The sequence below is a fragment of the Burkholderia sp. A2 genome (assembly GCF_001729305.1).
Classification (GTDB): Bacteria; Pseudomonadota; Gammaproteobacteria; order Burkholderiales; family Burkholderiaceae; genus Burkholderia; species Burkholderia sola.
Genome location: NZ_LZXX01000127.1, coordinates 1 through 54,649, shown reverse-complemented (window position 1 = coordinate 54,649; position 54,649 = coordinate 1). Strand labels below are relative to the sequence as shown.

At 66.9% G+C, this 54,649-nt stretch carries 58 protein-coding genes and 2 tRNA genes (1 of these 60 cut by a window edge); 35 read left to right on the top strand and 25 right to left on the bottom strand.

The window, feature by feature from the left end:
• The 11 genes from aroA to cysM form a co-directional block, all read left to right on the top strand.
• Positions 1-1,091: the 3' portion of a 3-phosphoshikimate 1-carboxyvinyltransferase gene (gene aroA, locus A9Z05_RS28795; protein ID WP_069621078.1), read on the top strand. 214 nt of this gene lie to the left of the window's left edge; 1,091 of the gene's 1,305 nt are visible here — the last part of the coding sequence; the start codon falls outside the window, past its left edge; it ends in the stop codon at positions 1,089-1,091.
• A gap of 13 nt (positions 1,092-1,104) precedes the next feature.
• Complete coding sequence (cmk, locus tag A9Z05_RS28790; protein WP_059574065.1) at positions 1,105-1,791, top strand: (d)CMP kinase; 687 nt, start codon at positions 1,105-1,107, stop codon at positions 1,789-1,791.
• A 142-nt stretch (positions 1,792-1,933) separates the two neighbouring features.
• Positions 1,934-3,646 carry a 30S ribosomal protein S1 gene (rpsA, locus tag A9Z05_RS28785; RefSeq protein ID WP_011544885.1) on the top strand — a complete coding sequence of 571 codons (1,713 nt, stop codon included), beginning with the start codon at positions 1,934-1,936 and terminating at the stop codon, positions 3,644-3,646.
• 22 nt (positions 3,647-3,668) lie between these two features.
• Positions 3,669-3,992 (top strand): integration host factor subunit beta, encoded by a 324-nt coding sequence (locus tag A9Z05_RS28780; protein WP_006486894.1) that lies wholly within the window; start codon positions 3,669-3,671, stop codon positions 3,990-3,992.
• 221 nt (positions 3,993-4,213) lie between these two features.
• On the top strand, positions 4,214-4,507 hold the full coding sequence (locus tag A9Z05_RS28775) for a lipopolysaccharide assembly protein LapA domain-containing protein (protein ID WP_069621077.1): 294 nt from the start codon (positions 4,214-4,216) through the stop codon (positions 4,505-4,507).
• 55 nt (positions 4,508-4,562) lie between these two features.
• On the top strand, positions 4,563-5,735 hold the full coding sequence (lapB, locus tag A9Z05_RS28770) for a lipopolysaccharide assembly protein LapB (protein ID WP_069621076.1): 1,173 nt from the start codon (positions 4,563-4,565) through the stop codon (positions 5,733-5,735).
• Between the two features lie 90 nt (positions 5,736-5,825).
• Complete coding sequence (locus A9Z05_RS28765) at positions 5,826-7,226, top strand: UDP-glucose/GDP-mannose dehydrogenase family protein (protein ID WP_069621075.1); 1,401 nt, start codon at positions 5,826-5,828, stop codon at positions 7,224-7,226.
• A 7-nt stretch (positions 7,227-7,233) separates the two neighbouring features.
• Positions 7,234-8,184, top strand: coding sequence for a D-glycero-beta-D-manno-heptose-7-phosphate kinase (gene rfaE1 / locus A9Z05_RS28760; protein ID WP_084044486.1), 951 nt, complete (start codon positions 7,234-7,236; stop codon positions 8,182-8,184).
• Between the two features lie 63 nt (positions 8,185-8,247).
• Positions 8,248-9,240, top strand: coding sequence for an ADP-glyceromanno-heptose 6-epimerase (rfaD, locus tag A9Z05_RS28755; protein WP_069621073.1), 993 nt, complete (start codon positions 8,248-8,250; stop codon positions 9,238-9,240).
• A 74-nt stretch (positions 9,241-9,314) separates the two neighbouring features.
• Positions 9,315-9,662 carry a helix-hairpin-helix domain-containing protein gene (locus A9Z05_RS28750; protein ID WP_069621072.1) on the top strand — a complete coding sequence of 116 codons (348 nt, stop codon included), beginning with the start codon at positions 9,315-9,317 and terminating at the stop codon, positions 9,660-9,662.
• 213 nt (positions 9,663-9,875) lie between these two features.
• Positions 9,876-10,778: a cysteine synthase CysM gene (gene cysM / locus A9Z05_RS28745; protein WP_050011535.1), complete on the top strand. Its 903-nt coding sequence runs from the start codon at positions 9,876-9,878 to the stop codon at positions 10,776-10,778.
• Positions 10,779-10,863: 85 nt separating this feature from the next.
• Here the strand turns inward: cysM and mltB are convergent, their stop codons facing one another.
• Positions 10,864-12,207 (bottom strand): lytic murein transglycosylase B, encoded by a 1,344-nt coding sequence (gene mltB, locus A9Z05_RS28740; RefSeq protein ID WP_084044484.1) that lies wholly within the window; start codon positions 12,205-12,207, stop codon positions 10,864-10,866.
• 43 nt (positions 12,208-12,250) lie between these two features.
• Between mltB and A9Z05_RS28735 the strand changes: the two genes are divergently transcribed.
• Complete coding sequence (locus A9Z05_RS28735) at positions 12,251-13,174, top strand: histone deacetylase family protein (protein ID WP_069621070.1); 924 nt, start codon at positions 12,251-12,253, stop codon at positions 13,172-13,174.
• A gap of 31 nt (positions 13,175-13,205) precedes the next feature.
• Here A9Z05_RS28735 and A9Z05_RS28730 read toward each other — a convergent pair whose 3' ends face one another.
• Positions 13,206-14,123, bottom strand: a complete 918-nt coding sequence (locus A9Z05_RS28730) for an alpha/beta hydrolase (RefSeq protein ID WP_069621069.1) — start codon at positions 14,121-14,123, stop codon at positions 13,206-13,208.
• Positions 14,124-14,339: 216 nt separating this feature from the next.
• On the opposite strand from A9Z05_RS28730, the gene A9Z05_RS28725 reads away from it, so the two are divergent.
• The 5 genes from A9Z05_RS28725 (at position 14,340) to A9Z05_RS28705 (ending at position 18,770) form a co-directional block, all read left to right on the top strand.
• Positions 14,340-15,374 carry a methionine ABC transporter ATP-binding protein gene (locus A9Z05_RS28725; protein ID WP_069621068.1) on the top strand — a complete coding sequence of 345 codons (1,035 nt, stop codon included), beginning with the start codon at positions 14,340-14,342 and terminating at the stop codon, positions 15,372-15,374.
• A complete protein-coding gene (locus tag A9Z05_RS28720) occupies positions 15,364-16,017 on the top strand; it encodes a methionine ABC transporter permease (RefSeq protein WP_069621067.1) in 654 nt (217 codons plus the stop codon). The genes A9Z05_RS28725 and A9Z05_RS28720 overlap by 11 nt, the downstream gene beginning before the upstream one ends.
• 29 nt (positions 16,018-16,046) lie before the next feature.
• Positions 16,047-16,841 (top strand): MetQ/NlpA family ABC transporter substrate-binding protein, encoded by a 795-nt coding sequence (locus A9Z05_RS28715; protein WP_069621066.1) that lies wholly within the window; start codon positions 16,047-16,049, stop codon positions 16,839-16,841.
• 227 nt (positions 16,842-17,068) lie between these two features.
• Complete coding sequence (locus tag A9Z05_RS28710; RefSeq protein WP_069621065.1) at positions 17,069-17,818, top strand: electron transfer flavoprotein subunit beta/FixA family protein; 750 nt, start codon at positions 17,069-17,071, stop codon at positions 17,816-17,818.
• A gap of 16 nt (positions 17,819-17,834) precedes the next feature.
• Positions 17,835-18,770: an electron transfer flavoprotein subunit alpha/FixB family protein gene (locus A9Z05_RS28705; RefSeq protein ID WP_069621064.1), complete on the top strand. Its 936-nt coding sequence runs from the start codon at positions 17,835-17,837 to the stop codon at positions 18,768-18,770.
• Between the two features lie 111 nt (positions 18,771-18,881).
• Here the strand turns inward: A9Z05_RS28705 and A9Z05_RS28700 are convergent, their stop codons facing one another.
• On the bottom strand, positions 18,882-20,168 hold the full coding sequence (locus A9Z05_RS28700) for a D-amino acid dehydrogenase (protein ID WP_069621063.1): 1,287 nt from the start codon (positions 20,166-20,168) through the stop codon (positions 18,882-18,884).
• Positions 20,169-20,313: 145 nt separating this feature from the next.
• On the opposite strand from A9Z05_RS28700, the gene A9Z05_RS28695 reads away from it, so the two are divergent.
• Both A9Z05_RS28695 and A9Z05_RS28690 read left to right on the top strand, forming a co-directional pair.
• Positions 20,314-20,802 (top strand): Lrp/AsnC ligand binding domain-containing protein, encoded by a 489-nt coding sequence (locus A9Z05_RS28695; protein ID WP_050011526.1) that lies wholly within the window; start codon positions 20,314-20,316, stop codon positions 20,800-20,802.
• Between the two features lie 90 nt (positions 20,803-20,892).
• Positions 20,893-22,071 carry a PA0069 family radical SAM protein gene (locus A9Z05_RS28690; RefSeq protein WP_069621062.1) on the top strand — a complete coding sequence of 393 codons (1,179 nt, stop codon included), beginning with the start codon at positions 20,893-20,895 and terminating at the stop codon, positions 22,069-22,071.
• A gap of 51 nt (positions 22,072-22,122) precedes the next feature.
• Here A9Z05_RS28690 and A9Z05_RS28685 read toward each other — a convergent pair whose 3' ends face one another.
• Positions 22,123-22,590: an NINE protein gene (locus A9Z05_RS28685; RefSeq protein WP_069621061.1), complete on the bottom strand. Its 468-nt coding sequence runs from the start codon at positions 22,588-22,590 to the stop codon at positions 22,123-22,125.
• Positions 22,591-22,701: 111 nt separating this feature from the next.
• On the bottom strand, positions 22,702-23,841 hold the full coding sequence (locus A9Z05_RS28680) for a sorbosone dehydrogenase family protein (protein WP_069621060.1): 1,140 nt from the start codon (positions 23,839-23,841) through the stop codon (positions 22,702-22,704).
• Positions 23,842-23,993: 152 nt separating this feature from the next.
• Between A9Z05_RS28680 and rpsP the strand changes: the two genes are divergently transcribed.
• From rpsP to A9Z05_RS28650, 6 genes are all read left to right on the top strand, one after another.
• Positions 23,994-24,248: a 30S ribosomal protein S16 gene (rpsP, locus tag A9Z05_RS28675; protein ID WP_006476550.1), complete on the top strand. Its 255-nt coding sequence runs from the start codon at positions 23,994-23,996 to the stop codon at positions 24,246-24,248.
• 42 nt (positions 24,249-24,290) lie between these two features.
• Complete coding sequence (gene rimM, locus A9Z05_RS28670; RefSeq protein WP_069621059.1) at positions 24,291-24,968, top strand: ribosome maturation factor RimM; 678 nt, start codon at positions 24,291-24,293, stop codon at positions 24,966-24,968.
• A 1-nt stretch (position 24,969) separates the two neighbouring features.
• Positions 24,970-25,764: a tRNA (guanosine(37)-N1)-methyltransferase TrmD gene (gene trmD / locus A9Z05_RS28665; RefSeq protein ID WP_069621058.1), complete on the top strand. Its 795-nt coding sequence runs from the start codon at positions 24,970-24,972 to the stop codon at positions 25,762-25,764.
• Between the two features lie 133 nt (positions 25,765-25,897).
• The gene (gene rplS / locus A9Z05_RS28660; protein WP_006486838.1) at positions 25,898-26,290 is read left to right on the top strand and encodes a 50S ribosomal protein L19; all 393 of its coding nucleotides are present in this window, start codon (positions 25,898-25,900) and stop codon (positions 26,288-26,290) included.
• A gap of 87 nt (positions 26,291-26,377) precedes the next feature.
• Positions 26,378-27,064, top strand: coding sequence for a CoA pyrophosphatase (locus A9Z05_RS28655; protein WP_069621057.1), 687 nt, complete (start codon positions 26,378-26,380; stop codon positions 27,062-27,064).
• Positions 27,065-27,184: 120 nt separating this feature from the next.
• Positions 27,185-28,123: a CobD/CbiB family protein gene (locus A9Z05_RS28650; RefSeq protein ID WP_069621056.1), complete on the top strand. Its 939-nt coding sequence runs from the start codon at positions 27,185-27,187 to the stop codon at positions 28,121-28,123.
• 81 nt (positions 28,124-28,204) lie between these two features.
• Here the strand turns inward: A9Z05_RS28650 and A9Z05_RS28645 are convergent, their stop codons facing one another.
• From A9Z05_RS28645 to A9Z05_RS28635, 3 genes are all read right to left on the bottom strand, one after another.
• On the bottom strand, positions 28,205-28,522 hold the full coding sequence (locus A9Z05_RS28645) for a hypothetical protein (protein WP_069621055.1): 318 nt from the start codon (positions 28,520-28,522) through the stop codon (positions 28,205-28,207).
• A gap of 64 nt (positions 28,523-28,586) precedes the next feature.
• Positions 28,587-29,528, bottom strand: a complete 942-nt coding sequence (gene rsgA, locus A9Z05_RS28640) for a ribosome small subunit-dependent GTPase A (protein WP_069621054.1) — start codon at positions 29,526-29,528, stop codon at positions 28,587-28,589.
• Positions 29,525-30,784 (bottom strand): M48 family metallopeptidase, encoded by a 1,260-nt coding sequence (locus A9Z05_RS28635; RefSeq protein WP_069621220.1) that lies wholly within the window; start codon positions 30,782-30,784, stop codon positions 29,525-29,527. Before A9Z05_RS28635 ends, rsgA begins: the two co-directional genes overlap by 4 nt.
• A 125-nt stretch (positions 30,785-30,909) precedes the next feature.
• Here A9Z05_RS28635 and orn point away from each other — a divergent pair, with 125 nt between their 5' ends.
• Positions 30,910-31,530, top strand: coding sequence for an oligoribonuclease (gene orn, locus A9Z05_RS28630; RefSeq protein ID WP_050011510.1), 621 nt, complete (start codon positions 30,910-30,912; stop codon positions 31,528-31,530).
• A 34-nt stretch (positions 31,531-31,564) separates the two neighbouring features.
• On the opposite strand, the gene mog is transcribed toward orn, so the two are convergent.
• Entirely contained in the window at positions 31,565-32,173 is a 609-nt protein-coding gene (gene mog / locus A9Z05_RS28625) for a molybdopterin adenylyltransferase (RefSeq protein ID WP_011544905.1), read from the bottom strand.
• Complete coding sequence (yjgA, locus tag A9Z05_RS28620) at positions 32,157-32,759, bottom strand: ribosome biogenesis factor YjgA (protein ID WP_282983214.1); 603 nt, start codon at positions 32,757-32,759, stop codon at positions 32,157-32,159. The genes mog and yjgA overlap by 17 nt, the downstream gene beginning before the upstream one ends.
• A gap of 127 nt (positions 32,760-32,886) precedes the next feature.
• Between yjgA and pmbA the strand changes: the two genes are divergently transcribed.
• Positions 32,887-34,257 carry a metalloprotease PmbA gene (gene pmbA / locus A9Z05_RS28615; protein ID WP_069621052.1) on the top strand — a complete coding sequence of 457 codons (1,371 nt, stop codon included), beginning with the start codon at positions 32,887-32,889 and terminating at the stop codon, positions 34,255-34,257.
• An 89-nt stretch (positions 34,258-34,346) separates the two neighbouring features.
• Here the strand turns inward: pmbA and A9Z05_RS28610 are convergent, their stop codons facing one another.
• Entirely contained in the window at positions 34,347-34,847 is a 501-nt protein-coding gene (locus tag A9Z05_RS28610) for a dihydrofolate reductase (RefSeq protein WP_069621051.1), read from the bottom strand.
• Positions 34,848-35,135: 288 nt separating this feature from the next.
• Complete coding sequence (locus tag A9Z05_RS28605; protein WP_069621050.1) at positions 35,136-35,468, bottom strand: hypothetical protein; 333 nt, start codon at positions 35,466-35,468, stop codon at positions 35,136-35,138.
• 500 nt (positions 35,469-35,968) lie between these two features.
• Between A9Z05_RS28605 and A9Z05_RS28600 the strand changes: the two genes are divergently transcribed.
• Positions 35,969-37,366, top strand: coding sequence for a sigma-54 dependent transcriptional regulator (locus A9Z05_RS28600; RefSeq protein ID WP_069621049.1), 1,398 nt, complete (start codon positions 35,969-35,971; stop codon positions 37,364-37,366).
• Positions 37,367-37,408: 42 nt separating this feature from the next.
• Positions 37,409-38,380 (top strand): thymidylate synthase, encoded by a 972-nt coding sequence (locus A9Z05_RS28595; RefSeq protein WP_069621048.1) that lies wholly within the window; start codon positions 37,409-37,411, stop codon positions 38,378-38,380.
• A gap of 100 nt (positions 38,381-38,480) precedes the next feature.
• On the opposite strand, the gene A9Z05_RS28590 is transcribed toward A9Z05_RS28595, so the two are convergent.
• Together A9Z05_RS28590 and A9Z05_RS28585 are read right to left on the bottom strand one after the other, a co-directional pair.
• Positions 38,481-41,039 carry a DUF6600 domain-containing protein gene (locus A9Z05_RS28590; protein WP_069621047.1) on the bottom strand — a complete coding sequence of 853 codons (2,559 nt, stop codon included), beginning with the start codon at positions 41,037-41,039 and terminating at the stop codon, positions 38,481-38,483.
• A 162-nt stretch (positions 41,040-41,201) separates the two neighbouring features.
• A complete protein-coding gene (locus A9Z05_RS28585) occupies positions 41,202-41,909 on the bottom strand; it encodes a helix-turn-helix transcriptional regulator (protein ID WP_069621046.1) in 708 nt (235 codons plus the stop codon).
• 187 nt (positions 41,910-42,096) lie between these two features.
• Between A9Z05_RS28585 and A9Z05_RS37065 the strand changes: the two genes are divergently transcribed.
• Both A9Z05_RS37065 and A9Z05_RS28580 read left to right on the top strand, forming a co-directional pair.
• Positions 42,097-42,237 (top strand): hypothetical protein, encoded by a 141-nt coding sequence (locus A9Z05_RS37065; RefSeq protein WP_176730261.1) that lies wholly within the window; start codon positions 42,097-42,099, stop codon positions 42,235-42,237.
• A gap of 130 nt (positions 42,238-42,367) precedes the next feature.
• Positions 42,368-42,880 (top strand): acyl-CoA thioesterase, encoded by a 513-nt coding sequence (locus A9Z05_RS28580; protein ID WP_027811985.1) that lies wholly within the window; start codon positions 42,368-42,370, stop codon positions 42,878-42,880.
• A gap of 55 nt (positions 42,881-42,935) precedes the next feature.
• Here the strand turns inward: A9Z05_RS28580 and fumC are convergent, their stop codons facing one another.
• The 3 genes from fumC to A9Z05_RS28565 form a co-directional block, all read right to left on the bottom strand.
• Complete coding sequence (fumC, locus tag A9Z05_RS28575) at positions 42,936-44,330, bottom strand: class II fumarate hydratase (protein WP_069621045.1); 1,395 nt, start codon at positions 44,328-44,330, stop codon at positions 42,936-42,938.
• Between the two features lie 184 nt (positions 44,331-44,514).
• Complete coding sequence (norM, locus tag A9Z05_RS28570) at positions 44,515-45,903, bottom strand: multidrug efflux MATE transporter NorM (RefSeq protein WP_069621044.1); 1,389 nt, start codon at positions 45,901-45,903, stop codon at positions 44,515-44,517.
• A gap of 138 nt (positions 45,904-46,041) precedes the next feature.
• Positions 46,042-46,260: an RNA-binding S4 domain-containing protein gene (locus A9Z05_RS28565; RefSeq protein WP_006486208.1), complete on the bottom strand. Its 219-nt coding sequence runs from the start codon at positions 46,258-46,260 to the stop codon at positions 46,042-46,044.
• Positions 46,261-46,527: 267 nt separating this feature from the next.
• On the opposite strand from A9Z05_RS28565, the gene A9Z05_RS28560 reads away from it, so the two are divergent.
• Entirely contained in the window at positions 46,528-46,929 is a 402-nt protein-coding gene (locus A9Z05_RS28560) for a hypothetical protein (protein ID WP_069621043.1), read from the top strand.
• A gap of 132 nt (positions 46,930-47,061) precedes the next feature.
• Here A9Z05_RS28560 and A9Z05_RS28555 read toward each other — a convergent pair whose 3' ends face one another.
• The 8 genes from A9Z05_RS28555 to fdxA form a co-directional block, all read right to left on the bottom strand.
• Positions 47,062-47,838, bottom strand: a complete 777-nt coding sequence (locus tag A9Z05_RS28555; protein WP_050011497.1) for a DUF4088 family protein — start codon at positions 47,836-47,838, stop codon at positions 47,062-47,064.
• A 160-nt stretch (positions 47,839-47,998) separates the two neighbouring features.
• A complete protein-coding gene (locus A9Z05_RS28550) occupies positions 47,999-48,337 on the bottom strand; it encodes an AzlD domain-containing protein (protein WP_069621042.1) in 339 nt (112 codons plus the stop codon).
• The gene (locus A9Z05_RS28545; RefSeq protein ID WP_069621041.1) at positions 48,334-49,101 is read right to left on the bottom strand and encodes an AzlC family ABC transporter permease; all 768 of its coding nucleotides are present in this window, start codon (positions 49,099-49,101) and stop codon (positions 48,334-48,336) included. The genes A9Z05_RS28550 and A9Z05_RS28545 overlap by 4 nt, the downstream gene beginning before the upstream one ends.
• A gap of 133 nt (positions 49,102-49,234) precedes the next feature.
• Complete coding sequence (locus tag A9Z05_RS28540; protein WP_069621040.1) at positions 49,235-50,137, bottom strand: AraC family transcriptional regulator; 903 nt, start codon at positions 50,135-50,137, stop codon at positions 49,235-49,237.
• Between the two features lie 61 nt (positions 50,138-50,198).
• Positions 50,199-50,684: a CreA family protein gene (locus A9Z05_RS28535; RefSeq protein WP_069621039.1), complete on the bottom strand. Its 486-nt coding sequence runs from the start codon at positions 50,682-50,684 to the stop codon at positions 50,199-50,201.
• A gap of 127 nt (positions 50,685-50,811) precedes the next feature.
• Positions 50,812-50,887: transfer RNA gene (locus tag A9Z05_RS28530), tRNA-Asn, on the bottom strand.
• Between the two features lie 72 nt (positions 50,888-50,959).
• Positions 50,960-51,035 (bottom strand) — tRNA-Asn (locus A9Z05_RS28525).
• Positions 51,036-51,139: 104 nt separating this feature from the next.
• Positions 51,140-51,463: a ferredoxin FdxA gene (gene fdxA / locus A9Z05_RS28520; protein ID WP_011544919.1), complete on the bottom strand. Its 324-nt coding sequence runs from the start codon at positions 51,461-51,463 to the stop codon at positions 51,140-51,142.
• Between the two features lie 289 nt (positions 51,464-51,752).
• On the opposite strand from fdxA, the gene pncB reads away from it, so the two are divergent.
• From pncB to A9Z05_RS28505, 3 genes are all read left to right on the top strand, one after another.
• Positions 51,753-52,952 carry a nicotinate phosphoribosyltransferase gene (gene pncB / locus A9Z05_RS28515; RefSeq protein ID WP_069621038.1) on the top strand — a complete coding sequence of 400 codons (1,200 nt, stop codon included), beginning with the start codon at positions 51,753-51,755 and terminating at the stop codon, positions 52,950-52,952.
• Between the two features lie 87 nt (positions 52,953-53,039).
• The gene (locus A9Z05_RS28510) at positions 53,040-53,702 is read left to right on the top strand and encodes a lactate utilization protein C (RefSeq protein WP_069621037.1); all 663 of its coding nucleotides are present in this window, start codon (positions 53,040-53,042) and stop codon (positions 53,700-53,702) included.
• A 43-nt stretch (positions 53,703-53,745) separates the two neighbouring features.
• On the top strand, positions 53,746-54,649 hold a 904-nt coding region (locus A9Z05_RS28505; RefSeq protein ID WP_176730260.1), incomplete at its 3' end, for a sodium:proton antiporter.

The window sequence follows — 54,649 nt, the reverse complement described above, 5'->3', positions numbered from 1 at the left end:
TGGTCACCGGCACGCGCGGCGCGTTCACCGCGAAGACGGCCGACCTGTTCCTCGGCAACGCGGGCACGGCCGTCCGGCCGCTGACCGCCGCGCTCGCGGTGAACGGCGGCGACTATCGCGTGCACGGCGTGCCGCGCATGCACGAACGGCCGATCGGCGATCTCGTCGACGGCTTGCGCCAGATCGGCGCGCAGATCGACTACGAGCTGAACGAAGGCTACCCGCCGCTGCGGATCAAGCCCGCGACGATTGCGGTCGATGCGCCCATCCGCGTGCGCGGCGACGTGTCGAGCCAGTTCCTCACCGCGCTGCTGATGACGCTGCCGCTCGTGAAGGCGAAGGACGGCAGGACCGTCGTCGAAGTCGACGGCGAGCTGATCTCGAAGCCGTACATCGACATCACGATCCGGTTGATGGCGCGCTTCGGCGTGACCGTCGAGCGCGACGGCTGGCAGCGCTTCGTCGTGCCGGCCGGTGTTCGCTACAAGTCGCCGGGACGGATCATGGTCGAGGGCGATGCGTCGTCCGCGTCGTACTTCCTCGCGGCCGGCGCGCTGGGCGGCGGCCCGCTGCGGGTCGAGGGCGTGGGGCGGGCGAGCATCCAGGGCGACGTCGGTTTCGCGAACGCGCTGATGCAGATGGGCGCGAACGTGACGATGGGCGACGACTGGATCGACGTGCGCGGCATCGGCCACGATCACGGCAAGCTCGAGCCGATCGACATGGACTTCAACCTGATTCCCGACGCGGCGATGACCATCGCGGTCGCGGCACTGTTCGCGAGCGGCACGAGCACGCTGCGCAACATCGCGAGCTGGCGCGTGAAGGAAACGGACCGCATCGCCGCGATGGCGACCGAGCTGCGCAAGGTCGGTGCGATCGTCGAGGAAGGCCCCGACTATCTCGTCGTCACGCCGCCGGAAAAGCTCACGCCGAATGCGGCGATCGATACGTACGACGATCACCGGATGGCGATGTGCTTCTCGCTCGTCAGCCTGGGCGGCGTGCCCGTGCGGATCAACGATCCGAAGTGCGTCGGCAAGACGTTCCCCGACTATTTCGACCGCTTCGCCGCGCTCGCCAAAGCCTGACCCGACTGTTCCGATGAAATCGACCCGCCCCTTTCACCCGACTCCCGTCATCACGATCGACGGCCCGACCGCTTCCGGCAAGGGCACCGTCGCGGCGCTCGTCGCCGCGCACCTCGGCTTCCACCTGCTCGACAGCGGCGCGCTGTACCGGCTCGCCGCGCTCGCGAGCGTGCGCTACGGAATCGCCGCGGAAGACGTCGACGCGCTGGTTAAGCTGATCGACGACCTGCACATCACGTTCCGTGAAGGGTGCGCGCAGCTCGACGGCGTCGACGTGTCGAACGACATTCGTGCCGAAGCGGTCGGCAACCGCGCGTCGGCGATTGCCGTGCACGGCCCCGTGCGCACCGCGCTCGTCGCGCGCCAGCGCGCGTTCCGCAAGACGCCGGGCCTCGTGGCGGACGGGCGCGACATGGGCACCGTGATCTTCCCGGACGCCGTGCTGAAGGTGTTCCTGACGGCCAGCGCCGAGGCGCGCGCGACCAGGCGGCATAAGCAATTGATGCAAAAAGGTTTTTCTGCTAATATAGATGACTTGCTCCGGGATCTTCGTGAACGTGACGCGCGCGACAGCAATCGCGCAGCCGCGCCGCTGAAGCCTGCGGCAGATGCCAAGCTGCTCGATACGTCGGCGCTTTCGGTCGATGAAGCCGTCGACCAGGTGCTGCAGTGGTACCGGGCGCTCGGCCAGCCCGCCTGACAAGGCGGGCAGCGGTAGGTGCTCCGCATCGCAAGCGCGGAGCGTGTTTCGAACCCTTAACCCCGTGTGGTCCTCGATCTGGCCCTTTCAGCCTGCCATTCCGGCCGGCGTGGCACAGCGAGCCATGCACAATCAGATTTTTATGTCCGACCTGCAAACCTCCACCCCGAATACCGAATCCTTTGCGGCTCTGTTCGAAGAGTCGCTGACCCGCCAAGACATGCGCGCCGGCGAAGTGATTTCCGCCGAAGTCGTGCGCGTCGACCACAACTTCGTGGTCGTCAATGCAGGCCTGAAGTCCGAGGCTTACATTCCGATCGAGGAATTCCTGAACGATCAGGGCGAGGTTGAGGTGCAGTCGGGCGATTTCGTGTCCGTCGCGATCGACGCACTCGAAAACGGCTACGGCGACACGATCCTGTCGCGCGACAAGGCGAAGCGCCTTGCATCGTGGCTGTCGCTGGAAAAGGCCCTCGACAACAACGAACTCGTCACTGGCACGATCACCGGCAAGGTGAAGGGCGGCATGACCGTGATGGTCAACGGCATCCGCGCGTTCCTGCCGGGTTCGCTGGTCGACACGCGTCCGGTCAAGGACACGACCCCGTACGAAGGCAAGACGCTCGAGTTCCGCGTGATCAAGCTCGATCGCAAGCGTAACAACGTCGTGCTGTCGCGTCGTGCAGTGATCGAGGCCACGCAAGGCGAAGAGCGCGCGAAGCTGCTCGAGACGCTGAAGGAAGGCGCGATCGTCAACGGCGTGGTCAAGAACATCACCGACTACGGCGCGTTCGTCGACCTCGGCGGCATCGACGGCCTGCTGCACATCACCGACATCGCATGGCGTCGTGTGCGTCACCCGAGCGAAGTCCTGTCGGTTGGCCAGGAAGTCACCGCGAAGATCCTCAAGTTCGACCAAGAGAAGAACCGCGTTTCGCTGGGCATCAAGCAACTGGGCGACGATCCGTGGGAAGGCATCTCGCGCCGTTACCCGTCGGGCACGCGCCTGTTCGGCAAGGTCACGAACATCACCGACTACGGCGCATTCGTCGAAGTGGAATCGGGCATCGAAGGCCTCGTCCACGTGTCGGAAATGGACTGGACCAACAAGAACGTCGCGCCGTCGAAGGTTGTCCAGCTGGGCGACGAAGTCGAAGTCATGGTCCTCGAGATCGACGAAGACCGTCGTCGTATCAGCCTCGGCATGAAGCAGTGCAAGCCGAATCCGTGGGATGACTTCAGCCGCAACTTCAAGAAGGGCGACAAGATCACGGGCGCAATCAAGTCGATCACCGACTTCGGCGTGTTCATCGGTCTGCCGGGCGGCATCGACGGCCTGGTCCACCTGTCGGACCTGTCGTGGAGCGAAGCCGGCGAAGAAGCCGTTCGCAAGTACAAGAAGGGCGACGAAGTCGAAGCAATCGTGCTCGGTATCGACGTCGAGAAGGAGCGCATTTCGCTCGGCATCAAGCAGCTCGAAGGCGACCCGTTCAGCAACTACGTTGCAATGAACGACAAGGGCTCGATCGTCGACGGCGTCGTGAAGACGGTCGATGCGAAGGGTGCGGTCGTCACGCTGACGGGCGACATCGAAGGCTACCTGCGTGCGTCGGAAATCTCGCAGGATCGCGTCGAAGATGCACGCAACGTGCTGAAGGAAGGCGACAAGGTCAACGCGATGGTGATCAACATCGATCGCAAGTCGCGCGGCATCAACCTGTCGATCAAGGCGAAGGATTCGGCTGAACAACAGGAAGCGATCCGCGGCCTGCAGTCGGATTCCAGCGCTGCTGCGACCGGTACGACCAACCTCGGCGCGCTGCTGAAGGCGAAGCTCGACGGCCAGAACCAGTAAGCCTTACGAGGTCTGCTGAAGTATGACCAAATCCGAGTTGGTCGCGCAGCTGGCATCGCGATTTCCGCAACTTGTCCTCAAGGATGCGGATTTCGCGGTGAAAACGATGCTCGATGCGATGTCCGACGCTCTGGCGAAAGGGCATCGCATTGAAATTCGGGGTTTCGGCAGCTTCGGCCTCAATCGTCGCCCGGCGCGCGTCGGACGCAACCCGAAGTCGGGGGAGAAAGTGCAGGTGCCCGAGAAGTTCGTGCCGCACTTCAAACCTGGCAAGGAATTGCGTGAACGCGTCGACGGCCGCGCCGGTGAACCGCTGAAGGCTGACGATCCGGACGACGAGCGTTGAGTGTCGTTCGGTGTGCCCGGAACCTGTCCGGCGAAGGCTGAAAAGAAAAGCGCCCCTTGCGGGCGCTTTTTTCATTTCCGGCTGCATGTCCGGCAACCGACCCGCCACGCCGCGCACAGGATCTGCGCAGCCGCGGAAACGCTTCCTTTACAATACGGGTCGATTCGGTGCGGCGAAGGGGAGTCGCGCGCCGCGGCAAACCTCAACAAAGAGAGGGCTTCATGAAGTTTATTGTCTGGCTGATCCGGGTATTGGTGTTCGTCCTGCTGCTGGTGCTTGCGCTGGCCAATACACAAACCGCGACGCTGAATTTCGTTGCCGGCTACGCATGGCAAGCGCCGCTGATCCTGATCGGCCTGGCATTCTTCGCCGTGGGGCTGCTGGCCGGCCTGCTGTCCGCGCTGCCTTCGATCTTCCGTCTGCATCTCGAGAACGGACGTTTGAAGCGCGATCTGCGTGCGGCGCGCGAAACGCCTGCCGTCATCGACCAGCCGCCGATGCCGCCCGTCATTTAACCCCCGGACGCCGCGCGATCATCGCGCGGTTTTCGTCTCTGCTTCGATATTTCGCATGGATCTGGATTTCTGGTGGTTGCTCGCGATTCCGGTCGCGTTCGCGCTCGGTTGGGCGGCGTCACGCTATGACCTGAAGAATCTCCTGTCGGAGAGCGCCAACCTGCCGCGCTCGTATTTTCGCGGTCTGAATTTTCTGTTGAACGAACAACCCGACAAGGCGATCGATGCGTTCATCGAAGTGGCCAAGCTCGATCCCGAGACGGTCGAGCTCCACTTCGCGCTCGGCAACCTGTTTCGCCGCCGCGGCGAGACCGACCGCGCGATCCGCGTGCACCAGAACCTGCTGAGCCGCACCGACCTGCCGGTCAACGAGCGCGACCACGCGCTGTACGAACTGGGCCAGGATTTTCTGAAAGCCGGCCTGCTGGATCGCGCCGAAGAGGCGTTCCACCAGCTCGCGGCCGGCGACTACGCGCTCGGCGCACAGCGGGCGCTGCTGACGATCTACGAGATTGAGAAGGACTGGAACAAGTCGATCGATACGGCGAAACGCATCGAGTCGATGAGCGACAAGCCGCTCGGCATCGAAATTGCGCAGTTTCACTGCGAACTCGCGCAGGACGCGCTGCAGCGCAAGCATGCCGCTGCGGCCGCCGAACAGTTGCGCCTTGCGCTGACCGTGAATCCGCAGAACGTCCGCGCGACGATCCTGTCCGGCGACGCGGCGCAAGCGGCGGGCGACCACGCGGCCGCGATCGAGCACTGGAAGCGCGTCGAAGCGCAGAACCCGGCGTATCTGCCGCTCGTCGCCGACAAGCTGATGAAGGCGTACGTCGCGCTCGGCAAGAACATCGAAGGCGCCGAGCTGCTGATGGGGTACGTCGATCGCTATCCGTCGAACGACCTGCTCGACATCGCCTATCAGCATATCGCCGGGTTGCGCGGCCAGGATGCCGCGCACACGCTCGCGCGCACGCAGATGGAAAAGTCGCCGAACCTGTCGGGGATGCTGCACCTGCTCGATGCGCAGATCGCGGCGGCCGACGAACCGCGTCGTAAGGAACTTGAAATGATGCGTGCGCTGATCAAGCAGCGCACGAAAAATCTGCCACGGTATACGTGCCAGAATTGCGGTTTCCGGGCACGGCTCTTCTACTGGCAGTGCCCCGGATGCAGCGGCTGGGAAACCTATGCGCCGCGCCGCGTCGAACCTGCGATGCCGGGCTGATCCCGGCACGCGGAGCCAACGCGCTGCGGTTGCCGCCGGGCCTGGCCCGGCGGCCAAGTTAGTCAATTACCGGGAAGTACCGGAACATCTATGAAAATCACCATCATCGGCACCGGCTACGTGGGCCTCGTCACGGGCGCCTGCCTCGCGGAGATCGGTCACGACGTCTTCTGTCTCGACGTCGATCCGCGCAAGATCGACATCCTGAACAACGGCGGGATGCCGATTCACGAACCGGGGCTGCTGGACATCATCGCGCGCAACCGCACGGCGGGACGCCTGCGCTTCTCGACGGACATCGAGGCGAGCGTCGCGCACGGCGAGATCCAGTTCATCGCGGTCGGCACGCCGCCCGACGAGGACGGCTCGGCCGACCTGCAATACGTGCTCGAGGCCGCGCGCAACATCGGCCGCCACATGACGGGCTTCAAGGTGATCGTCGACAAGTCGACGGTGCCGGTCGGCACCGCGCGGCGCGTGCGCGGCGTGGTCGACGAGGCGCTGGCCGCACGCGGGCTCGCGGGCAGCGTCGCGCATCGCTTTTCGGTCGTGTCGAACCCGGAATTCCTGAAGGAAGGCGCCGCGGTCGAGGACTTCATGCGTCCGGACCGGATCATCATCGGCGTCGACGACGACGAAACCGGCACGATCGCGCGCGAGAAGATGAAGAAACTCTACGCGCCGTTCAACCGCAATCACGAACGCACGATCTACATGGACGTGCGGTCGGCCGAATTCGCGAAGTATGCGGCGAACGCGATGCTCGCGACGCGCATCTCGTTCATGAACGAGATGTCGAATCTCGCCGACAAGGTCGGCGCCGACATCGAGGCCGTGCGCCGCGGGATCGGCTCCGATCCGCGCATCGGCTATCACTTCCTGTACGCCGGCGTCGGCTACGGCGGCTCGTGCTTTCCGAAGGACGTGCAGGCGCTGATCCGCACCGCGGGCGAGAACGGCCAGCCGCTGCGCATCCTGGAAGCCGTGGAGGCTGCCAACCATGCGCAGAAGGACGTGCTGATCGGCAAGATCGAGCAGCGCTTCGGCGCCGACCTGACGGGCCGCGAATTCGCGGTCTGGGGCTTGGCGTTCAAGCCGAACACCGACGACATGCGCGAGGCGCCGAGCCGCCGCCTGATCGCCGCGCTGCTCGAGCGCGGCGCGACCGTGCGTGCCTACGATCCGGTCGCCGTCGACGAAGCGCGGCGCGTGTTCGCGCTGGATTTCGGCGACGATGCGGACGTGCTGGCGCGATTGCATCTCGTCGACACGCAGGACGTCGCGGTCACGGGCGCGGATGCGCTCGTGATCGTGACCGAGTGGAAGGAATTCCGCAGCCCCGATTTCACGCGCCTGAAGGCCGAGCTGAAAGCGCCGGTGATCTTCGATGGGCGCAACCTGTACGAACCGGACGCGATGGCCGAACTCGGCATCGACTACTACGCGATCGGCCGGCCGTACGTCGATCCCCAGTCGTTTTCCCGTGGCTGAACGTACGATGAATACTCTTTGCGAAGTCGTTCCGGTGCCGCGCGAGCAACTCGCGCGTTCGCGCGTGCTCGTCGTCGGCGACGTGATGCTCGACCGCTACTGGTTCGGCAACGTCGATCGCATTTCGCCTGAAGCGCCGGTGCCGGTCGTGCACGTGCAGCGTCAGGAGGAGCGGCTCGGCGGCGCGGCCAACGTGGCGCGCAATGCGGTGACGCTTGGCGGCCAGGCCGGGCTGCTGTGCGTCGTCGGTTGCGACGAACCCGGCGAGCGGATCGTCGAGCTGCTCGGCAGCAGCGGCGTGACGCCGCATCTCGAGCGCGATCCGGCGTTGCCGACCACGATCAAGCTGCGCGTGCTCGCGCGCCAGCAGCAACTGCTGCGCGTCGACTTCGAGGCGATGCCGACGCACGAGGTGCTGCTCGCGGGGCTCGCGCGCTTCGATGCGCTGCTGCCGCAGCACGACGTCGTGCTGATGTCGGATTACGCCAAAGGCGGCCTCACGCACGTCACGACGATGATCGAGAAGGCGCGTGCGGCCGGCAAGGCGGTGCTGGTCGACCCGAAGGGCGACGACTGGGCACGCTATCGCGGCGCGTCGCTGATCACGCCGAATCGCGCGGAACTGCGCGAGGTGGTCGGGCAGTGGAAATCGGAAGACGACCTGCGCGCGCGCGTCGCGACCCTGCGTGCGGATCTCGGTATCGACGCGCTGCTGCTCACGCGTTCGGAAGAGGGCATGACGCTCTTTTCCGCGGGCGGCGAACTGCATGCGCCGGCGCTCGCACGCGAAGTGTTCGACGTATCGGGCGCGGGCGACACCGTGATCGCGACGGTCGCGACGATGCTCGGCGCCGGTGTGCCGCTCGTCGACGCCGTGGTGCTCGCGAATCGCGCGGCAGGCATCGTGGTCGGCAAGCTCGGCACGGCCACGGTGGACTACGACGAACTGTTTCACTGAGCGCATTCGGCGGCGCGACGAGCGCGCCGCACGAATGGCTCGCACTTTTCAGGCAGGACGATCATGACCCTCATCGTCACCGGCGCAGCCGGTTTTATCGGCGCGAACATCGTCAAGGCGCTCAACGCGCGCGGCGAAACGCGCATCATCGCGGTCGACAATCTGACGCGCGCGGACAAGTTCCGCAATCTCGTCGATTGCGAGATCGACGACTATCTCGACAAGACCGAATTCGTCGAACGCTTCGCGCGCGGCGATTTCGGCAAGGTACGTGCGGTATTTCATGAAGGCGCCTGTTCGGACACGATGGAAACCGACGGTCGCTACATGATGGACAACAACTTCCGCTACAGCCGCGCGGTGCTCGATACCTGCCTCGCGCAGGGCACGCAGTTCCTGTATGCCTCGTCGGCCGCGATCTACGGCGGCTCGACGCGCTTCGTCGAGGAGCGCGACGTCGAGGCGCCGCTGAACGTGTACGGCTATTCGAAGTTCCTGTTCGACCAGGTGATCCGTCGCGTGCTGCCGAGCGCGAAGAGCCAGATCGCGGGCTTCCGCTATTTCAACGTGTACGGCCCGCGCGAGACGCACAAGGGCCGCATGGCGTCGGTCGCGTTCCACAACTTCAACCAGTTCCGCGCGGAAGGCAAGGTGAAGCTGTTCGGCGAGTACAACGGCTATGGGCCGGGCGAGCAGACGCGCGATTTCGTGTCGGTCGAGGACGTGACCAACGTGAACCTGTTCTTCTTCGATCATCCGGAGAAGTCGGGCATCTTCAACCTCGGCACGGGCCGCGCGCAGCCGTTCAACGATATCGCGTCGACGGTCGTGAACACGCTGCGCGCGCTCGACAACCAGCCGCCGCTGACGCTCGCGCAGCAGGTCGAGCAGGGGTTGATCGAATACGTGCCGTTCCCCGATGCGCTGCGCGGCAAGTACCAGTGCTTCACGCAGGCCGATCAGACGAAACTGCGCGCGGCCGGCTACGACGCACCGTTCCTGACCGTGCAGGAAGGCGTCGACCGCTACGTGCGTTGGCTATCCGGCCAGGTTTAAACCGACGCGTTGCATCGATAGACTGGGTCTCACGGTCGGCAGCCGCCGGCCGTTTTTCTTCGGAGATCCAGCACATGATCAGGAAATGGTTTGCCGCAGCGGTCATGCTCGGCGCAGTGGCGTCGGCCTGGGCGGCCGTCGACGTCAACACCGCGAACGAGGATGCGCTCGTCGGCATCAAGGGCATCGGTCCGGCGCGGGCGAAGGCGATTCTCGACGAGCGTGGCGCACGCGGTCCGTTCAGGAATGCGGAAGATCTCGCCGCACGCGTGAAGGGCATGGGCGGGCACACCGTCGAGCGGCTTCAGCAGGAAGGATTGACGGTCGGTGCGGCGGCCGGTACGGGTACCACGCCGTCGGCCGCAACCAAACCGGCGGCAGCGAAGCCTGCCGCCGCACCGGCCCGCACCGCGCAGAAATAACGGGTCGCGCATACCCGACAAAGGGCTCCTTCAGTCGCCGTCGTTGCGACGGCTTCCCGCGGCATGCCGCGGGTTTTTTGCGTGGGACCGCGTGCGCGGCGATCGAGAACCGCGCGGTACGCGTATTCCATCGTTGCAATGGGGTTGCCGGCGCGCGTGCCGGTGCTGGTTTACAATCGATCGATTGATCGGCCTCGCACTCACGGTATATCCATGGCTTACAAAACTATCGAAGACACGATCGGCAATACGCCGCTCGTGCAACTGGTCCGCCTGCCGGACGACGAGATTCGCGCGCGCAACAACGTGCTGCTCGCGAAGCTCGAGGGCAACAATCCGGCCGGTTCCGTGAAGGATCGCCCGGCGCTGTCGATGATCAGCAAGGCCGAGGCGCGCGGTCGAATCAAGCCGGGCGATACGCTGATCGAGGCGACGAGCGGCAACACGGGCATCGCGCTCGCGATGGCAGCGGCGATCCGCGGCTACAAGATGGTGCTGATCATGCCCGAGGATCTGTCGGTCGAGCGCCGCCAGAGCATGGCGGCCTACGGCGCCGAAATCATCCTGACGCCGGTGAAGGGCGGGATGGAGCTGGCGCGCGACCTCGCGGAGCAGATGCAGCGCGAAGGCAAGGGCGTGATCCTCGACCAGTTCGGCAATCCCGATAATCCCGTCGCGCATTACGAAGGAACGGGGCCGGAGATCTGGCGCGATACCGAAGGGCGCATCACGCATTTCGTGTCCGCGATGGGCACGACAGGCACGATCATGGGCACGTCGCGTTACCTGAAGGAACAGAATCCGGCGATCGAGATCGTCGGTGCGCAGCCGGAAGACGGCTCGCGTATCCCGGGCATCCGCAAGTGGCCGGAAGCGTACATGCCGACCATCTTCGATCGCAGCCGTGTCGACCGCGTCGAGAGCGTGAGTCAGGCTGCGTCGGAAACGATGACGCGCCGGCTCGCGGCGGTCGAAGGCATCTTCGCGGGCATTTCGTCGGGCGGCGCATGCGAAGTCGCGATGCGCATCGCGCGTCAGGTCGAGAACGCGACGATCGTATTCATCATCTGCGATCGCGGCGATCGCTACCTGTCCACGGGCGTGTTTCCCGCCTGAGCGAGACGGGTGCGCGATTCGCGCATCGATAAAAAAAGCGCCGCGTTCCGTGAACTGCGGCGCTTTTTCTTTGGGCGGCCAGCGCTTACTGCGGCTGCGCGTCGTCGGCGGCGGGTTGCAGCGCGCCACTGGCTTCCATTTGCGCTTTCACGGCTTCCCCGAGCTGGTACACGGTGAGTGCGTAGAAGAAACTGCGGTTGTAGCGCGTCAGCACGTAGAAGTTCTTCAGGCCGAGCATGTATTCGGTCGCGCGCCCCGGCGTCGGCAGGTCGACCACGGTCACCGGCGTGCCGGCTTCGGTCGTGATGTTGACCGCCGGCTCGTTCAGCGTCATGCCTGCGCGCAGCAGTTGCGACAGCGCCCAGTGCGGTTCGGGCTGGCCGTCGGCGGCGGCCTGGGCGATGCCCAGGCTGCCCGTATCGGGCGTGATTTGCCAGACCACCGGGCGGTCGGTTTCCCAGCCGTGCTGTTTCAGGTAGTTCGCGACGCTACCGATCGCATCGACAGGACTGCTGCGCAGATCGACGTGGCCGGTGCCGTCGAAGTCGACCGCATATTCGCGGATGCTGCTCGGCAGGAACTGCGGAATCCCGATCGCGCCGGTGTACGAGCCGAGCACGGTGGTGGGGTCGAGCTGGTTGTCGCGAGTCCAGACCAGGAAGTCTTCGAGGTTCTTGCGGAACGTGGCCTGGCGGCTGTCGCGATTCGGCGTGTCCGGGTAGTCGAACGTGAGTGTGGTCAGCGCGTCGAGCACGCGGAAATTGCCCATGTAGCGGCCATAGATCGTCTCGACGCCGATGATGCCGACGATCACCTCGGGCGGCACGCCGAACTGCTCGGACGCGCGCTGCAGCGTCGCCTGGTTCGCCTTCCAGAACTTCACGCCTGCATTGATGCGGATCGGCTCGATGAAGCGCGAACGATAGACGCGCCAGTTCTTCACCGAAGGCGTCGGTGCGGGCCTCACGAGCTTGACGGCGGTCGCCGAATAGCTGACGCGCGAGAACAGCGCATGCAGGCTCGCCGAATCGAAGCCGTTGCGGCTCACCATCTCGTCGATGAACGCGTCGACCTTCGCGTTGCTCGCGTAACGCTGCGGAACGATTTCCTCTTCGAAGGTCTGGCCTTGTGGCGTCGGTTGCTGCGGCTGGGCCTGGGCGACGAGCGTGCCGGCGGGCTTCGCCGGCTGCGTCTGCGCGACGGCGGGCGCGGTGCCGAGGGTCGTCGCGACGGCAGCGACGACGAGCGGAGCGCGAACACGGAGCAGCGCGGAGAGAAGGGCGGCGGGCTTGCTGGAATTCATGTCGAAGCGGGCGGACAGGGCGATTGTGTTCGGCGCAGTATACCCGACGCATCCGGCGCGCCGGGCCGAAGCCGGCCGCCGTTGTGGTAAGTTAGCGGCGAATTCGCGGCAGACGATGGACATCATTGAGGGAGACCTGCGGCGTACCGTGCGCCGCGGACGACAGCTTATGGCAACCGCTTTCTATACGCACCCCGACTGCATGCTGCACGAGATGGGGGAATGGCATCCGGAATGTCCGGCCCGCCTGTCGGCGATCCAGGATCAACTGATCGCGAGCCGCATCGACGACCTGATCGTGCACGAAACCGCGCCGTTCGCGAGCGAAGTCGCGCTGGGCCGCGTGCATACGCAGGCGCACATCGACTACATCCGCAGCATGACGCCGGTCGACGGTTACGTCGAGATCGATCCCGATACGCTGATGAATCGCGACACGTGGCGCGCGGCATTGCGCGCGGCCGGCGCCGCGGTCGCGGCGACCGACGCGGTGATCGAAGGCCGCTACGCGAATGCGTTCTGCAGCGTCCGCCCGCCCGGTCATCATGCTGAGCCGGCGCGCGCGATGGGCTTCTGCTTCTTCAACAACGTCGCGATCGCCGCGCGGCACGCGCTCGACGTACACGGCATCGAGCGTGTCGCGATCGTCGATTTCGACGTGCACCACGGCAACGGCACCGAGGCGGCGTTCGCGAACGACGAGCGCGTGCTGATGTGCAGCTTCTTCCAGCATCCGCTGTATCCGTTCTCGGGCGTCGATCACCAGGCGCCGAACATGGTCAACCTGCCGATGCCCGCACGCAGCAACGGGATGGCGATCCGCGAAGCCGTCGACATGCTGTGGCTGCCGCGCCTCGACGCGTTCAAGCCGCAGATGCTGTTCGTATCGGCCGGCTTCGATGCGCATCGCGAGGACGACATCGGCAATCTCGGCCTCGTCGAGGCCGACTTCGAATGGCTGACCGCGCGGATCGTCGACGTCGCGCGCCGGCATGCGCAGGGCCGTATCGTCAGCTGCCTCGAGGGCGGTTACAACCTGTCCGCGCTCGGCCGCAGCGTCGTCGCGCACCTGCGCGTGCTCGCCGGAATCTGATTCCCGGCTCGGCCGGCTGGTCCGGGCGCGCTCAGCGTGCCGGCACGCGCGCGTGGATCCACGCGATCAGCGCGTCGATCACGCGGTCGCGTTCGAGATCGTTCATCGTTTCGTGGAAGCCGCCCTCGTACAGCGTCAGCGTACGATCGGGCGAGCCGACGCGCGCGCCGAATGCGCGGCTGCCGTCGGGTTCGGTCAGCTTGTCGTCGGTGCCGTGATAGACGAGCACCGGCATGCGCAGCGCGCCGCGGCCGGTTTCGATGCGCGCCATCGCGTCGAGAATCTCCGCGCCGGTGCGTGCGGGCACCGGGCCGTGATGCACGAGCGGGTCGGCGCGATTGGCCGCGACGATGGCCGGATCGCGCGACAGCAGGGCCGCATCGATCCTGATCGCGGGGAAAGTGGGCCACACGCGGCTGATGACGCGGCTGACCGCGAGCATCCAGCGCGGCACGTCACGCCCGGGCGCAAGCGCCGGGCTCGACAGCACGAGACCCGCCAGCGCGTGGCCGCGGGCCGGTGCGCGTTCGATCGCGTAGAGCGCCGCGACCGCGCCGCCCATGCTGTGCCCCATCAGGAACAGCGGCGCATCGCCGCGCGCGGCTTCGGCAACCAACGCCTGCGCATCGTTCAGGTACCCGTCGAAACGCTCGACCCACACGCGCTTGCCGGGCGAGTGGCCATGCCCGCGCAGATCGATCGCCAGCACGTCGATGCCCGCTGCGTTCAGCCGGGCGGCGAGCGCGGCATAGCGGCCCGCGTGCTCGGCGAGGCCGTGCACCAGTGCGATCGTCGCGCGTGGCGGCGCGGTGCCGTCGCCGGCCGGCCAGCGGTACGACGCGAGTTCGAGCCCGTCCGCGGTACGCAGCCGGCCCATCCGCGGCGCGGGCGCCGAAGGCGCCGATCCGGCGGTGGCGGGTGCGGCGGCCGGCGGGGTGGTGGTGCTCATCGGGCGTCTCCTCTGTTCACTGGTCTGTGTTCCGGATCATAGTCGCGGCCTTCCCGGGAGGGCCAAACAGCGCCCCTCTAATTTCGTCCGGTTATGAAAAGATCGAAATCGATTATTAAGGGGAATGAGGGGTTTGCGGTAAAATCGCCGGCTATTCCAGATGCATCGGCGGCCGACTGGCGGGCCAACTCGCCGGCCGGCCGCCGTTTTGTTTACATGATCGAATTACGCAATCTTTCGCAGCGTTTCCCCGGCCCGGGCGGCTGGGTCGAAGCGTTGCACAACGTCAACCTGACGATCCCGCAAGGCGAGGTGTTCGGCATCATCGGCCGAAGCGGCGCCGGCAAGAGCACGCTCGTGCGCACCATCAATCTGCTGACGCGGCCGACCGAAGGCAATGTGGTCGTCGGCGGGCGCGATCTCACGCTGCTGTCGGCCAGCGCGCTGCGCGAAGCGCGCCGCGAGATCGGCATGATCTTCCAGCACTTCAACCTGCTGTCGTCGCGCACGGTGTTCGACAACGTCGCGCTGCCGCTCGAGCTGGCCGGCGCGAGCCGTGCCGACATCGAAGCCGCCGTGCTGCCGCTGCTCGACCTCGTCGGGCTGTCCGCGCAGAAGGACCGCTATCCGTCGCAGATCAGCGGCGGGCAGAAGCAGCGCGTCGGCATCGCCCGCGCGCTGGCGAGCCAGCCGAAGGTGCTGCTGTCGGACGAAGCGACGTCCGCGCTCGACCCCGAAACCACGCGTTCGATCCTCGACTTGCTGAAGCGCATCAACCGCGAGCTCGGGCTGACCATCGTGCTGATCACGCACCAGATGGAAGTGATCAAGCAGGTCTGCGATCGCGTCGCGGTGCTCGATGCGGGTCGCGTGGTCGAGGAAGGCCGCGTGATCGACGTGTTCCTGCAGCCGCACCACGAAGTGACGCGCGCGCTGATCGGCGACGTGATCGCGCAGGAACTGCCGCCCGCGCTGAAGGCGCGCGTGGCCGAGCGGCTGAAGACGGGCAGCGGGCATCTGCTGCGGCTCGCGTTCACGGGCTCGGGGGTCGACCAGCCGATCCTGTCGGAGACGATCCGCCGGTACGAACTCGATTTCAACATCCTGCACGGCCAGATCGACGAGATCCAGGGGCAGGCATTCGGTTCGCTCGCGGTGCTCGCGGGCGGCGAGCCCGGCAAGGTCGGGCAGGCGCTCGCGTTCCTGCGCGAGCAAGGTGTGGTGGTAGAGGAGCTTTCGTATGTTGAGTGAGATGTTCGATATGTTCGTGCAGTCGTTCGGGGAGACGCTGATCATGGTCGGCATCTCCGGGGCGGTCGGCGCGCTCGTCGGCCTGCCGCTCGGCGTGCTGCTGTACCTCACCGACCGCCAGGGCGTGCTGCAGAACCTTGCGGTGAACCGCGTGCTCGGCGGCATCGTGAACGCGGTCCGCTCGACGCCGTTCATCATCCTGCTGGTCGCGGTGATTCCATTCACGCGGCTCGTCACGGGTTCGTCGATCGGCACGGCCGCGGCGGTCGTGCCGCTGACGCTCGCGTCCGCGCCGTTCATCGCGCGTCTCGTCGAAACGGCGCTGCGCGAAGTCGACCGCGGGCTGATCGAGGCCGCGCAATCGATGGGCGCGACCACGTCGCAGATCGTCTTCAAGGTGCTGTTGCCCGAGTCGCTGCCGGGCATCGTCGCGGGCCTGACGATCACGTTCGTGTCGCTGGTCGGCTATTCGGCGATGGCGGGCGCGATCGGCGGCGGCGGGCTCGGCGATCTCGGGATCCGTTACGGTTACCAGCGCTATCTGCCGGAAGTGATGTGGACGGTCGTCGCGATCCTGATCGTATTCGTGCAGATCGTGCAATCGTTCGGCGACTGGCTGGTGCGCCGGCTGAGCCACAAATAAGACCAAACCGATTCGAAAGGGGAAACACGATGCAACGACGCTTCATGCTGAAATTCGCGGCGGCGCTGGGTGCGGCCGCGCTGTTCGCGGGCGCGCACGCGCAGGCCGAAACCATCAAGGTCGGCGTGACGGGCGGCCCGCACGCGCAGATCATGGAAGCGGTGAAGAAGGTCGCGGCGAAGGAGGGGCTCGAGATCCGCATCGTCGAATTCTCCGATTACGTGCAGCCGAACGCGGCGCTCGCGTCGGGCGACCTCGACGCGAACAGCTACCAGCACGATCCGTATCTGCAGGCGCAGGTGAAGGATCGCGGCTACAAGCTGCTCAAGGTCGCGGAGACCGTCACGTTCCCGATGGGCATCTATTCGAAGCGCGTGAAATCGCTGGCCGAACTGAAGCCGGGCGCGCGCATCGCGGTGCCCAACGACCCGACCAACGGCGGCCGCGCGCTGCTGTTGCTGCAGAAGCAGGGGCTGCTGAAGCTGCGCGCGGATGCGGGGCTGAAGGCGACGCCGATCGATATCGTCGACAACCCGCGCAAGCTGAAGATCGTCGAGCTCGATGCGGCGCAGATTCCGCGCTCGCTCGGCGACGTCGACGCGGCCGCGATCAACACCAATTACGCGATGGAAGCGGGGTTGAAACCGAAGCAGGATGCGATCGCGATCGAGGGGCCGAGCGGCCCGTACGCCAACATCCTCGCGATTCGCGAGGCGGACCGGAACAAGCCGTGGGTCGCCAAGCTGATTGCCGCCTATCACTCGGCCGACGTGAAGCAGTTCATCGAAGGCAAGTTCGGCGGCGCGGTCATCGCCGCCTGGTAACGGGCGGAGCACGCACGCCCGGCGGGATTAGAGTCGATGATCGAAAACCCGGGCTTTGCGTCCGGGTTTTTTCTCTTTTAAAATAGAACGACCGTTCGCTATCATTGGCGCGTCGCCAAGAAGCGGTATCCTCGACAACCATCATGGTTGGGTCCGCCTGGCCGCGCAGTCACGAGGCCTCGCTATAAAATGGCCTCTGGTCGTATTCGTAACTTTGGAGCGTGTGCATGAAAATCCTGGTGCCAGTGAAAAGAGTGGTCGATTACAACGTGAAGGTCCGCGTGAAGTCGGACAACACGGGTGTCGACATCGCGAACGTGAAGATGTCGATGAACCCGTTCGACGAAATCGCGGTGGAAGAAGCGGTGCGGCTGAAGGAAGCGGGCGTCGCGACCGAAGTGATCGCGGTGTCGGTGGGCGTCGCGCAAGCGCAGGAAACGCTGCGCACGGCGCTGGCGATCGGCGCGGATCGCGCGATCCTCGTCGAGTCGAACGACAGCGTCGAGCCGCTGGCCGTCGCGAAGATCCTGAAAGCACTGGTCGACAAGGAACAGCCGCAACTGGTGATCCTCGGCAAGCAGGCGATCGACGACGATTCGAACCAGACGGGCCAGATGCTGGCCGCGCTGGCCGGCCTGCCGCAAGCGACGTTCGCGTCGAAGGTCACGGTGGCCGATGGCAAGGCGACGGTTGCACGCGAAGTCGACGGCGGCGCGGAAACGCTGTCGCTGACGCTGCCTGCGGTCGTGACGACCGACCTGCGCCTGAACGAGCCGCGCTACGTGACGCTGCCGAACATCATGAAGGCGAAGAAGAAGCCGCTGGAAACCGTGAAGCCGGAAGACCTCGGCGTGGACGTCGCGCCGCGCCTGAAGACGCTGAAGGTGGTCGAGCCGCCGAAGCGCGCGGCCGGCGTGAAGGTGCCGGACGTGAAGACGCTGGTCGAGAAGCTGAAGACCGAAGCCAAGGTGCTGTAAGAGGGAGCGGAAAGAAATGACGATTCTGGTGATTGCAGAACACGACAACGCGTCGATCAAGGCCGCGACGCTGAACACGGTGGCGGCGGCCGCGAAGATTGGCGGCGACATCCACGTGCTGGTCGCGGGCCACAACGCGCAAGCGGCGGCCGACGCGGCCGCGAAGATCGCAGGTGTGTCGAAGGTGCTGCTGGCCGACGCGCCGCAACTGGCCGAAGGCCTGGCGGAAAACGTCGAAGCGACCGCGCTGAACATCGCGAAGGACTACTCGCACATCCTCGCGCCGGCGACGGCCTACGGCAAGAACATCGCGCCGCGTATCGCAGCGAAGCTGGACGTCGCGCAAATCTCGGACATCACGGCAGTCGATTCGGCCGACACGTTCGAGCGCCCGATCTACGCGGGCAACGCGATCGCGACGGTGCAGTCGAGCGACCCGATCAAGGTCATCACGGTGCGTGCAACGGGTTTCGATCCGGTGGCGGCGGAAGGCGGCAGCGCATCGGTCGACAAGATCGAAGCCGCGGCAGATGTCGGCAAGTCGCAGTTCGTGAGCCGCGAAGTGACGAAGCTGGACCGTCCGGAGCTGACGTCGGCGAGCATCATCGTGTCGGGCGGCCGCGGTCTGGGCAGCGGCGAGAACTACACGAAGGTGCTGGAGCCGCTGGCCGACAAGCTGTCGGCAGCGCTCGGCGCATCGCGCGCGGCAGTCGACGCCGGCTACGTGCCGAACGACTACCAGGTCGGCCAGACCGGCAAGATCGTCGCGCCGCAGCTGTACATCGCGGTCGGCATCTCGGGTGCGATCCAGCATCTGGCCGGCATGAAGGACTCGAAGGTGATCGTCGCGATCAACAAGGATCCGGAAGCGCCGATCTTCAGCGTGGCCGATTACGGCCTCGTCGGCGATCTGTTCTCGCTCGTGCCGGAGCTCGTGAACGAGCTCGGCTGACGCGGCGTGACGCTTCAGCGGTAAGCACACGAGAAGAGGGGCGCGAAGAGCGCCCCTTTTTTCGTTGTGTCGTCGATGCAACGGGCCCGCATCGCCGCGGGCCGTTCCGGTTTAAGCGTAGGCCGGACGCGTCTGGCCGGGCACGTCCTTCAGGTAACGATGCACCGACAGGTCGTCGGCCTGGATCGCGGGCATCTTGCCCGAGATCAGGTCCGCGAGCAGTTGGCCCGAGCCGCAGGACATCGTCCAGCCGAGCGTACCGTGGCCGGTGTTCAGGAACAGGTTCGACACCGGCGTGCGGCCGACGATCGGCGTGCCGTCCGGCGTCATCGGGCGCAGGCCCGTCCAGAACGTGGCCTTCGACGTGTCGCCGCCGCCCGGGAACAGGTCGTTCACGCACATCTCGAGCGTTTCGCGGCGCGCTGCGCGCAGCGTCTTGTCGAAGCCGACGATTTCCGCCATGCCGCCGACGCGAATGCGCTGGTCGAAGCGCGTGATCGCTATCTTGTAGGTCTCGTCGAGCACGGTCGACACGGGCGCGGCGGCCTCGTTGACGATCGGCGCGGTGATCGAATAGCCCTTGAGCGGATACACGGGAATCTTCATCAGGTTGGAGATGAAGCGGGTCGAGTACGAGCCGAGCGCGACGACGTACGCGTCGGCACGCACGGTCTCGCTGCCGCACTGCACGCCGGCGATCTTGCCGCCCGCGATTGCGAGCGCATCGATCGGCGTGTTGTAGCGGAACTTGACGCCGAGCGATTCGGCGAGCGCGGCAAGGCGCGTCGTGAACAGCTGGCAATCGCCCGTTTCGTCGCCCGGCAGCCGCAGGCCGCCCGTCAGCTTGTGCGAGACGGCGGCGAGCGCCGGCTCGGCATTTTTCAGTTCGGCCGGCGACAGCAGTTCGAACGGCACGTTCGCTTCCTGCAGCACGGCGATGTCCTTCGCCGCGCCGTCGAGTTGCTGCTGGGTGCGGAACAGTTGCAGCGTACCACCCGTGCGACCTTCGTATTCGATGCCGGTGTCGGCGCGCAGCGCCTGCAGGCAGTCGCGGCTGTATTCGGCGAGACGGACCATCCGGCCCTTGTTGACCGCATAGCGCTCGGCCGTGCAGTTGCGCAGCATCTGGACCATCCACTGGAGCTGGAAGCGCGTGCCGTCGAGGCGGATCGCGAGCGGCGCATGCTTTTCGAACATCCACTTGACGGCCTTCAGCGGCACGCCGGGCGCGGCCCACGGCGCCGCATAGCCGGGCGAGATCTGGCCTGCATTCGCGAAGCTCGTCTCCAGCGCCGGGCCGGCTTCCCGGTCGATCACCGTGACTTCATGGCCGGCGCGCGCGAGGTAATACGCGCTTGCCACGCCCACCACACCGCTGCCCAGAATGACGACTCGCATAGCTGCTCCAGATGGAAGGAACCAGGTCGAGGCCGGGCGCACCTGCGGCTCCGTGTAACCTCTAGCTGATCTAGTTTTTTGCGCTATGGTATTGTCGAATGTGCAGTTTTTGTTATTGTATTTTTCTGGTTTTCAGCATAAACAAATGAGAACGCAACGTCAGCCCGTACGTACGCTCGACAAGCTCGACCGGCGCATCCTGAAGCTGCTCCAGGACGACGGCCGGATGGCGATGAAAGACCTCGCGGAACAGGTCGGACTGACCGTCACGCCGTGCATCGAGCGCGTGCGGCGCATGGAGCGCGATGGCGTGATCACCGGCTATCACGCGCGGGTCGACCCGCATCAGCTGGATGCCGCGCTGCTGGTGTTCGTCGAGATCACGCTCGGCCACAAGGGCGGCAACATGTTCGAGCAATTCCGGCGGGAAGTGATGAAGATCGACGAGGTGCTCGAATGCCACCTCGTCTCCGGCGATTTCGACTACCTGATCAAGGCGCGGATCGGCGAGATGGCGGACTACCGGAAACTGCTCGGCGACATCCTGCTGCAGTTGCCCGGCGCCGTGCAGTCGAAGAGCTATGTCGTGATGGAAGAAATCAAGGAAACGCTGACGATCGCCGTCGGCGAGTGACGCGCCGGCGGCCCGTCGTTCGGCCCTTTATCCCGTGCTTGGCATGCTGCGCCCAATACTGTATAAATGTACAGTATTGGGCGCAGGCGAATGGGTGGGCACATGGACGATCGGTCCGACAACGAATTTCCGATAGCGCCGCCCGTGCCCCGCAAGGGGCGCGGTGCGGTCGACAACCTGCAGGGGCGGTATGAAATCGCGCAGCGCGAAGCGGTGGACGACGGCTGGACGCACGAGTCCGACGATGCCGATTTCCCCGCGCCGCTGCGCACGCAGGTCTTCGAGGAGCGGGCGAAGAGCATCCTGACGCACAACCAGTCGCCCGATATACCGTTCAGCGTGTCGCTCAATCCGTATCGCGGCTGCGAGCACGGTTGTATCTACTGCTTCGCGCGGCCGACGCACAGCTACCTCGGGCTGTCGCCGGGGCTCGATTTCGAAAGCCGCATCTACGCGAAGGTGAACGCCGCCGAACTGCTCGAGCGCGAGATTTCGCGCAAGCGCTACGTGCCGGAGCCGATCGCGCTCGGCGTCAACACCGATGCGTACCAGCCGGTCGAGCGCGACCTGCGCATCACGCGCAGCGTGATCCAGGTGATGCACGACCGCGGGCTGCCGTTCGCGGCGATCACGAAATCGTCGCTGATCGAGCGGGATCTCGACCTGCTCGCGCCGATGGCCGAACGCGGGCAGGTGATGGCGGCGGTCACGATCACGACGCTCGATGCCGAACTCGCGCGCACGCTCGAGCCGCGCGCGGCCACGCCGGCGCGGCGGTTGCGCACGATCCGCGCGTTGCGCGATGCGGGCGTGCCGGTCGGCGTGAGCATCGCCCCGGTGATTCCGTTCGTGACCGAACCCGACATGGAGCGCGTGCTGGAAGCCTGCGCGGAAGCTGGTGCGACGCATGCGAGCTACATCATCCTGCGGTTGCCGTGGGAGGTCGCGCCGCTGTTCAAGCAGTGGCTTGCCGCGCATTTTCCCGATCGTGCGGAGCGCGTGATGAATCGCGTGCGCGACATGCGCGGCGGCAAGGATTACGACTCGGATTTCTCGAAACGGATGAAAGGCGAGGGGATCTGGGCCGACCTGTTGCGGCAGCGTTTCCGTCAGGCTGTCAAGCGGCTCGGGTTGAACGAGCGTACGAACGGCATCCTCGATCTGTCGCGGTTCCGCGGTGCGCCTGCCGCCGGGGTGCCGGCGCCGCGCGTCGCGGTTCGTGCAGCCGGCGCGAAGTCGCGCGACGACGTGCAGTTGAACCTGTTCTGACCCGGCGAGCGGCCCGCCGTCGGTGGGCCGTATCGACCGTATGGGTCGTGCTTACTGCGAAATCTGCTTGGCTGCTTCGACCTGAGATTCGAAGTACGTCTGGAACGACAGCGCGAGGGCCGTCATCAACAGGAACGCGCCGATCAGCAGCGAGAAGATCACGACGAAGATCACGGCCCAGCCCGACCGGCTGTGCTTGCCGGTGTCCGCGTTGAATTGCGCATCCCATTTTTCATCGGGGCGCAGCCCGTAGACGAGTGCGGCGAGGAATGCCGCCAGCAGCGAGATCGCGCCGGGTACCGCGAGCCACCAGCCGAGGCCGGCGCTGCGCTGGGTGGCTGCGAGCAGGAGGAAGCCCGGGATGCCGACGATCGTCGCGAGCAGGTGGGCCCAGCCGTACACGTCGCGAAAGCCGTACAGATAGAAGCGATGCGCACCGAGCGATCCGAGCAGGAACGCGAGGGCGGCGGTGAGCGTCTTGGAGCGGAAGCGGCGGGGCGATGCGGTGCTGCTGGACATGGATGGCGGCGTATCGTCGTTGGCATGGGCGGGGCCGGCAGGCCGGCGCGGGCGCGCGGCCCGGCACGCATTCTACGATGCCCGGTCGGGAGCGGTCACCCCTCGCCTGCGTCAAGGTGCCGCATAAGTCACGCGGTAGATCGCGCCTGCGTAATCGTCGCTGACGAGCAGTGAACCGTCCGGCAGCGGCAGTACATCGGCCGGGCGTCCCCACGCCGTGCCGTCGGGCCGCAGCCAGCCGGTGACGAACGGCGTTTGCTGAGCGTGGCTGCCGTCCGCCGAGACGACCACGCGCATCACGCGGTAGCCGACCTTCGTGCTGCGGTTCCACGAGCCGTGTTCGGCAATGAAGACGTTATTGCGATACGACGCCGGAAACATCGGTCCGGTATAGAAGCGCATTCCGAGCGCCGCGACATGCGCGCCGAGTTTCAGGATCGGCGGCACGTAACGGCGGCACGCGTCGGCGCTGCCGAATTCGGGGTCGGGTGTATCGCCGCCGTGGCAGTATGGAAAGCCGAAGTCGAGGCCGGCGCGCGGCGCGCGGTTCAGCTTGTCGTCCGGTACGTCGTCGCCCATCAGGTCGCGCCCGTTGTCGGTGAACCAGAGCTCGCCCGAATCCGGGTGCCATGCAAAGCCGACCGTATTGCGTATGCCGCGAGCGAACACCTCACGCCCGCTGCCGTCGGCGTTCATCCGCGCGATGATCGCGTAGCGGCTGCGATCGGCGAGGCAGACGTTGCACGGCGCGCCGATCGGCACGTACAGCTTGCCGTCGGGGCCGAACGCGATGAATTTCCAGCCGTGATGGTGGTCGGTCGGCAGTGCGTCGGTCACGATGACGGGCGCGGGCGGTTTCGGGAGCCGGTCGTCGATATGGTCGAGGCGCAGGATGCGCGAGACGGCGGATATATAAAGGGCGCCGTTGCGGTAGGCCACGCCGACGGGCATGTCGAGCCCGGACGCGATGACGTAGCGTGCGCTGATCCGACCCTCGTGCATCGCCAGCGCATGGACGCGGCCGTCCCGCGCGCCGACATACAGGATGCCGCGCGGCGACCACGCCATTTCCCGTGCGGCCGGTACGGCGTCGGTCAGCACGTCCACATGGAAGCCGGGCGGCACGACGAGTTCGTTTACCGGCAGCGGCGCGGCAAACGCCGGAGCGGACGCAAGGCAGGCAAGGCCGGCAAGCAGCACCGCGAACAGGCGCTGCACGCGGCGCATCGAGGCGGCGCGAAGGGGCGGCATGACGGTCGGGAGCATCGTGGACACGACGATTGTATGCCGGGCGGACGGGTCGCCTGCGGATTTTTACGCGTAAGTGTTTGTTGTACCTCTGGTTTCCAGCTATAATCGCGTGTTTCAGTAGTTTCGAACCCGGTTTTCCCGAAGGACATCATATGGTTATCATCCGTCTGGCTCGTGGCGGCTCGAAGAAGCGCCCGTTCTACAACATCGTTGCTACCGATTCGCGCAACCGTCGTGACGGCCGCTTCATCGAGCGCGTCGGCTTCTACAACCCGGTCGCCACGAAGGGCGAATCGCTGCGTATCGCTCAGGATCGCCTGACGTACTGGCAAGGCGTTGGCGCGCAACTGTCGCCGACCGTCCAGCGTCTCGTGAAGGAAGCGCAAAAGGCGCAACCGGCTGCCTGACATGGCACGGTGTGCCGGTCGTGCCGGCTGTGAGGTGCATTGATGGCGGGTCACGATTCCGGTAATGCAAGGCGCGGGCGTGCGTCATTCGGCGCATTCGTCCGCAAGCCGGTCGAGCGCGACGCGGTCGCGAACGCCGGTCAGGCTGCCGAACAAGGCGGTCCCGAAGCGACGCAAGCGTGGCCCGACGATGCCGTCGAGGTCGGGGCGGTGGTCGACGCCTACGGCCTGAAGGGCTGGGTCAAGGTGGCGACGCATGCCGATGCCGGTCGCGGCGGCGACGCGCTGCTCAACGCGCGTCGCTGGTGGCTGGAACGCGGTGCGGAGCGGCTTTCCGTCCGCATCATGCAGTCGAAGACGCACAGCGACACTGTCGTTGCGCAACCCGCGGGCGTCAGCGACCGCGATGCTGCGCTGTCCATGCGTGGCTTTCGCGTGTTCGTGCGCCGGGAAGATTTCCCGGCATTGGCCGCGGACGAATTCTATTGGGTCGACCTGATCGGTCTCGAGGTCGTCAACGAGCAATCGGTGGCGCTCGGGAAGGTGAGCGGGATGATCGACAACGGCGTGCATTCGATCATGCGTGTCGAGTATCCGGCAACCGGCAAAGACGGTCAGCCGACCACCGACGAGCGGTTGATTCCGTTCGTCGGCGTCTACGTCAAAACGGTGGATCAGGCGGCGCGTCGCATCGTCGTCGACTGGGAAGCCGATTACTGAAATGAACCAGGTTACCGAGAGCGCGGTGCAGTTCGACGTCATCACGCTCTTCCCCGAGATGTTCCGTGCACTGACCGACTGGGGAATCACCAGCCGGGCCGTGAAGCAGGGGCGCTTCGGGTTGCGCACCTGGAACCCGCGTGATTTCACGACGGACAACTACCGTACGGTCGACGACCGTCCGTACGGCGGCGGTCCGGGCATGGTGATGCTGGCCAGGCCGCTCGAAGCCGCGATCGACGCCGCGAAAGCGGCGCAGGCGGAGCAGGGCATCGCGAGCACGCGCGTCGTGATGATGTCGCCGCAAGGCGCGCCGCTCACGCACGATCGGGCGGTGCGGATGGCGCAGGAACCCGGCGTCGTCGTGCTGTGTGGTCGCTACGAAGCGATCGACCAGCGCCTGCTCGACCGTTGCGTCGACGAGGAAATCAGCCTCGGCGATTTCGTGCTGTCGGGCGGCGAATTGCCGGCGATGGCGATGATGGACGCGGTCGTGCGGTTGCTGCCCGGCGTGCTGAACGATTCGCTGTCGGCCGTGCAGGACAGCTTCGCGGACGGCCTGCTCGATTGTCCGCACTACACGCGTCCCGAGGAATACGGCGGTGTGCGCGTGCCGGACGTGCTGCTCGGCGGGCATCATGCCGAGATCGAGAAGTGGCGGCGTCAGGAAGCATTGAGGAATACGTTGCGGAAGCGGCCGGACCTGATCGTCCGGGCGCGCCGCGAGAAGTTGCTGAGCCGGGCCGACGAGGCGTGGCTCGCGAACCTCGCACGCGAAGCGAAGGACGCCTCCTGAGGCGGCTGCGCGAGCGGGAATTGGCGGTGCCGTACATGCGTGTGCGGTGCCTGATGTGAATCCATCCTCTATCGGGGCCAAGCCTGGAAGCAGGCGGGTGTGAACGCCGACACGATGGCATAAGGAGTCAGTAATGAATCTGATCGCAAAACTTGAGCAGGAAGAAATCGAGCGCGCGCTCGCCGGCAAGACGATCCCCGATTTCGCCCCGGGCGACACGGTGATCGTGAACGTGAACGTGGTTGAAGGTAACCGCAAGCGCGTTCAGGCTTACGAAGGCGTCGTGATCGCGATTCGCAATCGTGGTCTGAACTCGAACTTCATCGTCCGCAAGATCTCGTCGGGCGAAGGCGTCGAGCGTACGTTCCAGACGTACTCGCCGCTGCTGGCAAGCATCGTCGTGAAGCGTCGCGGCGATGTGCGTCGTGCGAAGCTGTACTACCTGCGCGAGCGTTCGGGCAAGTCGGCTCGTATCAAGGAAAAGCTGGTGTCGAAGGATCGCGCCGCAGCAGCTTCCCAAGAGTAAGAGCTGTAAGGAAAAAGCACCCAACCGGGTGCTTTTTTCATTCTGGCGCGACAATATGCTCGATACGACACGAACCCGAGAGCCCCATTGAATCGCCGCCCCATCATCGATCCCGAAGTATTGCCGGTCGAAGGCACCGGCGCCGGCCTGCCTGTCATCGATTCCAGGCTGATGACGCCGTCCGGCCTGCGCGAACGCTTCGCGCGCACGCTCGAATGGAGCGTCGAGCCCGGCGAAGCGAGGTTGCAGGAAGGCGTCGATCCACGTAGCGCGGCCGTCCTCATGCCGCTCGTCGTCCGTGAGTCGGGCCTTACCGTCCTGCTGACGCAGCGCGCCGATCACCTGAACGACCATGCCGGACAGATCAGCTTTCCCGGCGGCCGTCGCGAGCCGTTCGACCGCGACGCGACCGCCACCGCGTTGCGCGAGGCGAAGGAAGAGATCGGGCTGGCCGCCGAACGCGTCGAGATTCTCGGCGCGCTGCCCGACTACCTGACCGGCACGGGTTTCTGCGTGACGCCGGTGGTCGGCCTCGTGCATCCGCCGTTCACCGTGCAGGCCGACACGTTCGAAGTCGCCGAGATTTTCGAAGTGCCGCTCGCGTTCGTGATGAATCCCGCGAACCATCAGATCCGCGTGTTCCGGTGGGAAGGCGGCGAGCGTCGTTTTTTTGCCATGCCTTACCCGAACGACGAACCGGACGGGCATTACTTCATTTGGGGCGCAACTGCCGCCATGTTTCGCAATCTGTATCGCTTCTTGGCCGCCGGCTAGGCGGGCGCGCCGGCCGGCGTGCGCGACCGGCTGCCCGGCGACCGCGCCGGCAGCCATGCGCGGCTGGCGCTGTGCTATCGTTATGCAAAAAATGACATAACTCCGAAGACGGCGCCACGCATGACTTTCTTTTCGGTTCTCCTCGCTCTCATCATCGAACAGGTCCGCGCGTTGTCGCCGAGCAATCCGGTGTTCGCACTGTTCCAGTTTCATGCGGAAACCGTCGCGCATGGCCTCGACGCCGGCAAGCAGAAGCATGGGCTCCTCGCATGGCTCGCGGTCGTGCTGCCGTGGGTGCTGATCGTCGCGCTGATCTATTTCCTGCTGTACAAGGTGAGCTTCGTGCTCGCGTTCCTGTGGAACGTCGCCGTCGTGTATTTCACGCTCGGCTTCCGCCAGTTCAGCCACTACTTCACCGATATCCATCTCGCGCTCAACAACGACGACGTGCCGCGTGCGCGCGAAATCCTGCACGAGTGGACGGGCATCGACACGGTCGACATGCCGGTCGGCGAAATCGTCCGCCATACGCTGATTCACGCGGTCGTCGCGTCGCATCGCCACGTCTTCGGCGTGTTCTTCTGGTACGTGCTGCCGATCGGCCCGGCCGGCGCCGTGCTGTACCGGATTTCCGAATACCTCGCGCGCAGCTGGTCGACGCCGGGCGACGACCGCACGGTCGCGTTCTCGACGTTCGCGCAGCGCGCGTTTTTCGTGATCGACTGGATTCCGTCCCGACTGACGGCGCTCGGCTTCGCGATCGTCGGCAATTTCGAGGATGCGATCTACGCGTGGCGCAACCATACACGCCAGTGGCCCGACCCGAACGACGGCGTCCTGCTGGCCGCGGGCAGCGGCGCGCTCGGCGCGCGTCTCGCGGGGCCGCTCGCGGAGCCGTCGAGCCTCGATGCGCTGGCGGTCGGCGACAGTGGTCCGTTGACGGTCGGTGACGATTGCACGCCGCGCACGCTGCAGTCGGCGGTCGGCCTCGTATGGCGCGCGGTGATCCTGTGGATGATCCTGCTGTTGATGCTGACGCTGGCCGTCTGGGTATCGTGAGCGACGCGCCAGCCCGGCGCTCGCCGAAATGAAAAGGCCGGCTCGATGCCGGCCTTTTCGCTGTGCGTCGGGGCAGTGCGTTCAGTCGTCGAGCGGATCGCGCACGGCGCCGCATTGCCAGCAGGCGGTGAATTGCGCTTCCAGCGCCTCGCCGCACTGCCGGCAGCGCCAGGGCGCCGCGCCGGCCGAAGGGCCGTGCGACGCGGCATCGAGCAGCCGGCGGGCGAGCGCGTCGTCGCGTTCGTCGTCGAGCCACAGTTCGGGCGTGCACGCGTCGGCGGGCAGGCCGCCGAGCGCGCCGGTCGCGTAGCAGTTGTGCAGCTCGCAACCGATGCCGGCCACCTTGAGCACGTTGGCCCAATGCTGGGCGGTCGCGAGGTCGGGTGCCTTGAAACGCATCGCGGCTCCTGTCGATGAAGGCTGGCTCGCGCGGCGCCGGCCGGCCGTCGCACACGTCGCGCGGTCAGCGGACGATCTGGCTCGCCTCGTGCACGAGCTGCGCATACAGCGCGTGCCGGGACGGCGCGATGCGGCCGTCGGCGACGGCTTCGAGGATCGCGCAGCCGGGCTCGTGCAGATGATGGCAATTATAGAAACGGCAGTCCGCGAGCAGCGGCCGGAATTCCGGAAACGCGCGCTCGAGGCGGCCTTCGGTCAGATGGTAGAGACCGAATTCCTGGAAGCCCGGCGAATCGATCAGCGCACCGCCGCCTTCCAGCGGGTACAGCCGCGTGAACGTGGTCGTGTGACGGCCGCTGTTGAGCGCGGCCGAAATCTCGCGGGTCGCGGCCTCGGCGTCGGGCACGAGCAGGTTTACGAGCGTCGACTTGCCCATCCCGGACTGGCCGAGCAGGATCGTCGAATGTCCGGCGAGGTGCGGCATCAACTGCGCGCGCGCGTCGTCCGGCGCGCCTTTCACCGACAGTTCGAGCACGTCGTAGCCGAGCGCGCGGTACGGCGCGAGACGCTCGCGCGCGACCGGCAGCGCGGCCTCGACGTCGATCTTGTTGAGCACGACGAGCGGCTTCAGCTCGTTCGCCTCGGCGGCGATCAGCGCGCGGCCGAGCAGATCCTCGCTGAAATAGGGCTCGGTCGCGAGCACGATCAGCAACTGGTCGAGGTTCGCCGCGAACAGCTTCGACTTGAACTGGTCCGAGCGGTACAGCAGGTTGCGCCGTTCGCCGATCTCCACGATCACGCCCTGGTCGGCCGATGCGAGCTCGTACGCGACGCGGTCGCCGACCGCGATGTCGCTCTTCTTGCCGCGCGGGAAGCATTGCAGCATCGGGCCGCCGTCGTCGGGCGCGACGATGTAGTGGCGGCCGTGCGCCGCGATCACGCGGCCTTCGGCCCGCTGCGCGCCCGATGCGCGCGCGGCCGGCTGGCGGGAGGTCGGCCGGCTCATGCGTGCTGCAGCAGGCGGTCGATCCGCTGCGACGCGGGCGGATGCGAGTAGTAGAAGGCCGTGTAGACGGGGTCGGGCGTCAGCGTCGACGCGTTGTCCTCATAGAGCTTCACGAGCGCGCTGACGAGATCCTGCGCGTCGGTCTGGCTGGCCGCGAACGCGTCGGCCTCGAATTCATGCTTGCGCGACGTGAGGCTGCTGAACGGCGTCGCGAAGAACAGGAACACCGGAATCGCGAGGAAGAACAGGACGAGCGCGGCGCCCGCGTTGCTGGTGTCGAGCGACGGCGTGACGCCGAGCCCCGTGTAGAACCACGTGCGTTGCGCGAGCCAGCCGAGCAGCGCGAGCAGCACGAGGCTCAGCACGAACGACACGAGCATCCGCTTCATCACGTGGCGGCGCTTGAAGTGGCCGAGCTCGTGCGCGAGCACGGCTTCGATCTCCTGACCGGACAGGCGCGCGAGCAGCGTGTCGAAGAACACGATCCGCTTCGATGCGCCGAAGCCCGTGAAGTACGCGTTGCCGTGCGCGGAGCGGCGGCTGCCGTCCATCACGAACAGCCCCTTGGCCGCGAAGCCGCAGCGCTTCATCAGCGACTCGATGCGCGCGCGCAGCGCGTCGTCCTTCAGCGGCTCGAACTTGTTGAACAGCGGCGCGATGAACGTCGGGTAGATCAGCAGCACGAGCATCTGGAACGCGACCCAGACGATCCAGGTCCACAGCCACCACAGGTTGCCGGCCTGGTTCATCAGCCACAGCACGACGAACAGCAGCGGCAGGCCGAGCACGGCGCCGAGCAACGTGTTTTTCAGCATGTCGGTGAAGAACAGCCGCTTCGTCATCCGGTTGAAGCCGAAGCGCTGCTCGATCCCGAACTGGCGGTAATACTCGAACGGCACGTCGATCACGCCGGTGATCGCGAGCACCGCGGCGACGAGCGCGACCTGCTGCCCGTAGCCGCGGCCGAGCCAGCCGGTCAGCAGCGTGTCGAGCGCGCCGACGCCGCCGAGCAGCGTGAGGCCGACCAGCACGGCCGCGCTGACGACGATCTCGAGCATGGTCAGCCGGGTGCGCTCGACGGTGTAATCGGCCGCGCGCTGGTGGGCGGTCAGCGGGATGGTGGCGCTGAACTGCGCGGGCACGCCGTTGCGGTGCGCGGCGACGAAGCGGATCTGCCGCGACGCGAGCCACAGCTTGGTGACGACCATCGCGAGTACGGCGATCGCGAACAGCAGGGTGAACGAAAAGGGTGACATCGAAGGCGCCAAAGGGTTCTATGCGAGAATTATATGTTCTTGCGGACCGGCCTCGCTGATGCGATGCCGGCTGCCCGGGCGGCGCCGCATCGGCGCGCCCGGTTCGCTATTTTCCAGGATGAATCATGACCGATACCGCCGCTTCCGCCAGCCAGCCCGCGCTCGTGCGCAACGAGTTGAACCTCGTCTGGCTCGACATGGAGATGACGGGCCTCGACCCGGATAACGACCGCATCATCGAGATCGCGGTCGTCGTGACCAATTCCACGCTCGACGTCGCCGTCGAGGGCCCGGTGTTCGCGATTCACCAGAGCGACGAGACGCTCGCGAAGATGGACGACTGGAACAAGTCGACGCACGGCCGCTCGGGGCTGATCGACCGCGTGCGCGCATCGACCGTGACCGAGGCGGAGGCCGCCGCGCAACTGCAAGCGTTCCTCGCGCAGTACGTGTCGCCGGGCAAGTCGCCGATGTGCGGCAACTCGATTTGCCAGGATCGCCGCTTCATGGCGCGCTGGATGCCGGAATTCGAGCGGTTCTTTCACTACCGCAACCTCGACGTCAGCACGCTCAAGGAGCTGTGCCGCCGCTGGCAGCCGGCCATCTACAAGGGTTTCCAGAAGCGGGCGATGCACACCGCGCTCGCCGACATCCACGAGTCGATCGACGAGCTGAAGTACTACCGCGAGCATTTCCTGATTCCGGCCGCGTCGGCGCCGGCAGGCGATTCCGTGCCGGCCGCCTGAGCGGGCCGGCACGCGTCGGGCGCTCGGCAAACGCTCAGCGCCGCGCGCTTTTCGGCCGGAACGCCGCGACCACCGCGGCGTCGGTCTCGATATACGGGCCGCCGATCAGGTCGATGCAGTAGGGCACCGCGGCGAAGATGCCGGGCACGGTCGACTTGCCGTCGGCGTCGCGAAGCCCTTCCAGCGTTTCCCGGATCGACTTCGGCTGGCCGGGCAGGTTGATGATCAGCGCCGCATGGTCGGCCGTTTCGCGGATCACCGCGACCTGCCGCGACAGGATCGCGGTCGGCACGAAATTCAGGCTGATCTGCCGCATCTGTTCGCCGAATCCCGGCATTTCCTTCGTCGCCACGGCCAGCGTGGCTTCCGGCGTCACGTCGCGACGCGCGGGGCCCGTGCCGCCCGTCGTCAGCACGAGGTCGCAGCCGGCGACGTCGACGAGTTCGGTCAGCGTGGCCGAGATCGTCGGCGCGTCGTCCTGGATCAGGCGCGTTTCGGCGCGCCACGGCGAAACCAGCGTGCCGGCGAGCCATTCCTGCAGCGCCGGAATGCCCTTGTCTTCGTAGACCCCCGTACTCGCGCGGTCGCTGATCGACACGAGGCCGACCACGAGCTCGTCCGGGTGGTTACGCTTCGTCGTCATGGTCGTCTCCGGCGTCGTCGGCCGCCTCGTCGTCGCCGTCGGACGTGCCGCCGGCCGCCTTGATCCACTGGAACAGCTCGCGGAAATAGCGCGGCGGCTTGCCTTGCTGCGCTTCCTTGCGCGCGTTGCGGATCAGCGTGCGGCCTTCCTGGATGTCGGCGTCGGGGTGCTGGCGCAGGAATTCGGTCAGCGCGTCGTCGCTCGCGAGCAACTGTTCGCGCGTACGCTCGATCCAGTGCAGGCGAGCCGTCGCGGCCTTGTTCACGCCGCGTTGCGCGTCGAGCGCGGTGCGCAACGCGGCCGTTTCGTCGTCGGTCAGCGAGCGCATCACGCGGCCGACGTACTGGAGCTGGCGGCGCTTGCCTTCGTGATCGGTGATCCGGCGCGCCTCGCGCACGGCGTCCGCGAGGTCTTCGGGCATCGGCATGCGCTTCAGTGCGTCTTTCGGCAGGTCGACGAGCGCCTGGCCGAGTTCCTGCAGCGCGTGCATCTCGCGCTTCAACTGGGATTTGCTGGGGCGATCGTAGCCGTTGTCGTCTTCTTCGGCGACAGGCTCGATCGGCTGGATTCGGGTTTTGCGTGTCATGGGCCGCATTGTATCGCGGCGCGGACACCCCAAGCTTGTCTGTGCGCGGCCCCGGACCTTGCTATGATCGCGGGATACGCAACATTTTGACCATGCGGGCGCCCGCCCGCCACCGGATACCAAGACGATGGCAGCCAATCTCGACGTACAAGCGCGCTATTTCCCGCACACGCAGGACCAGCTCAAGGAAATCGCATCGGACATCCTTCGCCATGCGAAGGCGCTCGGCGCGACCGACGCCGCGACCGAAATCTCCGAGGGCGACGGCCTGTCGGTGTCGGTGCGCCGCGGCGAAGTCGAAACGATCGAGCACAACCGCGACAAGATGGTCGGCGTCACCGTGTTCATCGGCAAGAAGCGCGGCAACGCGAGCACGTCGGACTTCTCGCCGGCCGCGATCAAGGATACCGTCGCCGCGGCCTACAACATCGCGCGCTTCACGGCCGAGGACGAAGCGGCCGGCCTCGCCGAAGCCGAACTGCTCGAAACCGATCCGCGCGACCTCGATCTGTACCACCCGTGGGCGCTGAGCGCCGACGAAGCCGTCGAGCTCGCCCGGCGCGCGGAAGACGCCGCGTTCGCGGTCAGCCCGCAGATCCGCAATTCGGAAGGCGCGAGCGTGTCGGCGCAGCACTCGCAGTTCGTGCTCGCGACCTCGCGCGGCTTCCTGGCCGGCTATCCGTACTCGCGCCACTACATCGCATGCGCGCCGATCGCGGGCAGCGGCCGCCACATGCAGCGCGACGACTGGTATTCGTCGAAGCGCAGCGCGATCGATCTCGCCGCGCCCGAAGCGGTGGGCCGTTACGCAGCCGAACGCGCGCTCGCGCGGATGGGCGCGCGCCGTCTCGACACGCGCAAGGTGCCCGTGCTGTTCGAGGCGCCGCTCGCGGCCGGCCTGCTCGGTGCATTCGTGCAGGCGGTGAGCGGCGGCGCGCTGTATCGCAAGACGTCGTTTCTCGTCGACAGCCTCGGCAAGCCGGTGTTCGCGCCTCACGTCCAGGTCGTCGAGGATCCGCACGTGCCGCGTGCGATGGGCAGCGCGCCGTTCGACGAGGAAGGCGTGCGCACGCGTGCGCGCAGCGTCGTGAAGGACGGCGTCGTCGAAGGCTATTTCCTGTCGACCTATTCGGCACGCAAGCTCGGCACGCAAACCACCGGCAACGCGGGCGGCTCGCACAACCTCGCGCTGCGCAGCTCGAACACGCGGGCGGGCGACGACTTCGACGCGATGCTGAAGAAGCTCGGCACGGGCCTGCTGCTGACCGAGCTGATGGGGCAGGGCGTGAACTACGTGACCGGCGACTATTCGCGCGGCGCGGCGGGTTTCTGGGTGGAGAACGGCGTGATCCAGTATCCGGTCGAGGAAATCACCGTCGCCAGCACGTTGCAGGAGATGTTCCGCCATATCGTCGCGATCGGTGCGGACTCGATCGTGCGCGGGACGAAGGAAACCGGCTCGGTGCTGGTCGAGCAGATGACGATCGCGGGGCAGTAAGCCGCGCGCGGCGCAGGCCGCCAGGAAACGAAAAGCCCGACCGGCGCGAGCGAGCCGGTCGGGCTTTTTTCATCGTGCGGCCGAAGACGTCAGCCGCGCTTGCGCGTGTAGACGACGAATGCGTAGCCGAACGTGTTCGGCGCGGCAGCCTGATGCGCGTCGCGCGAGATTTCCTGCCAGTGCGCGGCGTCGGGCGCCGGGAACGACGCGTCGCCGTCGAAATCGGCATCGATCTCGGTGACGATCAGCTTGTCGGCGAGCGTGAGGCCTTCCGCGTAGAGTTGCGCGCCGCCGATCAGGAATGCCTCGGGCGCGCCGTCGTGCGCGGCGAGCGCCAGCGCATCGGCGAGCGACGTGACCGTGTCGCAGCCTTCGAAACGGCGCGTCGCGTCGCGCGTGACGACGATATTGCGGCGGCCGGGCAGCGGCCGGCCGATCGATTCGTGGGTCTTGCGGCCCATCACGATCGGCGCGCCCATCGTCGTGCGCTTGAAGAACGCGAGATCCTCGGGAAGTTTCCAGGGCAACTGGTTGTCGCGGCCGATGATGCCGTTGCGGGCGCGCGCGACGATCAGGGTCAACGTCGTCATGAAGGTGGGGGAAGAGGAAGACGGAATGGGGCCGATTTTACCGGAACGGCGGCGCGCGCCGGATTCCGCGTGCCCGCACGGGTATCCGCGTTTCTTGCATCGTGCGCCGCGACGCGTGATGCCCCGCACCGCGGCGGCCGTTCGAATAAAAAGAGTGCCCGCCGGGGGACGGAGCACAAAAACTTTTTGTGCCGCGAGATCGGCGATACCGGCTCCGCCCGATGGCATCCCGTTCGACCGGATCGTCGGTTCAATACGCAATCCTGATCGATTCGACGCGTCGAATGATCAGGGATGCGTATTGACTCGTGCGTTGCCGTCCATCGCATGTCGGATATCGCCCGGTTGCGGCGCCGGCATCGGCAGCGGCATCGGCAACGGGGGCGGCGGTGGAATCTCGTCCCACAGCGTCACGGAGGCCTGGCGTGCCGGCAGCGGTTGCGGCGCCGACACGGTCACGACACCGAACCCGTTGCCGTGTTGCCTGCCCGGCGTGTTTTCGGCAAGCAGCATCGCGCGACGCGGCTGCATGCCTTCGTCCGCGCAGGCCGGTGCAGGCGGGCCGGCGGCCGACAGCACGAGCGTCATCGGCACGAAGGAAAGTAAAAAAGGTTTTCGCATGGCGACTGTCTCCGGTCGTTTCCGTATTCAGCGAAATACATGCCACCGTACCGGGACCGTTGCCGCCATTGCGATTCGTGATCGAGCGTCGCGAATGGCGGCCGAAAACGCCTGAAAATGTTTCAGGCCTGAAACGAGGGGGCTTGGGAATATTGCTGATTCAACCAATACGCTCGAAGGATGAAAATCGGCGCGTGTGTTGGTGACGTAGCCATTCCTGCGCATCCATTATGTGCAGAGGATTGATCTGCATCGACCTCCTGAGCAATTCGGCCGCATCGCCATCGGCGCTGAAACGGGTTTGTCGTATTCAGCGCCTATAACCAAGTTGTCTTGCCAAAAATTATTGGACGCGAGATAAGCGCCATCATGCGAGGCTTTGTCGTCGCCGCGCATCGGCATGGCGAATCGAGCCACCTCCGGCTGACCCGATTCGATCCTTTTGCACGCGATCTGACGTGTGCGGCAATCGTTAGACGGTTGATGAACGGGGTGAGCATATGGGAGCCGATCAGCGGCACGTGATCTACTATTCGCGCGAACCGAACGACGCGTTGCGCGGCCATTTCGACGAACGCGGCTGGCGCGTCGATCTGGCCGAGACCGTGCGCGACGTGCGGCGCGTCGTGCAGCACGGCGTGGCAACCGCCGGCTTGCTCGATTTTTCGCCGGGCTTCAAGCCGTCGGATCTGCGCGAACTCGAAGCCTGCCTGAGCATCCAGCACATCGGCTGGATCGCGGCGACGCGGCGCGGCCAGTTGCAGGACGCGACGCTGCGGCATCTCATCCGCGACTATTGCTTCGACTACGTGACGATGCCGTACGAGACGGCGCGGATCGTCGAGACCGTCGGCCATGCGCACGGCATGGTCGCATTGACCGATCCCGTTTCGCCGCCCGTCGGCGCCGGGCGCAGCGAAGGCGAGATGGTCGGCACCTGCGATGCGATGCTCGGGCTCTTCAGGACGATTCGCCGGGTCGCGGCGACCGACGCGCCGGTGTTCATCTCCGGCGAGTCGGGCACGGGCAAGGAATTGACGGCGGTCGCGATTCACGAGCGTTCGTCGCGCGCGCAGGCGCCGTTCATCGCGATCAATTGCGGCGCGATACCGTCGACGCTGCTGCAGGCCGAACTGTTCGGCTACGAACGCGGCGCGTTCACCGGCGCGAACCAGCGCAAGATCGGCCGCGTCGAGGCCGCCAACGGCGGCACGCTGTTTCTCGACGAGATCGGCGACCTGCCGCTCGAAAGCCAGGCGAGCCTGCTGCGCTTCCTGCAGGAAGGCAAGATCGAGCGGCTCGGCGCGCACGTGTCGATGCCGGTCGATGTCCGCGTGATCTGCGCGACGCACGTGGACATGGAAGCGGCGTTGCGCGAAGGGCGCTTTCGCGAGGACCTGTTTCACCGGCTGTGCGTGCTGAAGATCGAGGAGCCGCCGCTGCGCGCCCGCGGCAAGGACATCGAGGTGCTCGCGCGCCACATGCTCGAGCGCTTCAAGGGCGACGCGCATCGCCGCCTGCGCGGCTTTTCCCCGGACGCGGTCGCGTCGCTGTACGGCTATTCGTGGCCGGGCAACGTGCGCGAGCTGATCAATCGCGTGCGGCGCGCGATCGTGATGTCGGAAGGCCGGATGATCACCGCGGCCGATCTCGAGCTGAACGACTATGCGACGCTCGCGCCGGTGTCGCTGCTGGAGGCGCGCGAGGCGGCCGAACGGCAGGCGATCGAGCAGGCGCTGCTGCGCCATCGCGGCCGTTTTGCCGATGCCGCGCGTGAGCTCGGCGTGTCGCGCGTCACGCTCTACCGGCTGATGTGCGCGCACGGCATGCGCGATCGCGGCGACACGCTGGCAGGGTTTTCGGCGTCGTTGCCGGAGCTTCCGCGCCACGCTTGTTAAAATTGGCGGGTACGGCCGCCCCTCGCGGCCGAAGGAACCCGCATGAAACAGTATCTCGATCTCGTTCGTACCATTCTCGATACCGGCGCCTGGCAGGAGAACCGCACGGGAATCCGCACCATCAGCATGCCGGGCGCGATGCTGCGCTTCGACCTGCAGCAAGGCTTCCCGGCCGTGACGACCAAGAAGCTCGCGTTCAAGTCCGCGATCGGCGAGCTGGTCGGGTTCCTGCGTGCGTCGCGCAGCGCGGCCGATTTCCGCGCGCTCGGCTGCAAGGTATGGGATGCGAACGCGAACGAGAACGCGCAATGGCTCGCGAACCCGTATCGCCAGGGCGTCGACGATCTCGGCGACGTATACGGCGTGCAATGGCGCCAGTGGCCGGGCTACAAGGTGCTCGACGCGAACGCCGACGCGCAGATCGCCGATGCGACGCGCCGCGGCTTCCGGATCGTCACGCGTTTCGACGAAGACGGCGCGCCGAAGGCGCTGCTGTACAAGGCGATCGACCAGTTGCGCCAGTGCCTGGATACGATCATGGAGAACCCGTCCGATCGCCGCATCCTGTTTCACGCGTGGAATCCGGCCGTGCTCGACCAGATCGCGCTGCCCGCGTGCCATCTGCTGTACCAGTTCCTGCCGAACGCGACGAAGCGCGAGATCTCGCTGTGCCTGTACATCCGCAGCAACGACGTCGGCCTCGGCACGCCGTTCAATCTGACGGAAGGCGCCGCGCTGCTGTCGCTCGTCGGCCGGCTGACGGGCTATACGCCGCGCTGGTTCACGTATTTCATCGGCGACGCGCACATCTACGAGAACCAGCTCGACATGCTGCAGCAGCAGCTCACGCGCGAGCCGTACGAAAGCCCGCGGCTGGAGATCGCCGAGCGCGTGCCCGAGTACGCGAAGACGGGCGTCTATGCGCCCGAATGGCTGGAGCAGGTCGAGCCGTCCGATTTCTCGCTCGTCGGCTATCGGCACCATGAGCCGCTGACCGCGCCGATGGCGGTCTGATCGCGCGGCCGGGGCCGCGCGGCTTCATCGATCCGCACCCCTGCAAAAAGGCTCGACCGGTATCAGCCGGTCGAGCCTTTTTGTTTCAGGTTTGCCGCACTTACTGGCGATGCCGCTCCTCGTGGCCGCCCTGCGGCGGCGGATTGCCCGGACGCGGCGCCTCGACGTGCGGCGCCGGCTGCGGCCGTGGCTCCATCCGTGGGGCGGGCATCGACGGGCGCGGTTCCATCCGGGGCGCCGGCTGGGGTTGCGGCCGCGGCTCCATGCGCGGCGCCTGCGGCTGCGGGCGCGGCATGTCATGCACGGCGGGCGCCGGCGGGCGGTACTCATTCGCGCGCGGCGGCGCGACTTCGCGATGGGGCGCCGGTTGCGCGAAATCCTGGCGCGGTTGCGGCGCGGGCGCGGCCCGTTCCGGTTGCGGCTGCGCGTGGCGAGCCGGCGTCGGGAAATCGGGGCGCGGATGCGGTTGCGGGATCTGCGCGGTATGGTCCGATTGCGGTTGCGGCAGCGCGCGCGGCGTTTCGTTCCGGCCGCCGGGTTGCACACCCTGCGGTGTCGGTACGCCGTCCGGATGCGGCACCGCCGCGCTGCGCACGGGCGGCAGCGCATTCTGTCCTGCCGCGTGCAGCGCATTGGGCGGCGCGGCGCGCTGACGCTCCATCGGCGTGTGCGGCTGCATCCACGCGGGCGACGACGGTGCGCCGGTTGCACGTGCATTGCCGATGTCCGACGGCGCGTTGTTCGCGCCCGGCGGATGCGGAACGCCGTTGCCGGGCGCGAACGCCTGATGCGGGATCGCGCTGCTGGCCACCTGCGGCGCCCCGCCATTGGCGAAGCGGGGAGCGGTGGGGTTTTCGCCGTTCACCGGCCGCGCGACGTTCGGCATGCCCGGCGTCGGTACGCCCGGCCGGCCCGCCTGCTCGCCGGCCGGCGGGCCTTCGCGCCGCGCGCGGCCCGGCTGCACGACGGGGCCGTGCGGATTCACGAGCTGCACATTGTGCATCGCCCAGGCGCTGCCGCCCGGCTGGCCCGGAACGCGGACCGGACGCGCCGTATAGTCCGCCGGCACGTTCGTCTTCACGACCGGCGCGCCGGCGCCCGGTACGCGCCCGCCTTGCTGCGCGAGATGGGCGGCGGCCTGGTCGCGATACGCGGGCGGCACGGCGGGATTGCGCGTCGCGACATACGGGTGTTGCGCGATCGCCGCCGGCGGACGGTAGCTGGCAGTGCGCAGCGCGCCGGTGAAGCTCTGACGCACCGGCGCGATGCCGGGCGTGCCCGGCGTGACGTGCGCGTTGCGCCATTGCTGCGGATCGACGTGTTGCGAGAAGTGCGCGACCGGCTGGCCGTGCACGAACGCGGCGGCCGGCACGGCCGTGATCGCATGCGGCGCGCGGAAGTTCACGTACGTCTTGTTGATGTTGGTGATATTGGTGATGTTCGTCACGTTCACGGTCTTGTTCACGTTGACGTTGTTCACCACGATGTTGCGGTTGACACGGTCGTAGTAGTGCGGGCTCCAGCCGCCCCAGCCCGGATGCCACGGTTCGCCCGGACCGAGCGCGAACCACGCGCAGCCGGCCGCGGCAACGCCGCCGACCGTGAGCGCGACGCTCCAGTCGGAACCGCCGCCACCCCCGCCGCCCACGAACGCGACGAGCGCCGGCGCGTAGGCGGGCGGCTGGCTGGCGACCATCGGGCCGGGCACCCAGGCCCAGCTGTCGTCCACGTACGCCCAGCGGCCGTAGTGATACGGCGCGAAGCCCCACGGCGCGTCGTCGACCCAGGTCCAGCCCCATGGCGCCTGCCAGATCCAGTGGCCGTCGTGATACGGCGCCCAGTCGGCGGGCGTGTCGTTCGGTACCCATACCGCGCCGTAATTCGGGGTTTCGCGCCACGTGCCGTTCGCGTCGAGATCCTGGTAGCCGGGAATGTCGCGGGACACGTAGCGGGCCGACACCGAGCGCGCTTCGGCCGCGTCGCGGCTGGCGGCCCACTGGTCGAGCGCGTCGGGACCCGGTGCGGCCGATTGCTGCGCGATCTGCAGGTCGGTGCCGGTGAACACGACCTGCTGCCCGGGCGACAGCGGGTACTGTCCATTGCTGCCGTAGACGGTCGCGCTGCCACTGCGCATCGTCACCGTCGTGCTCGCGCCGTTCGGCGCGACGTCGACGCGATAGTCGCCGGGGCCCGTGATGCCGAGCGCGAGGTTCGGCGTGTCGATTTCGTACGATCCGCCGGCCGGCAGGCCGCGCACGTGCGTCGAGACGGTGCCGAGGCCCACCTTCAACTGCGTCGTCGTGTCGTCGAGGTTCAGCAGCGACAGGCTCGTCGATTCGCCGAGCCGCACCGCGGTCGAGCCGATGTGCAGTTCCGAGCGCGCGCCGGCATCGTTCCAGAGCTGGTCGCCGGTCGTCAGCGGCCGGTTCACCGCCGCATACGACCAGGTATCGGTGCCGGCCGGTTCGGTTGTCACGGCGCCCGACAGGTAATTGAGCCGCGCGACGCGGCCGGGCGGATCGCCGCCGGGTTGCCGTGCCGCGGCCGCAGCCGGCGGCGCATCGGCCGATTGCGCGAAGACGGGCGGCAGCGCCGCCAGTGCGGCGAAGGCGAGCAGCGTGTAGCGGGCGGTGTGCTTGAGCGCGAACAGGGAAGCCATGGTGAGCGTCATCGTTGTGATCGCGGCGCGTCGATTCGTGCCGTCCAGTTCACGATATCCGCTTGGTCTGTTTCAAGGCACGGTGTTTTGTAAGTCGAATGGCACGCGATGTAACAAAACCTCTCCGTCGCGCGCCGTTGTCGTGCAGCTGCAATGCCGGCGTCAAGCGGACGTAAGCCACGCATCCAAAACCTGCTGCCCGGGCACCGTGACGCGCAGCACGCGCGGCCGGGCGGCGCGCTCGATCCAGCCGTGTGCGCAGAAGCTGTCGAGCAGCGCCGCGCCGAGTGCGCCGCCGAGATGCGAACGCCGCTCGCTCCAGTCGAGACAGCCGCATGCGAAGCGGCGCCGGCGCGCGCGCTGCTGAACGACGTCGATGCCCCATTGCGCGAGCGCCTGCGTGCCGCGCTCGGTGGTGTCGATCGCGTCGCCGTTCGAGAACAGCCAGCCGCGCGCGGTGAGGCCATCGAAGATGCGCACCGCGAGCTCCCCGGCCATGTGGTCGTAGCAGGTGCGTGCATAGCGGAGTTCGGCCGGGACGGTGCGCGACGGCGGCGGAACCGGGCGATGCGGCGCGGCCGCGCGGGCGACGTTCGCGAGCGCTTCGAGCGAGGCCGCGATGTCGGCCGACGCGATGCGGTAGTAGCGGTGCCGGCCGCGCACGTCGAGGGCCAGCAGCCCGCCCTCGGTCAGGCGCGCGAGGTGCGCGCTCGCGGCGGACGGCGACAGCCCCGCGATCATCGTCAGTTCGCCGGCCGGCCGCGCGCTGCCGTCCATCAGCACCCACAGCATCGCGGCGCGGCCGGGATCGGCGATCAGGGCGCCGATGCGGCTCAGGCCCGGAAAATGGTGGTCGTCTTGATCGGTCATCGTCGTGTCTCGTCGAGCGGGTTGAGGGCAGTGTAGTCCGTGCGCGCATTCGATGTTTCGCTTCCGGATGAAATGTCGGATGCAGCCGCGGCGCGCTTGCGCGGACCGGGCTGCGGCCCGTTGCAGGGCACGCGTAGAATGGCCGGACGCGGCGGCAGCGGGCCGCCGCATGTGACGCGATTCAACGATGAAGACGATTTTCTGTGTGTTGGCGGCCGCGCTCGTGTGTGCGGCCTGTGCGTCGGGCGGCGCGGGGACGACCGGCGGGCGCGGCGGCAGTATCGAGATGTACGGGACGATCGACCAGGGCATCACGGTGCGCCGCTGACGGGCGCCGATCCGCGCGCGAGCCGGCATGGCCGCCGGCGCCCCGCCACGCGGGGCTTGCCGCGACGCGTTGCCGCAGTGCAACGTATAATGGCCCGATTACAGCGCCCCTGCCGCCTGGAGCCACAACAATGCCCCAACCGTCCCCCGTGCCGGCCGCTCTCGACCGCACCGAAACCGTATTCCGCTTTCTTGCCGAGCCTTCGTCCGTGAACTTCGGCGGCAAGGTGCACGGCGGCGCGCTGATGAAGTGGATCGACGAAGTCGCGTATGCGTGCGCGGCCGTCTGGTCGAGCCGCTATTGCGTGACGGTCAGCGTCGGCAACATCCGTTTCCAGCGTCCGATCCTGGTCGGCAATCTGGTCGAGCTGAAGGCGCGTGTCGTCGCGACGGGCCGTACCAGCATGCATATCCACGTGTCGGTGCACGCCGGCGATCCGAAGGGCGGCGTGCTGCGCCAGACGACCGATTGCCTCGTCGTGTTCGTCGCGGTCGACGAGAACGGCAACCCGGTGCCGGTGCCGCCGTTCGTGCCCGAAACCGACGAGCAGAAGGTGCTCGCCAAATATGCGGCCGACGTGCGGGCCGCGCTCGACAAGATCGTCGAGATGAAGCCGGAAGAGGTCGCGAAGGGCACCGTCTGAGTGCCGCGGGCGCCGCGCTTGCCGCGCCGCGCCCGCTGTCCTGCCTTTACTGCCTTTATCGCGTCCCGATCATCTGCTCGGGGCGTACCCAGGCATCGAATTCCGCCTCGGTCAGGTAGCCGAGCGCGAGCGCGGCCGCCTTCAGCGTCGTGCCTTCCTTGTGCGCCTTCTTCGCGATCTGCGCGGACTTGTCGTAGCCGATATGCGGATTGAGCGCCGTCACGAGCATCAGCGATTCGTTCAGCAACAGGTCGATGCGTGAGCGGTTCGGCTCGATGCCCACCGCGCAGTGATCGTTGAAGCTCTGCGCGCCGTCGGCGAGCAGCCGCACCGACTGCAGCACGTTGTGCGCGATCATCGGCCGGAACACGTTCAGCTCGAAATTGCCGCTCGCGCCGCCGACGTTGACCGCGACGTCGTTGCCGAACACCTGGCAGCACAGCATCGTCACGGCTTCCGACTGCGTCGGGTTCACCTTGCCCGGCATGATCGAGCTGCCCGGCTCGTTTTCCGGGATCGACAGCTCGCCGAGCCCGCAGCGCGGCCCGCTCGCGAGCCAGCGCACGTCGTTCGCGATCTTCATCAGGCTCGCCGCGACCGTCTTCAGCGCACCGTGCGCGAAGACCAGCGCGTCGGCCGCCGCCATCACCTCGAACTTGCTCGGCGCCGTCACGAACGGCAGCTTCGCGAGACGGCCGATCTCGTCGGCCACGCGCACCGCGAACTCCGGATGCGCATTCAGCCCGGTGCCGACCGCGGTGCCGCCGAGCGCGAGCTCGTACAGGTGCGGCAGCGCCGATTCGACGTGACGGATGCCCTGGTCGAGTTGCGCGACATAGCCGGAGAACTCCTGGCCGAGCGTGAGCGGCGTGGCGTCCTGCAGGTGCGTGCGGCCGATCTTCACGATGTCGGCGAACGCCTTCGACTTCGCGTCGAGCGTCGCGCGCAGCGTGCGCAGCGCCGGCAGCAGGTGATTGACGATCGCGTACGCGGCCGCGATGTGCATCGCGGTCGGGAACACGTCGTTCGACGACTGGCCGCGATTCACGTCGTCGTTCGGATGAACCTTGCGCGCTTCGCCGCGCTCGCCGCCCAGCAGCTCGCTCGCGCGGTTCGCGATCACCTCGTTGAGGTTCATGTTGGTCTGCGTGCCGGAGCCCGTCTGCCACACCGCGAGCGGGAATTCGCGCGGATGCTTGCCGGCGATGATCTCGTCGGCGGCTTCGATGATCGCGTGCGCCTTGTCGTCGGCGAGCACGCCGAGCGACTGGTTGACGGTCGCCGCGGCGCGCTTGACGATCGCGAGCGCATGGATCAGCTCGGGCGACTGCTTCTCCGTCGAGATCCGGAAATTCTGCAGCGAGCGCTCGGTCTGCGCGCCCCAGAGCCGGTCGGCCGGCACGGCGATCTCGCCGAACGTGTCGCGTTCCATCCGAACTGCTTCATTCATGATGCACTCCTCCTGGAAAGGGGAAAGGCCGCGCGTCGTCGCGCGGCGTCAGGCGTAATCAGACGTATCGTGAGGCAGTCGCGCCGCTTGCGCGGCGTCTCGAGGGGCTCAGCCGACAAGCATAGCGCCGGCCGCGATTTCGTGTCGTGTCGCGCCCACGGCGCGTGACGCGCGCAAACCGGCGCTAGCGCGCCGCCGCGATGAGCGACGCGGTCTTGCGGTGAAAGCGCCATGCCATCAGCACGGCGACGCTCGCGAGGCCCGCCGCGAGCCCCCACCACAGGCCGCGCGCGCCCAGGCCCGCGTGGAACGCGAACCAGTAGCCGGTCGGGAAGCCGATGCCCCAGTAGCCGAGGGTCGCGGCGAGCATCGGGACGCGCGTGTCCTTCAGGCCGCGCAGCGCACCGGACCCGACGGTCTGCATCCCGTCGACGATCTGGAACACGGCGGCGATGCCGAGCAGCGACGCGGCGAGCGACACCGTGGCCGCGTTGGCCGGGTCGTCGAGGTGCAGGTACAGGCCTACGATCGTATGCGGCGCGACGATCATCACGACGCCCGACAGCGACATGAAGCCGACGCCGAGCGCGAGCGCGACGAAGCCCGCGTGCCGCGCGGCGACGGGCGAGCCCGCGCCGATCCAGTAGCCGACGCGCACGTTGGCCGCCTGGCCGATCGCGAGCGGCACCATGAACGATACCGACGCGACGTTCAGCGCGATCTGGTGCGCGGCGAGCGACGTCGCGCCCAGCACGCCGACGGTGAGGCCGGTGGCGAGAAAGAGCGTCGATTCGACGCCATACGTGATCGCGACCGGCCAGCCGATGCCGATCAGTTCGCCCATCACCGGCAGCTTCGGGCGCGCGGCGGTCACGAAATGGCGGAAGCGCTGCCGGCCGTGCAGCAGCCAGATCAGCGCGAGCGCGGTGAGCCAGATCGTGATCGTCGTCGCGACGGCCGACCCGAGAAAGCCGACGCGCGGCAGCCCGAATGCGCCGTGGATCAGCCCGTAGTTCAGCACGCCGTTGACGCCGACGCCGCCGATCGACACCCACAAGAGCCGTCGCGCGGCGCCGATCGCCGGCAGGAACGCGCGCATCAGCCCGACGCCGATCAGGCTGCCGAGCGCCGCGAAGCGCAGGATGCCCGTGTATTCGCCGACGTGATGCGCGAGCAGCGGCGGCTCGTGGAACATCAGCAGGATCGGTTCGGCCAGCGACAGCGCGACGATCGCCGGAATCGCGAGCAGCACGGACAGCGCGAAACCCGTCCAGTAGATGTGCGGCACGCGATCCTCGGCCTGCGCGCCGCGCGCGTGCGCAACGCTCACGCTGACCGACGACAGCACGCCTTGCAGGATCGTCACGATCACGAAGAAGAAGTTCGCGCCGAGCCCGCCCGCCGCGAGCGAATCGGGGCCGAGCGAACCGAGCAGTACCGTGTCGGTGACGCTCATCGCCATCTGGGACAGTTGCGCGATCGCGAGCGGGGCGGCGAGGCGCGCGGTATCGGCGGCATGACTGGACAGGGACGGCGGCGCGGCGGCCGTCCGCGTGAGACCGGAATGCGACATGGAATGGGCGCTCGCGCGGGTGCGGGCCCGCGCGCTATGTCGTTATTTTGAGAGACGGCTAGCTTACGGCTTTATGCGTACCGTGTCGAACGCGTGCGCCGATGGCCATGTCGGGGGCAGGGGGAACCCCTGCGGTCGCTACGCTTCGCGTACCGCGATGCGCGTGTCGCCGAGCAGCACGACCTGGCCCGCGCGGATCTTGCACGTCTTGCGAAGCTCGACCGCGCCGTCGACTTTCACGGCGCCGGACGCGACGATCAGCTTCGCGGTGCCGCCGCTGTCCGCGAGGCCGGTGATCTTGAGAAGGTTGTGCAGCTCGACGTATTCGCCGGTCAGCGTGAAATCCAGATTGGGCATGACGAGGAAGGTGCGCGGCGCGCGGGAGGAAACGCTCCGCATCATACGGCACCGCGGGCCGGCACGCGAGCGCGGGCCGCCGTCGCACGTTGTAAAGGACTGTGAGCGATTCGTCAGCAAATGAAACGGTGGGTAACAGTCTGAGAGATTCGCGAACCGGCCGCGTGGGCCGCGGGTCTTCTGTCGTACCTGCTGCGTGTTGCGGCGGGGAACGCGACGGACCGCATCGCTGCGGACCGGGCGCACAACTTCTTGAGGAGAATTGCCATGTCCAAGATTCGTACGATGCTGATCGGTGCCGCGCTGACGGCGTTCGCTACTTCGGCCGCATTCGCCCAGACGGGCACGACGGCGCAAGGCGCGGCCGGTGCCGGCGTGCAGGCGCAGACCCCGGCCGCGGGTGTCGGTGCAGGCGTGCAGGGTGGTGCCGGCGCGAACGCGTCGGGCAATGCGACGGGCGGCGCGACCGATGCGGTCGGCGCGGCAGCCGATGGCGCGAAGGATACGACGTCGTCGGCCGTCCATTCGACCAAGAAGCACGCGAAGCATGCGGCGAAGTCGGCCAAGAGCCATGCGGGCTCGGCCAAGGCAAAGGCCGACGACGCGACCGAAGGCGGCGCATCGGTCGGCGCGCAGGGCGGCGCATCGGCCCAGGGCGCGACGCAGTAAAGGGTGCCCGGCGCTTGTCGCGACGTTCGTTTTCGGACGGTGCGTCGCGACGAGCGATCGTCCGACGGCCCGGTTCGCTTCGCGCGAATCGGGCCGTTTTCATGAGGTGATACGCCCCAGCGGGACGCGTCCTTACGGCCGGCGCTGGCCTTGCCCCTGTCCTTGGGCCGGCCGTACGGCAGCCGGCGTGAATACGCTGCGCAGCCACGCGGCGAGGCGCGCGAAGACGTCGTACGGTTCCTCGACGAAGATCTCCGGCTTCAACAGCCGCAGGTATTCCATGATCTGCTGCGCTTCCTGTTTCTGGAACGAGCCGTGCGCGAGCCCGAGCCGCAGCAGCCCGCGCAGTTCGCCGAGCTTGTCGCGCGCGGTGCTGCCGACGCTCATCTCGCACGCGAGCTTGGCCTCGTAGATTCGCTGCCGCAGCGATTCCGCGAGCCGCCACGCAGGCGTCTGCATCAGTTCCTCGAGCGTCTGGATGTCCTGCGCCGCGGCCTTGATCTGCGACGCGAGCGGGTCGATCAGCGACGCGTCGCCCTGCGCTTCGGCGACGATCGCCTTCGCCCAGTCGCGGCATGCCTTGGCGAGTTCGTCGGGCGTCCATTCGGAGCGCGACGCGAAGCCGAAGCCGAATTCGCCGGCCTGCCGCATCAGGATCGCGACGACGTCCGGAAATTCCTTGTCGAGCGTGCGCTTGGCCCATGCGTACTGGCCGCCCTGCAGCATCCGCTGCACGGCGTGCTCGGTCAGCGGCACCATGTTGTCGAGCAGCTTGGCGCGCAGGAAATCCTCGAACGACGGCGTCGCGAATTGCGGGTCGAGTTTCAGCGACACGCGGACGAACGCGTCGTAGTCCTTGCGCAGGGACTCGAGCGTGTCGTCCTTGAGGGAAAGGGTGATCTGGCCCATGAATCGTCTCGATGGCGCCCCGCGCAAGCCGGCGCCGGCACGGCGCACCGGAGCGGGCGCAGCGTCGACTGACCGATGCGCGCCGGGGCCGGTGGCGGGTCTTCCTCTCTTATATCGGCGCACCGGGCGGAAACTTGAGCGCGCGCGATGGAGCGTACGCTCAGGCGGGCGGCCAGTGCGGCAGGACGATGCCTTGCCACAGGAAGAACACCGCGAGCCCGGCCGCGATCGTCACGAGCGGGCGGCGGGTCGCGGCCGACACGAGCACGACCGCGAGCGCGCCGACGAGCTGCGGATTCCGCCAGGTCAGCTCGGCCGTGCCGCCGTGCGGCGAGACGGTCATCGGCACGATGATCGCGGTCAGCACGGTGACCGGCACGAAGCCGAGCGCGGTCCGCACGAGCGGCGGGAACGTCAGCCGCTCGCCGAACAGGAACAGCGTCGAGCGGATCGCGTACGTGATGACGGCCATCCCGAGGATCAACAGCGCGTAGCTCACGATGCGGCCTCCGGGCGAGAGCGGGCGCGCGTGCGATCGTGCCGCAGCGTGAGCGCGACGCCGATCGCGACGCCGGCGGCGACCGCGCCGAGCAGCCCGAGCTTGTACGGCCAGCCCTGCCAGAAGTATGCGAGCGTGCCGGCCGTCGCGGCCGCCGCGAAGTAGCGCAGCGTGCCGAGCTGCGGGACGACGATCGCGATGAAGGTCGCCGCCATCGCGAAATCGAGGCCGAGCGACTGCAGGCCGGGGAACGCCGTGCCGAAGCCGATGCCCGCGAGCGTCCAGACCTGCCAGTTCAGGTACATCGCGAGCCCGGAGCCGAAAAAGTAGTGGGGGCCGATCGTGCCGGGCGGATAGTGCCGGTAGTGCCCGTACGCGACCGCGAACACCTCGTCGGTCATCAACGCGCCGAGCGTCGCGCGCCAGCGCAGCGGCAGGTGCGCGACATAGGGCGCGAGCGTCGCGCTGTACAGCAGATGGCGCAGGTTCACGATCAGCGTCGTGGCGAGCACGACGGCGAAACCCGCGCTGCCGGCGATCAGGCCGAGCGCGATGAACTGCGCGGAGCCCGCGAACACGGCGAGCGACATCAGCGCGCCATGCCAGGCGGCGAGCGGACCGGCGCCGACGAGCGTGCCGAAAATCACGCCGAACGGTGCGGCGCCGATCATCATCGGAATCGTGTCGCGCACGCCGTCGAGCCATTCGTTGAGCGGGCGGCGCGCGGACGATGCGGGTGTCTTGTTCAAGAAGCGCTCCTCCATAAGCGGGAGGATAGCGGGCCGGCGGCGGGCCGGCTTGTATGTTCTTGCGCTCTCGGGCGCGGGGCCGGTGCCCGCGTGCCGGCCGGCGCGGGTCGCCGCGCGGCGCGGCCGGCGGCGGCGGGAAGCCCGTGCGTCAGCTTGCCTGCCAGCGCCCGGGCGGCACGCCGAACATCCGTTTGAAATGCCGCGTGAAGTGGCTCTGGTCGACGAAGCCGCTGGCCGCCGCGACGTCGGCGACCGGCACGCCCGCGCGCAACGGCGCCAGCGCGCGCTGCAGCCGCAACTGGTTGCGCCACGCATGCGGCGGCATGCCGGTCGTACGCGTGAACAGGCGCGCCGCATGAAACGGCGACAGGCCGACCGCCTGCGCGACGTCGTCGAGCGTCACGGTGGAGGTCAGATCGGCGGCGAGCCGCTCGCGCATCGCGTCGACGCGCGGTTCGTCGGCGGCGAGCGGCGCCGGCCGCGGCCGCACGTCGGCGTGGCGCGCGATCAGCGTCGACAGCGCGTCGAGCATCGCGGTTTCGGCGGCGAGCGGATCGTAGATGCGCGGCGCGTCGGCGGCCGGATCGCAGGCCGGCTGCCCGGGTGCATGCGACGACAGCGCTCGCTCGCTGCCGGCTTCCAGCATCCGGTGCGCGAGCGTGAGCCGGGCCGCGAGATCGGCGTCGCGGATCACGTCGGGCGCGAACCATGGCGCGTCCTGCGGGCGGCCCGCGATGGCACTCGCGAGTTCGCGGATGAATTCCACCGGCATGTAGCTGACGCGATAGCACCAGCCCTCGTCGGCGGCACGCGACCCCGTATGCACTTCGCCGGGATTGATCACGGGCACGGTGCCCGTTTCGGCGACATAGCCGGTGCCGCGATAGGTGAAGCGTTCCGCGCCTTCGAGAATCACGGGAATCGTGTACGCATCGTGCCAGTGGGGCGCGAACGCGTGATCGCGATAGGTGGCCGTGAGCAGGTCCGCGTCCGGCACGAGCGGCGTGCGCCAGTAGCGTGCGGAATCGGGGAGGCGGGGGGCGGCGGACATGATCGGGCGCGGGAGCGGTCGAACCGACAGTGTATCGCTCGCGCGCCCGGCGGGTGCGGGCCTACTTGACCGGAATCGTCGTGCCGGCCGGCATCGGTACCGCGGTGACGGCGTTCTTCGGGCTGCCGCTGACGATGCGGTCGCTGTAGGTCAGGTAGACGATCGTGTTGCGTTTCTTGTCGACCACGCGCACGACGTGCAGCGTCTTGAAGATGAACGACATGCGTTCGCTGAATACGTCGGTCTGCTGCTTGAGCGGTTCCTTGAAGCTGATCGGGCCGACTTGCCGGCACGCGATCGACGCTTCGCTCGGATCCTCGGCGACGCCGAGCGTGCCCTTGATCCCGCCGGTGCGCGCGCGCGACACGTAGCAGGTCACGCCGTTCACGACCGGATCGTCATAGGCCTCGACGACCACGCGATCGGAACCCGTGACGCGGAAGTGGGTGTTGACGCTGCCGACTTCCTCCGCGTACGCGAGCGGTGCGGCGGCGACGGCGGAGAGCAGGAGGGCGGCGGGGGCGAAACGGAGGCGGCGATGCTTCATCGATGGGACCGGATGCGGATGCGGGACAGAGACTCTAGCATGCGCATGACCGGGCCACGAAAAGCAGGAAGGCGGATCAACAGCCGGAAAAACAAAAGGCCCGTCGAATGACGGGCCTTTCGCTATTTGGCTCCCCGACCTGGGCTCGAACCAGGGACCTACGGATTAACAGTCCGGCGCTCTACCGACTGAGCTATCGGGGAATAAATCGGTACATCTGCGTGTTGCGTCGTTCAACAAAAAACCCGTCCACTTTCAACGGGCCTTTGCGTTTTTGGCTCCCCGACCTGGGCTCGAACCAGGGACCTACGGATTAACAGTCCGGCGCTCTACCGACTGAGCTATCGGGGAACAAAAAACAACAGCAGAGAAACGAGATTGTATGGAGTGTTCGCTAACCTGTCAATACTTTGGAGCCGCGCCGCATAAATTTTTTTGCAGTCGCCGCCGTGCGATCAGCGCTCGAGCAGGTGCAGCTTGTCCTGCACGTCCTTCCACTCGTCCGCGTCGGCCGGCGCCGGCTTGGTCTTCGTGATCGACGGCCAGTTCTTCGCCAGCTCGGCGTTCAGCTCGGTGAACTGCTGCTGGTCGCCCGGAACGTCTTCTTCGGCATAGATCGCATTGGTCGGGCATTCGGCGACGCACACGGCGCAGTCGATGCACTCGTCCGGATCGATGGCGAGAAAGTTGGGACCTTCACGGAAGCAATCCACCGGGCACACATCCACGCAATCCGTGTATTTGCACTTGATGCAGCCTTCGGTCACAACGTGAGTCATTAAAACGCTCCTGCTTGGCGGTATATATGGGGTGGCGTTTGCGCCAAAAGCGGCATTGTAACTGAAGCGCCAAACCCGCATGACGAGGTCGGCTATCCGGCTTATATCGTTTCGTGATTAGTTTATGGGATGCGCGGCGCGGCTGCCCGCACGCCGGGCACCGGCGCAATGCGGCAACGCGGCGGCGCGGTTTCACGATGGTCCGGCCCGCATTCGGGTAACATGGCCGGCAGGCCGGGCGGCGCGCGGTGCGCCGGGGCCCGGCCACGATATTGGCGGTGCCGTCATCATGATCATCACTTCGCTGCTGGACACGGATCTCTACAAGTTCACGATGATGCAGGTCGTCCTGCATCACTTTCCCGCTGCAAACGTCGAATACCGTTTCCGCTGCCGCACGCCCGGCGTCGATCTCGTGCCGTACATCGACGAGATTCGCGACGAGGTGCGGGGCCTGTGCTCGCTGCGCTTTTCCGACGTCGAACTCGACTACCTGCGGCGGATGCGCTTCATCAAGAGCGACTTCGTCGACTTCCTCGCGCTGTTCCACCTGAACGAGAAGTACATCTCGATCACGCCGTCGCCGAAGGGCAACGGCGAGATCGACGTCGTCATCGAGGGGCCGTGGCTGCATACGATCCTGTTCGAGATCCCGGTGCTCGCGATCGTCAACGAAGTCTATTTCCGCAATACGCAGCGCGAGCCCGACTATCGCGAAGGGCGCGAGCGGCTGCGCGAGAAGATCAAGCTGCTCGGCGCGAAGCCCGAATTCGCCGACTGCAAGATCGCCGACTACGGCACGCGCCGGCGCTTCTCGAAGGTCTGGCACGAGGAAGTCGCGCTCACGCTGCGCGACGGGCTCGGCCCGCAGTTCGCGGGCACGAGCAACGTGCTGTACGCGATGAAGCACGGCATCACGCCGCTCGGCACGATGGCGCACGAATACCTGCAGGCGTGCCAGGCGCTCGGCCCGCGGCTGCGCGATTCGCAGATCTACGGCTTCGAGATGTGGGCGAAGGAATATCGCGGCGACCTCGGGATCGCGCTGTCGGACGTCTACGGGATGGACGCGTTCCTGAACGACTTCGACATGTATTTCTGCAAGCTGTTCGACGGCGCGCGCCACGATTCGGGCGATCCGTTCGACTGGGGCGAGCGGATGCTGCGCCACTACGAGGCGAACCGCTGCGACCCGCGCACCAAGGTGCTCGTGTTCTCGGACGCGCTCGACATCCCGAAGGTCATGCAGCTGTACGAACGGTTCCGCGGCCGCTGCAAGCTCGCGTTCGGCGTCGGCACCAACCTCACCAACGATCTCGGCTACGTGCCGCTGCAGATCGTGATCAAGATGGTTCGCTGCAACGGCCAGCCGGTCGCGAAGCTGTCGGATTCGCCGGGCAAGAGCATGTGCGACGACAAGGCCTATCTCGCGTACCTGCGCCAGGTGTTCGGCATCGCGCAGCCGGTCGAGGAAGACGCGTCGAAGTAGGCTTTGGCCGTTCGGCCGAAGGTGTGTCGCGGCAGGGGTGGCCGGTATAATCCGACGTATTGCACGCCAACGTCACGAGGACCGTTCATGGACACTTCCGCCGCCCGTCGCCAGATCCTCGCGCGCATTCGCGCGGCGCAGGGGCGCGCGGCCGAACCCGATGCAGCGGAGCGCGACGGCGTCGCCGACTATCTCGCCCGTCATCCGCCGGGCCCGCGCCCGCCGGCGCCGGCCGACCTCGTCGCCGCGTTCGTCGACGAAGCGGGGCGCCTGTCGACCACGGCCGACGAAGTCGCGACGCTGGCCGACGTGCCGGCCGCCGCCGCCCGCTATCTTGCCGCTCGTGGTCTGCCGACGCAGGCCGTCGCATGGCGCACGCTGGCCGATCTCGACTGGGCCGGCGCCGGCCTGTCGGTCGAGTGCCGCAAGCCGCGCGACGGCGATCTCGTCGGCCTGACCGGCTGCTTTTGCGCGACCGCCGAAACGGGGTCGCTGGTGTTGCTGTCCGGCCCCGACACTTATGCATCGGCCGGCCTGCTGCCGGAAACCCACATCGCGATCGTACCGGCGTCGCGCATCGTCGCCGGCCATGAAGACGCGTTCGCGCTGATTCGCGCGGAGCGCGGCGAGTTGCCGCGCGCGGTCAATTTCGTGTCGGGCCCGTCGCGCACGGGCGACATCGAGCAAACGATCATTCTGGGCGCACACGGCCCATACCGCGTGCACGCGATCGTCGTACGGGGCGCATGACGCGCCTACCGCATTCACTGTTACTCGAACAAGGAAGTTCCGCATGAAACGACATGCCGCCTGGGCGGGCATGGCGTCGGGAATCGTACTTGGCGCCGTTCCCGCGCTCGCATCGGCCGCCACGCTCGACGGCGCCACGCTGTCCGCGCTCTGGGGCATCCCGTTCGCCGGGATCCTGCTGTCCATCGCGCTGTTCCCGCTCGTCGCCCCCGTGTTCTGGCATCACCACTTCGGCAAGATCGCGGCCGGCTGGGCGATCGTGTTCCTCGCGCCGTTCGCGGTCGCGTTCGGCGCGGGCGCCGCGTTCGGCACGCTCGTGCATGCGCTGCTCGAGGAATACATTCCATTCATCGTGCTGCTCACCGCGCTCTATACGGTCGCGGGCGGCATCTGCGTAAACGGCAACCTGCATGGTTCGCCGAAGCTGAATACCGCGATCCTCGCGCTCGGCACGCTGCTCGCGAGCGTGATGGGCACGACGGGCGCCGCGATGCTGCTGATCCGGCCGCTGCTGCGCGCCAACGACAACCGCAAGCATGTCGTGCACGTCGTGATCTTCTTCATCTTCCTCGTCGCGAACGCGGGCGGCTCGCTGTCGCCGCTCGGCGATCCGCCGCTGTTCCTCGGCTTCCTGAACGGCGTGAGCTTCTTCTGGACGACCACCCATCTCGCGCTGCCGATGCTGTTCATCTGCGTGGTGCTGCTGACGTTGTTCTTTGCGCTCGATACGTACTTCTACCGGAAGGGCGGCGAGGAGCGGCCGGCCGCGCTCGATCCGACGCCCGACGGTGCGGCGCTGTCGATCGACGGCAAGATCAATTTCGTGCTGCTGGCGGCCGTGATCGCGCTCGTGCTGATGAGCGGCGTGTGGAAGCCGGGCATCTCGTTCGACGTGTGGGGCACGCACGTCGCGCACGAGATTCTGCAGCGCGACGTGCGTGCCCCAC

Excerpts from the sequence above, each read along its gene's own strand:
- cmk (WP_059574065.1), top strand. The coding sequence starts at position 1,105 with ATGAAATCGACCCGCCCCTTTCACCCGACTCCCGTCATCACGATCGAC.
- rpsA (WP_011544885.1), top strand. The coding sequence starts at position 1,934 with ATGTCCGACCTGCAAACCTCCACCCCGAATACCGAATCCTTTGCGGCT.
- A9Z05_RS28780 (WP_006486894.1), top strand. The coding sequence starts at position 3,669 with ATGACCAAATCCGAGTTGGTCGCGCAGCTGGCATCGCGATTTCCGCAA.
- A9Z05_RS28775 (WP_069621077.1), top strand. The coding sequence starts at position 4,214 with ATGAAGTTTATTGTCTGGCTGATCCGGGTATTGGTGTTCGTCCTGCTG.
- lapB (WP_069621076.1), top strand. The coding sequence starts at position 4,563 with ATGGATCTGGATTTCTGGTGGTTGCTCGCGATTCCGGTCGCGTTCGCG.
- A9Z05_RS28765 (WP_069621075.1), top strand. The coding sequence starts at position 5,826 with ATGAAAATCACCATCATCGGCACCGGCTACGTGGGCCTCGTCACGGGC.
- rfaE1 (WP_084044486.1), top strand. The coding sequence starts at position 7,234 with ATGAATACTCTTTGCGAAGTCGTTCCGGTGCCGCGCGAGCAACTCGCG.
- rfaD (WP_069621073.1), top strand. The coding sequence starts at position 8,248 with ATGACCCTCATCGTCACCGGCGCAGCCGGTTTTATCGGCGCGAACATC.
- A9Z05_RS28750 (WP_069621072.1), top strand. The coding sequence starts at position 9,315 with ATGATCAGGAAATGGTTTGCCGCAGCGGTCATGCTCGGCGCAGTGGCG.
- cysM (WP_050011535.1), top strand. The coding sequence starts at position 9,876 with ATGGCTTACAAAACTATCGAAGACACGATCGGCAATACGCCGCTCGTG.
- mltB (WP_084044484.1), bottom strand. The coding sequence starts at position 12,207 with ATGATGTCCATCGTCTGCCGCGAATTCGCCGCTAACTTACCACAACGG.
- A9Z05_RS28735 (WP_069621070.1), top strand. The coding sequence starts at position 12,251 with ATGGCAACCGCTTTCTATACGCACCCCGACTGCATGCTGCACGAGATG.
- A9Z05_RS28730 (WP_069621069.1), bottom strand. The coding sequence starts at position 14,123 with ATGAGCACCACCACCCCGCCGGCCGCCGCACCCGCCACCGCCGGATCG.
- A9Z05_RS28725 (WP_069621068.1), top strand. The coding sequence starts at position 14,340 with ATGATCGAATTACGCAATCTTTCGCAGCGTTTCCCCGGCCCGGGCGGC.
- A9Z05_RS28720 (WP_069621067.1), top strand. The coding sequence starts at position 15,364 with ATGTTGAGTGAGATGTTCGATATGTTCGTGCAGTCGTTCGGGGAGACG.
- A9Z05_RS28715 (WP_069621066.1), top strand. The coding sequence starts at position 16,047 with ATGCAACGACGCTTCATGCTGAAATTCGCGGCGGCGCTGGGTGCGGCC.
- A9Z05_RS28710 (WP_069621065.1), top strand. The coding sequence starts at position 17,069 with ATGAAAATCCTGGTGCCAGTGAAAAGAGTGGTCGATTACAACGTGAAG.
- A9Z05_RS28705 (WP_069621064.1), top strand. The coding sequence starts at position 17,835 with ATGACGATTCTGGTGATTGCAGAACACGACAACGCGTCGATCAAGGCC.
- A9Z05_RS28700 (WP_069621063.1), bottom strand. The coding sequence starts at position 20,168 with ATGCGAGTCGTCATTCTGGGCAGCGGTGTGGTGGGCGTGGCAAGCGCG.
- A9Z05_RS28695 (WP_050011526.1), top strand. The coding sequence starts at position 20,314 with ATGAGAACGCAACGTCAGCCCGTACGTACGCTCGACAAGCTCGACCGG.
- A9Z05_RS28690 (WP_069621062.1), top strand. The coding sequence starts at position 20,893 with ATGGGTGGGCACATGGACGATCGGTCCGACAACGAATTTCCGATAGCG.
- A9Z05_RS28685 (WP_069621061.1), bottom strand. The coding sequence starts at position 22,590 with ATGTCCAGCAGCACCGCATCGCCCCGCCGCTTCCGCTCCAAGACGCTC.
- A9Z05_RS28680 (WP_069621060.1), bottom strand. The coding sequence starts at position 23,841 with ATGCCGCCCCTTCGCGCCGCCTCGATGCGCCGCGTGCAGCGCCTGTTC.
- rpsP (WP_006476550.1), top strand. The coding sequence starts at position 23,994 with ATGGTTATCATCCGTCTGGCTCGTGGCGGCTCGAAGAAGCGCCCGTTC.
- rimM (WP_069621059.1), top strand. The coding sequence starts at position 24,291 with ATGGCGGGTCACGATTCCGGTAATGCAAGGCGCGGGCGTGCGTCATTC.
- trmD (WP_069621058.1), top strand. The coding sequence starts at position 24,970 with ATGAACCAGGTTACCGAGAGCGCGGTGCAGTTCGACGTCATCACGCTC.
- rplS (WP_006486838.1), top strand. The coding sequence starts at position 25,898 with ATGAATCTGATCGCAAAACTTGAGCAGGAAGAAATCGAGCGCGCGCTC.
- A9Z05_RS28650 (WP_069621056.1), top strand. The coding sequence starts at position 27,185 with ATGACTTTCTTTTCGGTTCTCCTCGCTCTCATCATCGAACAGGTCCGC.
- A9Z05_RS28645 (WP_069621055.1), bottom strand. The coding sequence starts at position 28,522 with ATGCGTTTCAAGGCACCCGACCTCGCGACCGCCCAGCATTGGGCCAAC.
- rsgA (WP_069621054.1), bottom strand. The coding sequence starts at position 29,528 with ATGAGCCGGCCGACCTCCCGCCAGCCGGCCGCGCGCGCATCGGGCGCG.
- A9Z05_RS28635 (WP_069621220.1), bottom strand. The coding sequence starts at position 30,784 with ATGTCACCCTTTTCGTTCACCCTGCTGTTCGCGATCGCCGTACTCGCG.
- orn (WP_050011510.1), top strand. The coding sequence starts at position 30,910 with ATGACCGATACCGCCGCTTCCGCCAGCCAGCCCGCGCTCGTGCGCAAC.
- mog (WP_011544905.1), bottom strand. The coding sequence starts at position 32,173 with ATGACGACGAAGCGTAACCACCCGGACGAGCTCGTGGTCGGCCTCGTG.
- yjgA (WP_282983214.1), bottom strand. The coding sequence starts at position 32,759 with ATGACACGCAAAACCCGAATCCAGCCGATCGAGCCTGTCGCCGAAGAA.
- pmbA (WP_069621052.1), top strand. The coding sequence starts at position 32,887 with ATGGCAGCCAATCTCGACGTACAAGCGCGCTATTTCCCGCACACGCAG.
- A9Z05_RS28610 (WP_069621051.1), bottom strand. The coding sequence starts at position 34,847 with ATGACGACGTTGACCCTGATCGTCGCGCGCGCCCGCAACGGCATCATC.
- A9Z05_RS28605 (WP_069621050.1), bottom strand. The coding sequence starts at position 35,468 with ATGCGAAAACCTTTTTTACTTTCCTTCGTGCCGATGACGCTCGTGCTG.
- A9Z05_RS28600 (WP_069621049.1), top strand. The coding sequence starts at position 35,969 with ATGGGAGCCGATCAGCGGCACGTGATCTACTATTCGCGCGAACCGAAC.
- A9Z05_RS28595 (WP_069621048.1), top strand. The coding sequence starts at position 37,409 with ATGAAACAGTATCTCGATCTCGTTCGTACCATTCTCGATACCGGCGCC.
- A9Z05_RS28590 (WP_069621047.1), bottom strand. The coding sequence starts at position 41,039 with ATGGCTTCCCTGTTCGCGCTCAAGCACACCGCCCGCTACACGCTGCTC.
- A9Z05_RS28585 (WP_069621046.1), bottom strand. The coding sequence starts at position 41,909 with ATGACCGATCAAGACGACCACCATTTTCCGGGCCTGAGCCGCATCGGC.
- A9Z05_RS37065 (WP_176730261.1), top strand. The coding sequence starts at position 42,097 with ATGAAGACGATTTTCTGTGTGTTGGCGGCCGCGCTCGTGTGTGCGGCC.
- A9Z05_RS28580 (WP_027811985.1), top strand. The coding sequence starts at position 42,368 with ATGCCCCAACCGTCCCCCGTGCCGGCCGCTCTCGACCGCACCGAAACC.
- fumC (WP_069621045.1), bottom strand. The coding sequence starts at position 44,330 with ATGAATGAAGCAGTTCGGATGGAACGCGACACGTTCGGCGAGATCGCC.
- norM (WP_069621044.1), bottom strand. The coding sequence starts at position 45,903 with ATGTCGCATTCCGGTCTCACGCGGACGGCCGCCGCGCCGCCGTCCCTG.
- A9Z05_RS28565 (WP_006486208.1), bottom strand. The coding sequence starts at position 46,260 with ATGCCCAATCTGGATTTCACGCTGACCGGCGAATACGTCGAGCTGCAC.
- A9Z05_RS28560 (WP_069621043.1), top strand. The coding sequence starts at position 46,528 with ATGTCCAAGATTCGTACGATGCTGATCGGTGCCGCGCTGACGGCGTTC.
- A9Z05_RS28555 (WP_050011497.1), bottom strand. The coding sequence starts at position 47,838 with ATGGGCCAGATCACCCTTTCCCTCAAGGACGACACGCTCGAGTCCCTG.
- A9Z05_RS28545 (WP_069621041.1), bottom strand. The coding sequence starts at position 49,101 with ATGGAGGAGCGCTTCTTGAACAAGACACCCGCATCGTCCGCGCGCCGC.
- A9Z05_RS28540 (WP_069621040.1), bottom strand. The coding sequence starts at position 50,137 with ATGTCCGCCGCCCCCCGCCTCCCCGATTCCGCACGCTACTGGCGCACG.
- A9Z05_RS28535 (WP_069621039.1), bottom strand. The coding sequence starts at position 50,684 with ATGAAGCATCGCCGCCTCCGTTTCGCCCCCGCCGCCCTCCTGCTCTCC.
- fdxA (WP_011544919.1), bottom strand. The coding sequence starts at position 51,463 with ATGACTCACGTTGTGACCGAAGGCTGCATCAAGTGCAAATACACGGAT.
- pncB (WP_069621038.1), top strand. The coding sequence starts at position 51,753 with ATGATCATCACTTCGCTGCTGGACACGGATCTCTACAAGTTCACGATG.
- A9Z05_RS28510 (WP_069621037.1), top strand. The coding sequence starts at position 53,040 with ATGGACACTTCCGCCGCCCGTCGCCAGATCCTCGCGCGCATTCGCGCG.